Source organism: Burkholderia sp. BCC1985, from assembly GCF_905339915.1.
Taxonomy (GTDB): domain Bacteria; phylum Pseudomonadota; class Gammaproteobacteria; order Burkholderiales; family Burkholderiaceae; genus Burkholderia.
The window spans coordinates 1-50,630 of the sequence record NZ_CAJPGY010000048.1 but is presented as its reverse complement, the minus strand read 5'-3'; the positions used below and the strand labels follow the sequence as shown (position 1 = coordinate 50,630).

Sequence of the window (50,630 nt, the reverse complement as noted above, 5' to 3'; positions counted from 1 at the left end):
GTCCACGCTTCCGCGCCATCCGGAGTCACAACAAGTGCGTGCTCGATCGACATGATCGGCTTCGGGTGATCCAGCGGGCTTCGGTATTCAACAGCCGTGGGCTGCGCTTCGACTTCGAGCACGAAAAATCCGGCCGAACCATCCGCCTCATGTCCAAGCGTCTTGAACCGCTCACGGTGAATCGCCTGTTGCTCGGCCAGCGTTGCTCGAAGACTTTGCGGAAACTCGGCCGTCTGCTGGCCAATCGGGACATTGTTCTCGATGAACCAACGCGCCTCGACCACCAGAAACTCTCGCTTCTGCACATCACCGCCTTCGTGGCGGGGATGTCCGTTCAACACAAACCGCGAACCGGCATCGAGCCACCGCACGCCTCCGACGCCAAAATATCGGCTTGCTCGCGCATCCCATATCTCTACTCGCCGTCGCGCTCGCACCTCACCAGTGTCTGAGCTGGAATAGCCGTAAGCCGTCGATTCGTAGACCGTCATCGGCGCATCAGGAACGCTATGCTCGGCTTTCTGGCGGTGCTCCTCAGTGACATAGCTCGTCGCGGCAAGTCCACTTTCAACCTGAAAATCGGATGCGGGCCGCTTGTAATCAAACGCACGCGACATGTAGCGTGTGCTCTGCATCGTCTGCACCGCTGCCCAATGGGCGAAGCCATCAGATTCGTTGCTGTCGTTCGCCCGAATGAATTCGACTGGCTTGGCGTCGGGAAGGGTCGATACGCGGTCAACGATGACGAGCGTCGTCTTGGGAGCGTCACCTTCGCTAACGTTTTCGTGGACCCAATAGAAATACCAACCCTCGGACTCAGCCAAGCGGTTCACAAAGTGAAGATCGGACTCGCTCTGCCTGCACCACGAACGCTTGGCAGGATCGGACGACAACGTGAAACGGTACTGTCCGCGCAGTTGCGGATATCGATCCAGCACGTCGGAAATGATCTCGCGGGCGTCTTTCTCGAGCCAGCCTTCTTCGTTGTGGGTTTTCTCAAGGAAGACCAGCGCCGACGAAAATTCGATCTGGTATGTGGAAAGACCACCGTTTCCACCCAAATAGGCGACCCGATGCACGAAACCGTGGACCGGACGATAGACGGGAACCGCAAAGGGAGCCGTGACTTGCTGAATCTGCAAGGTGACAGGCTGGTGCATCAGCGACAGCAGCGCAGTATCGTCGCGCGTCGACGCAACATCGATCGTGTACGAATAGTCACGCCCGATTCTGGCTGATCCGCGTGCACGCAGCGGCACCAACGCGTTCTTGCCGAGCGGCGTATTCAACGTCAACAGCCGCCCCTGCTGCAAAACACCCTTACTGATCGCCTCATAGAGGTCGCGAAACTTCAGGTCCCCGAGTGCGGACGGTCTGATATCCATTTGCGTTTTATCTCTCTCAGGTTCGACCGTCACGTCAGTTGCACGAAGACGGTCAGCCGTTGCGACAGCCAAGTCGCTCGCGCGATTTTATCTAACGTCTGAGAAATGCGGTTTCTTTTGACAGAAACTGACGCCCGGTCACCTAGCGAAGTGAAAGCTCACGCTCAGGCTCGACAGTAAATTGTAAGAAATAAATTCGCGGAGCCCCCGTGGCATCGGCGATGTAGGCGGAGAGGCTCTCAATTTCCCGTCGCGAAGGATGGGTCGGAACAGAAAATTGCAGTGAGCTTAAATTTCACATTAAATCAATTACTTATAATTTTTGTCGATGACCAAACGTGAAAATAGCAGGGCCCCGATTTGGAGTCGGATGGTCGTAGGTTCGAAGCTTCTTCCTCCAATCACGATATACACGATAAGGGTTGCAAGCCATCGCGCTTGCAGCCCTTTTTCGTTTTGTCCGCAAGCCGCTTCCGCCGGCCCCGCGTCGGCGGCCCGCGCACGAATCTTGCGGGAACACGCGATAATGTCCGCGACCCAACCCGCAACCGCGCATGAAAAAAACCGTTTTCAAGACCGCCCTGCTCGGCGCGCTGCTCGCAGTCGGCGCATTCGGCACCCTCGGCGCGTCCGGCGCCGCGTCGGCCAAGTCGCTCGACGACGCGCTCGACTGCCATTCGAACGGCCACAAGTTCGTCGCGCCGCTGCTCGCGGCCGGCGACATCGAGTCGGAGCCGATGCACGTCGAAGCGAATTCGGTGAACGCGTTCCGCACGAACCATCCGCTGACCGCCTACGGCTTCGGCGTCTACGTCGTGCTCGGCTACCAGGCGAACGATCCGATCTTCCAGCCGGGCGACGGCACGCCGATCGGCAAATGGGCGTACGGCGTCGTGGTACGCGGCACGAAGAGTGCGGTCGAGCAGGCCGTTCGCAATGCCGGCAGCGACGCAACCGTCAAGCAGGCGTTCCCGTTCCTGACCGCGATCGTGTGCTCCGACTGAGCACACCGCGAGGCAAGCGGCGCGAGCGCGCCGCGCCCTCGGTAGCGTCTCGTTACGCGCCCGTATAAACCACGCGATACGGAATCCCGACCTTCTCCCACTCGGCCGCTTCCTGGCTGAGGCTGTAGTCGGTCAACGGGTTCTGCTCGACCCATGCGCTCGGCAGGCGCACTTCATACCCGCCCTTCTTCATCTGCGACACGGAAATGTCCGGCAGCCCGGCATCGGTCCGGCGCCGGCACAGCAGCGCGGCGAGCCGCAGGCAAAACAGCAGCGGCCATTCGACGTCGCGCGCCTGCGACAGCTTGCCGAGCTTGCCCGCATGCCCGAGCACGAGCGCGGCGAGGCGCGCCTGGTCAGTGCGCGAGAAGCCCGGCATGTCGGCGTTGCTGGCGATATACGCGGAATGCTTGTGATACGAGCTGTGCGAGATCGACAGGCCGATCTCGTGCAGCGCGGCGGCCCAGCCGAGGAACATCCGGCCTTCCTCGCGCGCTTCTTCGTCGTCGGACGCCTCGAGCTCGTCGTAGAACCGCACCGCCAGTGCGGCGATCCGCTCGGCCTGCGCGCGATCGACGCCGTAGCGGCGCGTGAAACCCTCGACGGTCACCGCACGCATGTCCTCGTGCTGGGCCCGGCCGAGAAGGTCGTACAGCACGCCGAGACGCAGCGCGCCGTCGGTGGTGTCGACGTAGTCGACACCCAGTTCCTCGAATACCGCGAGCATGATCGCGAGGCCGCCGGCAAGCACCGGCACGCGATCGGGCTTCAGCGCGATCAGCTTCAGCCGGTTCACGTTCTCGGCCTTGATCAGCGCGCGCTTCAGGCGTTCGAGCCCGCCGCGCGAAATGCCGTGCGTGATGCCGGCGTCGTTGAAGCCGTTCGCCTCGACGAGTTCCGCGAGCGCACGCGCGGTACCCGACGAACCGATCGCCTGGTCCCATCCGGCCTTCTTGTACTCGCTGGAAATGATCTGGATCTCGCGCTTGGCCGCGAGTTCGGCCTGCCGCATCGTGTATTCGTCGACGTTGCCGGCCGGGAAGAACGCCCGGCTATGGCTCACGCAGCCGATGTAGAGACTCTCCATCACGAGCGGCGTGTAGTGCGAGCCGATGATGAATTCGGTCGAGCCGCCGCCGATGTCGACGACGAGCCGCTTGCCCGCGCTCGCCGGCACCGAATGCGCGGCACCCGCATAGATCAGGCGCGCCTCTTCGCGGCCCGCGATCACTTCGATCGGAAAACCGAGCGCCGCTTCGGCTTCGCCGAGGAATTCGCCCGCGTTCTTCGCGACGCGCAACGTGTTGGTCGCGACCGCGCGCACATGATCGGGATGGAAATCGCGCAGGCGCTCGCCGAACCGCTTGAGTGCCTCCCAGCCACGTTCCTGCGACGCGCGATCGAGCATCTTGTCGCTCGACAGCCCCGCGGCCAGTCGAACCGGCTCGCGCAGCGCATCGACGGGATAGATCTGGCTGCCCGCCGGCGTTTCCTCGACGCGCCCGACGATCAGCCGGAAGCTGTTCGAGCCGAGATCCACGGCAGCCAGCAAGTGGGGGGATGTAACCATCAGAAGGGGGCTCCGTGCGCGTTCGCCCGCGGCAGCCGCTCCGGCCTCGCTGGACGATCAATCAAAGGCGATATTTTAAGCGTGGAACGCTTGCCATTGCCACGCTTCACGGGCATGTACTCGGGTAGAAAGTATATGGCCGAAACATTTATGAGACGAATCGGTTCAAGCGTAGAATTTCCCGATATAAATACATTATTGTCATCAGCACGTCATCGTACCGTGAGAGTTTCCGAGCGTCCTTTCGAATCATCGCCCGAATCACCCCCTACTCTGCCGATGTCCGTCCGCTATCCGCTTCTCAATCGTGAACTCGGCATCCTCGGCTTCAACGAGCGCGTGCTGGCCCAGGCAGCCGACCCGCACATTCCGTTGCTCGAGCGACTGCGCTTCATCTGCATCACCAGCAGCAACCTCGACGAGTTCTTCGAGGTCCGGATGGCCGGCCTCCAGGAACAGATCCGCGACAACCCGGGCGCCCTGACGCCCGACGGCATGTCGCTGCAGCACGCCTACGATCTCGTCGTCGAGCGCGCGCAACGGCTCGTGCACCGCCAGTACACGATGCTGCACGAAACCGTGCTCCCCGCGCTCGAACAGGAAGGCATCTACTTCCACGCGAGCGACTCGTGGAACGACGAGCAGCTCGAATGGGCGCGCCGCTACTTCCTCGACGAACTGCTGCCGGTGCTGACGCCGATCGGCCTCGATCCCGCGCATCCGTTCCCGCGCGTGCTGAACAAGAGCCTGAACTTCGTCGTCGAGCTCGAAGGCCGCGACGCGTTCGGCCGCCAGGCGGTGATGGGCATCGTGCAGGCGCCGCGCGCGCTGCCGCGCGTCGTGCGCATGCCGCAGGCGCTGTCGGGCTTCGAGCACGGCTTCGTGCTGCTCAGCTCGTTCATGCAGCGCTTCGTCGGCGAACTGTTCCCGCAACTGGTCGTGAAGAGCTGCAACCAGTTCCGCATCACGCGCAACAGCGAACTGTTCGTCGACGAGGACGAAATCACCAACCTGCGCGTCGCGCTGCAGGGCGAACTGCCCGCGCGCCACCTCGGCAACGCGGTGCGGCTCGAAGTGTCGGCCGATACGCCCGCGCATATCGTGCGACGCCTGCTCGAGGAAAGCCTGCTCGGCGAGAAGGACTGCTACCGCGTGTCCGGCTCCGTGAACCTCGTGCGGCTGATGCAGATCCCCGATCTCGTCGATCGACCCGACCTGAAGTTCGCGCCGTTCACCGCATCGATCCCCCCCGCGATCGCGAACGCGCCGACGATGTTCGACGCGATCGACGACGGCGACATCCTGCTGCATCACCCGTACGAAAGCTTCCAGCCGGTGCTCGAACTGCTGCAGCAGGCCGCGAAGGACCCGAGCGTCGTCGCGATCAAGCAGACGATCTATCGCACCGGCACGGATTCGCCGCTGATGGACGCGCTGATGGAAGCCGCGCGCAACGGCAAGGAAGTGACCGTCGTCGTCGAGCTGCTCGCGCGCTTCGACGAGGAAACCAACATCAACTGGGCGTCGCAGCTCGAAGCCGTCGGCGCGCACGTCGTGTACGGCGTGGTCGGCCACAAGTGCCATGCGAAGATGATGCTGATCGTGCGGCGCGTCGTGCAGAACGGCAAGGCGTCGCTGCGCCGCTACGTGCACCTCGGCACCGGCAACTATCACCCGCGCACCGCCCGCCTCTACACCGACTTCGGGCTGATGACGGCCGACCAGAAGATCTGCGAGGACGTCCATCACGTGTTCCAGCAGCTGACCGGGATCGGCGGCGAGCTCACGCTGCACGAGCTGTGGCAGTCGCCGTTCACGCTGCATCCGCGCATCATCGAATCGATCCGCGCGGAGATCGACAATGCACGCGCCGGCAAGCGCGCGCGCGTGGTCGCGAAGATGAACGCGCTGCTGGAGCCGTCGGTGATCGCCGCGCTGTACGAAGCGTCGCAGGCCGGCGTGAAGGTCGACCTGATCGTGCGCGGCGTGTGCGCGCTGAAGCCGGGCGTGCCGGGGCTGTCGGACAACATCACGGTGCGCTCGATCGTCGGGCGCTTCCTCGAACACCACCGCATCTACTATTTCCACGCGGGCGGCGCCGAGGACGTGTATCTGTCGAGCGCCGACTGGATGGACCGCAACCTGTTCCGCCGCGTCGAAGTCGCGTTCCCGATCCGCGAGCGCAAGCTGAAGCGCCGCGTGATCGCCGAAGGGCTGTCGGTCTGTCTCGGCGACAACCAGTCGGCCTGGCAGATGCTCAGCGACGGCCACTACCGCCGGCGGCGCGCGGGCAAGACGATCCGCAACGCACAGCTCGGGCTGCTCGCGAAGTTCTGTTCGTAGGCACCCGGCGCACGGTTTCGCGTGCCGCGCACCAAACGAAAAAGCACAGCCCGAGGGCTGTGCTTTTTTCATTCCGCCGGGGTGCCGACGTGAGGCGCCGCTTCGCGTGACGCGCTCACGCCTCGAACGCGGCCGGCCGGATCGCAATGATCCGCGAGCCCGGGAAGCGCGCGGTGAACGTGCTGCCGCGCCCTTCCTCGCTCTGCACGTACAAGTGCGAGTCGTGCCGCTGCAGCACGTGCTTGACGATCGCGAGACCGAGCCCCGTGCCGCCCGTATCGCGCGAGCGGCTGCGGTCGACGCGGTAGAAGCGTTCGGTCAGCCGCGGCAGGTCGGCGGCCGGAATGCCGAAGCCGCTGTCGGTGACGGAGAACACACCCTGCGCGCCCTCGCGCCGCCACGACACGAAAATCTTGCCGCCGTCCGGCGTATAGCGGATCGCGTTGGTCACGAGGTTCGCGAACGCGCTGAACACTTCGGTCTGCGCGCCTGTGACGCCGAGCGTCTCGTCGATCGCGAACGCGATCTCGTGATGCCCGTTCGACAGCGTCTGCGCATCTTCCTTCAGATGGTCGAACACGGCACGCATGTCGATCGCGTGATCCATCGGCGGCTTGCTTTCGCCCTCGAGCTTCGCGAGCACCAGCAGGTCGGTGACGATGTGCCGCATCCGCGACGCCTGCTGCTCCATCATCTCGAGATAGCGCGCGCGATCTTCCTCGTTCAGCGGCAGTTCGCGCATCGTCTCGAGGAAGCCCGACAGCACGGTCAGCGGCGTCTTCAGTTCGTGCGACACGTTCGCGACGAAGTCGCGCCGCATCGCGTCGGTCCGCTCGAGCTCCGTGATGTCCTGCGTGAGCAGCAGCTTGCGGTTCTCGCCGTACGGGAAAACCTGCACTTCCAGCACGTTCTGCCGCGAGTCGCCCATCCCGCGCATCACGAGCGTCTCGTCGTAATGCTGCGCGTTCAGGTAACGGACGAACTCCGGATGACGCACCAGGTTCGTGATGTGCTGGCGCAGGTCGCGCTTCGCATCGAGGCCGAAGTGCACCTCGGCGATCGCGTTGCACCACTCGATCTGGTCATGGTCGTCGAGCATCGCGACGCCGTTCGGCGACGCCTGGATCGCCTGGATGAAGCGCGAATGCTGCTGCTCGACCTGGCGCACCTGCGCATGCCACTGCTTCGCGAGCTTGTGCAGCCGGTAGTAGATTTCACCCCAGATGCCCGGTGCGCTCGGCACCTCGCCGTAGACGGGCGCATCGAGCAGACGCCACAGGCGTTGCGTATGGAAGGTGCTGAAGAAGCCCTGCGCGACCAGCATCACGGCCGCGAACCCGAGGGCCGCGGTCGGGCCGGCGAATACGCCGACCAATACGCTGATCAGCACGAGCAGCACGAGCGACACCAGAAAGCGCGCCCAGATGATGTTCATGATTCAGCGTCCGAAAGAATGAACGGCATGCCGCGGCACACGGCATGCCCGGATACGTTACGCGTGCTTGGCGAGCCGGTAGCCGCTGCCGCGCACGGTCTCGATCATCGCATCGCAGCCGGCCGGTTTCAAGGCCGCGCGCAATCGTTTGATATGGACGTCGACGGTGCGTTCCTCGACGAACACATGATCGCCCCAGACCTGGTCGAGCAGTTGCGTGCGGCTGTGCACGCGCTCCGGATGCGTCATGAAGAAATGCAGCAGGCGGAATTCGGTCGGGCCGAGATCGAGCTTGATCTCGCTGCCGTCGCCGTGCGCGGCGACCCGATGCGTGGCCGGATCGAGGCGCAGCCCGTTGATCGACACGACGTCCTCGGTCAGCTGCGGCGCGCGGCGGCGCAGCACGGCCTTGATGCGCGCCATCAGTTCCTTCGGCGAGAACGGCTTCGTCACGTAGTCGTCCGCGCCGATCTCGAGGCCGAGCACCTTGTCCTGCTCGTCGCCGCGCGCGGTCAGCATGATGATCGGGATATGCTTGGTCCGTTCGTTGTTGCGCAGGTCGCGCGCGAACGCGATGCCGGACTTGCCCGGCAGCATCCAGTCGAGCAGCACGAGATCGGGCAGCACGTCGCTGATCAGGTTCTGCGCCTGCTCCGCGTTGTACGCGCGGATCGGGCAGTGACCGGCATGCTGGAGATTCACCGAGATCAGTTCGGAAATCGCTGGCTCATCTTCGACGACGAGAATGTTGCTGGGCATCGGCACCTCTGTTCTTCCTATACGGAGTCGATTAACTGTTGGCTTCGCGATCGAGCGTGTCGCGCGGCTGGTGCCGCACGTCGGTGCCCTTCACGATGTAGATGATGAATTCGGCGATGTTCTTCGCGTGGTCGCCGATCCGTTCGATCGCCTTCGCGATGAACAGATACTCGAGGCCGACCGAGATCGTGCGCGGATCTTCCTGCATGTACGACACGAGCTTGCGCACGAACGCGCGGAATTCGAGGTCGATTTCCTTGTCGTCCTTGACGATCTGCGCGGCCGCCACCGTATCGAGGCGCGCGAACGCGTCGAGCGCGCGGCGCAGGATCGTCACGGCCATCTCGCCCGACACCTTGATCTCGGCGATGTTCACCGCACGCGCGGCCGGTTCTTCGATCAGGCGGCGCACGCGCTTCGCGATCTTCTCGGCCTCGTCGCCGGCGCGCTCGAGGTTCGTAATCGTTTTCGAAATCGACATCAGAAGACGCAGGTCGCGCGCGGCCGGCTGCCTCCGCGCGATGATGTTGCCGCACTCCTGGTCGATGTCGACTTCCATCGCGTTCAGCGTTTCCTCGGCCGCGATCACCTTCTCGGCCGCATCGCGGTCGAATTCGTTCAGCGCATGCATCGCGCCGACGATCTGCGACTCGACGAGCCCGCCCATTTCCAGCACTTTCGACGACACGGCATTCAGGTCCGCGTCGAACTGGCTCGACAGATGTTTATCCGACATGGTTGTGGTTCTCCGTCATCAGCCGAAACGGCCGGTGATGTAGTCTTCCGTTTCCTTGCGCACCGGCTTGATGAAGATCTTTTCGGTTTCGCCGAATTCGATCAGCTCGCCCAGGTACATGTAGGCCGTGAAGTCCGAGCAGCGTGCGGCCTGCTGCATGTTGTGCGTGACGATCACGACCGTGTAGTCGCTCTTCAGCTCCGCGATCAGTTCCTCGATGCGGCCCGTCGAGATCGGGTCGAGCGCCGAGCACGGCTCGTCGAGCAGCAGCACTTCCGGACGGATCGCGATGCCGCGCGCGATGCACAGACGCTGCTGCTGGCCGCCCGACAGACCGTAGCCGCTCTGGTTCAGCTTGTCCTTCACTTCGTTCCACAGCGCGGCCTTCGTCAGCGCCCACTCGACGCGATCGTCCATCTCCGAACGCGTGAGCTTTTCGAACATCTTCACGCCGAACGCGATGTTGTCGTAGATCGACATCGGGAACGGGGTCGGCTTCTGGAACACCATGCCGATCCGCGCACGCAGCAGCGAGATGTCGCGCTTGGTGGTCAGCAGGTTCTCGCCGTCCATCAGGATTTCGCCTTCGGCACGCTGCTCCGGATAGAGCGCGAACATCTTGTTGAACGTGCGCAAGAGCGTCGACTTGCCGCAGCCCGACGGGCCGATGAACGCCGTCACCTTCCCTTCGGGAATGCGCAGGTTGATGTTCTTCAGCGCGTGGAACTTGTTGTAGAAGAAGTTGAGGTTGTTGACCTCGATCTTCGCGTTCAGCGGCGCCAGCGGACGGCCATGCGCCGCATCGTGCGTGCCGGCGGGCGCAGCGGTGCGCTCGACGGGATTCAGGTGGCTTTCTGCCATATTCATCGGATTGCTCCGCCGTTACTTTTTCGAGAAGATCGAGCGCGCCAGGATGTTGAGTCCGAGCACCCCGAGCGTGATCAGGAACACGCCCGCCCATGCGAGCGACTGCCATTCGGCGAACGGGCTCATCGCGAACTTGTAGATCGTGACGGGCAGGTTGGCCATCGGCTGGCTCATGTCGACCGAGAAGAACTGGTTCGACAGGGCCGTGAACAGCAGCGGCGCCGTTTCGCCGGCGATCCGCGCGATCGCGAGCAGCACGCCCGTCACGATCCCGCCGACCGACGCGCGCAGCGTGATCTTCAACACCATGCGCCACTTCGGCGTGCCGAGCGCGACGGCGGCTTCGCGCAGCGCGTTCGGCACGAGCTTCAGCATGTTCTCCGTCGTGCGGATCACGATCGGAATCTGCAGCAGCGCGAGCGCGATCACGCCGGCCCAGCCCGAAAAGCGCCCCGACTTCGCGACGACGATCGCGTACACGAACAGGCCGATCACGATCGACGGCGCCGACAGCAGGATGTCGTTGATGAAGCGGATCGTGCTCGCCAGCAGGTTCTTCTGGCCGTATTCAGCGAGATAGACGCCCGCGAGGATGCCGATCGGCGTGCCGACCAGCGTGCCGAAACCGCACAGCAGCAGGCTGCCGACGATCGCGTTCGCCAGGCCGCCGCCTTCGGTGTTCGGTGCCGGCGTCGATTCGGTGAACAGCTGCAGCGACAGGCCGCCGACACCGAGATGCACCGTCGTGTAGAGAATCCACACGAGCCAAAGCAGGCCGAATGCCATCGCGGCGAGCGACGCGGTCAGCGCGATCGCGTTGGTCACCTTGCGCTTGCGCTGCAGGCGGTTGCGCATCGCGTCGAGCGCGGCGCCGTTCGGCCCCGGGAAATTCATGATGGGCTCGCTCATTTCTTGCCCTCTCCCTTCTCGAGACGAAGCAGCAGCAGTTTGGAGATGGACAGCACGATGAACGTGATCACGAACAGGATCAGGCCCAGTTCCATCAGGGCGGACGTATGCAGGCCCGGTTGCGCTTCCGCGAATTCGTTCGCGAGCGCCGACGTGATGCTGTTGCCCGGTGCGAACAGCGACACGCTGTCGAGCAGGTTCGTGTTGCCGATCACGAAGGTCACGGCCATCGTTTCGCCGAGCGCGCGGCCAAGGCCGAGCATCACGCCGCCGATCACGCCGGTCTTCGTATAGGGCAGCACGACCTTCCACATCACTTCCCACGTCGTGCAGCCGATCCCGTACGCCGATTCCTTCAGCAGCACGGGCGTGACTTCGAACACGTCGCGCATCACCGATGCGATGTACGGGATGATCATGATCGCGAGGATCACGCCGGCCGCGAGAATGCCGATGCCGATCGGCGCGCCGGCCGTCAGCGGACCGAGCACCCACACGTCCTTGAAGAGATGGCCGATCGGCTTCTGGAAGTATTCGGCGAAGATCGGCGCGAACACGAGCAGGCCCCACATGCCGTACACGATCGACGGAATCGCGGCGAGCAGCTCGATCGCGATGCCGAGCGGGCGGCGCAGCCACACGGGCGACAGTTCGGTGAGGAACAGCGCGATGCCGAAGCTGACCGGCACCGCGATGACGAGTGCAATCAACGACGTCACGATCGTGCCGTAGATCGGCACGACTGCGCCGTAGACATCCGAGTTCGGATCCCACTCGGATTGCCACAGGAAGCCGAGGCCGAACTTCTGGATGGTCGGCAGCGACGCAATGATGAGGGAAACGATGATCCCGCCCAGCAGCAGCAGGGTCACGATCGCGGCGAGCCGTGCGAGGCCGCCGAACAGAACGTCTCCGAGACGGCTCGGCGCGCGTTGCTGCGCGGCATCGGCCCGGGAGGACGTGTACGAAATATCAGACATGGGCGCCTGTTCTGGATCGCCGGGCGCCGTAACGCCCGGCCTTACCGCACACACTGCCCGGCCGGCACGACCGGGCAGCGAACCGCTGGATGGCTTACTCTGCGGCGACCGGCTTGCCCGATGCGTCCGTCACCTTCGTCTTCCACTGCTTGCGGATTTCCGTCTCGACCGATGCCGGCAGCGAGATGTAGTCGAGGCTGTCGGCAGCCTTCTCGCCGTTCTTGAACGCCCAGCTGAAGAACTTCAGCGTTTCGGCGCCCTGCTCCGGCTTGTCCTGCTTCGCGTGCAGCAGCACGAACGTCGCGCCGACGACCGGCCATGCTTCCTTGCCCGGCTGGTTCGTCAGGATCTGGTAGAACGACTTCGACCAGTTCGCGCCTGCAGCAGCGGCCTTGAACGTTTCGGTCTTCGGCTCGACCACCGTGCCCGTCGAGTTCTTCAGGGCCGTGTAGATCATGTTGTTCTTCTTCGCGTACGCCCACTCGACGTAGCCGATCGCGCCCGGCAGGCGCTGCACGAACGCCGCGACGCCGTCGTTGCCCTTGCCGCCCGTACCCGTCGGCCAGTTGACCGTCGTGCCTTCGCCGATCTTCGACTTCCATTCGTCGTTGACCTTCGACAGGTAGTTCGTCCAGATGAAGCTCGTGCCCGAGCCGTCAGCGCGGCGAACGACCGCGATGTCCGTATCCGGCAGCTTGACCTTCGGGTTCAGCGCGGCGATCGCCGGGTCGTTCCACTTCTTGATCTTGCCGAGATAGATGTCGCCGAGCACCGGGCCCGACAGCGTCAGTTCGCCGGCCTTCACGCCCGGCACGTTGATCACCGGCACCACGCCGCCGACCACCGTCGGGAACTGGAACAGGCCTTCCTTCGCGAGCTCGTCATCCTTCAGCGGCGCGTCCGAACCGGCAAAATCGACCGTCTTCGCGACGATCTGCTTCAGGCCGCCCGACGAGCCGATACCCTGGTAGTTCACCTTCGCGCCGCCGGACTGCTGGTAGTCCGCAGCCCATTTCGTATAGATCGGCATCGCGAACGTGCTGCCTGCGCCCGTGATGTCGGCAGCTTGCGCGGCGACTGCGAAAAGCGCGCCAGCCAGGCCGGCAATCGCGGTTTGCATCAATTTCATGAGACCTCCAGTGTGTGAGCGGATGACTACGGCACCGCGAAGGTTAGGGGCTCCTCATGACGATAATGTGACAATCGATGAAACTGGCGTGACAGTAACATGACTGGTTGAAAGGGTGTAGCGGGCCCGGTTCGGGCAGCCGCACGAGCGCGGCGTGGCGGGGTTGGCGGCAAGAATTGCCGGTCGGGAAGAGGTAGATTGGTACCCGCCGATGCGGGGTGCGAGCGGATCGTATCGCAGCGCACGCCGGTCGGAAAGCCCCTTGCGCGGCTGTCGCGATTCAGGGTCGGAGTGTGTGTTTGATCAGACGAAATCCGCGTCGAAAGCGCCTTCTATTTAATAGCGCAAACCTTTGCGTCTGACGAATTGCGGCGCCCGCAGGCGCCGCATGTCAAATCACCGGAGCGGCGGCGCATACGGCCGGACCGTCGCGCGCCGTCGCCGAGCCGGTTCAGGCCGTCGCCGCGCGCACCGCGTCGGCGATCGCTTCCGCGTGACGCGTCGCGTCGGCCGCATGCCGGGCCTCGACCATCACGCGCAGCACGGGCTCGGTGCCCGACGCGCGGATCAGCACGCGGCCGTGACCGGCCAGCGCGCCTTCGGCCGCGTCGATCGCCGCACGAATCGATGCGTTGCCCTTCCAGTCGGCGCCCGGTTTCATCCGCACGTTGATCAGCTTCTGCGGGAACAGCGTGACGCCGTCGAGCATCTGCGCGAGCGTGCGGCCGCTGCGCTTGAGCGCGGCCAGCACGAGCAGCGCCGACACGATGCCGTCGCCGGTCGAATGGCGGTCGAGCGACAGGATGTGGCCCGAGCCTTCCGCGCCGAGCAGCCAGCCGCGCTCGCGCAATTGTTCGAGCACATAGCGGTCGCCGACCGCCGCGCGCACGAATTCGACGCCCTCACGCTGCAGCGCAACTTCGACCGCGAGGTTCGTCATCAGTGTGCCGACCGCGCCGTCGACCTTGCCAACGGTCGCGATGCGGTCCTTCACGAGCACGTAGAGCAGCTCGTCGCCGTTGTACAGCCGGCCGGTCGAATCGACGACCTGCAGGCGGTCCGCATCGCCGTCGAGCGCGATGCCGAGGTCCGCATGGTTCGCCCGCACCGCGCGCACCAGTGCATCAGGCGCGGTGGCGCCGACGCCGTCGTTGATGTTGAAGCCGTTCGGCGCGACGCCGATCGGGATCACTTCCGCGCCGAGCTCGTGGAACACGTGCGGTGCGATCTGGTACGCGGCGCCGTGCGCGCAGTCGATCACGAGCTTCAGCCCGCGCAGATCGTAGGCGGCCGGAAACGTGCTCTTGCAGAACTCGATGTAGCGGCCGGCCGCATCGTCGAGGCGGCGCGCCTTGCCGAGCCGGTCCGACGATGCGCATTCGAGCGGCTTGTCGAGCCATGCCTCGATCTCGGCTTCCGTTTCGTCGGGCAGCTTGTTGCCGTCGGCGGAGAAGAACTTGATCCCGTTGTCCTGGTACGGGTTGTGCGATGCGCTGATCACGACGCCGGCCGACAGGCGCAGCGCGCGCGTCAGGTACGCGACGCCCGGCGTCGGCATCGGGCCGGCCAGCATCACGTCGACGCCGGCCGCCGAGAAGCCGGCCTCGAGCGCGGCCTCGAGCATGTAGCCAGACACGCGCGTGTCCTTGCCGATCAGTACCGTCGGCCGTGCACCGGCCGCGACGTCGGCCGCACCGGCCAGTACCTTGCCGGCTGCATAGCCGAGACGCAACACGAAATCAGGCGTGATGGGCGCCTCGCCCACCGTGCCGCGAATGCCGTCCGTGCCGAAATATCGACGTCCCATGGCGAACCTTCCTCCTTCGTCTTTCTGATTTCTGACTTATCGTTGCCGCGCGGCTTCGCGCACGGCGTTCCAGACCTTCAACGCATCAACCGTCGCCGCGACGTCGTGCACGCGCACGATCGCAGCTCCACGCTCGAGCGCGCACAACGCGGCCGCCACGCTCGCCGCGACGCGTTCCATCGGCGGCTTGCCGCCGATCACCGCGCCGAGCATCGACTTGCGCGACATGCCCGCGAGAATCGGATACGCGCGCCCGTCGGGCCGCGCCGGCGCCGTGTCCGGCAACGCGGCCAGCAGCGCGTAGTTGTCGTCGACCACCGCCTTGCCGAACCCGAAGCCCGGGTCGACGCAGATCCGTTCCGGCGCGACGCCCGCGTCGCGCAGCGCCTGCGCGCGCGCGGCGAGAAAATCGCGCACGTCGCTCACGACGTCGCCGTAATCGGGCTCGCCGACCTGCATCGTCTGCGGCTCGCCGAGCATGTGCATCGCGCACAGCCCGCTGTTACCCTCGCGCACCGCATCGATCGCGCCCGGCTGACGGAAACCCCAGATGTCGTTGATCAAGTCCGCGCCGGCAGCGAGCGCCGCGCGCATCACGGCCGGCTTGTAGGTGTCGATCGACAGCGGTACGTTCAGCGGCCGCAACGCTTCGACCAGCGGGATCACGCGCGCGAGTTCCTCGTCGAGCGGCACGGGCGGCGCGCCGGGACGCGTCGACTCGCCACCGATGTCGATCAGGTCGACGCCTTCGGCGATCATCCGCTCGGCCTGGCGCAGCGCATCGTCGCGCGCGAGGAAGCGGCCGCCGTCGGAGAACGAATCGGGGGTGGCGTTCAGAATGCCCATCACGAGCGGGCGCTCGAACGTCAGGGAGAAACGGCCGCACTGCAGCGGCGCGGGAATGGATGCTGAAACAGCGGAATCGGGCACGGGCGGGAGGCGTTGATGAATGCAAAACGGGCCGGTGTGAAGCCACACCAGCCCGTGAACGGTGCTACGGCAAAGGTCAGGCCGGCGAAGCAGGCGCCGGCGCGTTGCCGGGCTTCACTTCGGCGGTGGTGCCGCCGCCCGACGAATCGCCGCCGACAGCCGGCGAACTCTTCGGCGAGCGCGGCGGACGCCCTTCCATGATGTCGTTGATCTGATCGGCGTCGATCGTTTCCCACTCCATCAGCGCGGCCGTCATTGCCTCCACCTTGTCGCGGTTCTCTTCGAGCAGGCGGCGTGCAAGGCCGTACTGTTCGTCGAGCACGCGGCGGATTTCGCCGTCGACCTTCTGCTGCGTCGCTTCCGAGATCGTGCGCGTGAAGCCTCGGCCGAACGGGCCGTTGTCGCTCTCGTCGTCGACGTAGACCATCGGCCCGAGCGCGTCGGTCATGCCGAAACGGGCCACCATCGCGCGTGCCGTCTGCGTCGCCTTGTTGAAGTCGTCCGACGCGCCGGTGCTGATCAGGTTCAGGAACAGCTCCTCGGCCACGCGGCCGCCGAACAGGATCGCCAGGCGGTCGAGCAGGTAATCCTTCGAATACGTCTCGTTGTCATGCTCCGGCAGTTGCCACGTGACGCCCAGCGCGCGACCGCGCGGGATGATCGTGACCTTGTGCACCGGGTCGGCCTTCGGCAGCAGCTTCGCGATCACCGCGTGGCCCGACTCGTGGTAAGCCGTCGCGCGCTTCGCTTCCTCGCGAATCACCGCCGACTTGCGCTCCGGACCCATGAAGATCTTGTCCTTCGCGTCCTCGAAATCCTGCATCTCGACGATGCGCTTGCCGCGGCGGGCAGCGAACAGCGCCGCTTCGTTCACGAGGTTCGCGAGATCGGCGCCCGAGAAGCCCGGCGTGCCGCGCGCGATGACCGCTGCGTCGACGTCGTTCGCGATCGGCACCTTGCGCAGGTGCACGCGCATGATCTGCTCGCGGCCGCGAATGTCCGGCAGGCCGACATAGACCTGGCGGTCGAAACGGCCCGGACGCAGCAGCGCCTTGTCGAGCACGTCGGAACGGTTGGTCGCGGCGATCACGATCACGCCCGAGTTCGCTTCGAAGCCGTCCATCTCGACCAGCATCTGGTTCAGCGTCTGCTCGCGCTCGTCGTTGCCGCCGCCCATGCCGGCGCCGCGATGACGGCCGACCGCGTCGATTTCGTCGATGAACACGATGCACGGTGCGTGCTTCTTCGCCTGCTCGAACATGTCGCGCACACGGGCCGCGCCGACGCCGACGAACATTTCGACGAAGTCGGAACCCGAGATGCTGAAGAACGGCACCTTCGCTTCACCGGCGATCGCGCGGGCGAGCAGCGTCTTGCCGGTACCCGGAGGGCCGACGAGCAGCACGCCGCGCGGAATGCGACCGCCCAGCTTCTGGAATTTCTGCGGGTCGCGCAGGAAGTCGACGAGCTCGGACACTTCTTCCTTCGCTTCGTCGCAGCCCGCGACATCGGAGAAGTTCACCGCGTTGTTGTTCTCGTCGATCAGCCGCGCACGCGATTTCCCGAACGAGAATGCGCCGCCTTTGCCGCCTCCCTGCATCTGCCTCATCATGTAGAACCAGAACACGATGATCAGGATCGTCGGCCCGAGGTAGTACAGCGCGGACATCAGCGCGTTCGGCTCGTCGTCGGCCTTGCCGCTGACCTGCACGCCGTACTTCATCAGATCGCCGACCATCCAGATGTCGCCGGGCGACACGATCTGGTATTTCTGGCCATCAGCCGGAGTGACGGTGAGGTTGCGCCCCTGAACGATGACGTTCTTGACCTTGCCGTTCTTGGCGTCGTCCATGAACTGCGAATAGGACACACCTTCCTGGACGCGGGGCTTGTCGAACTGCTTGAACACCGTAAACAGCACCAGTGCGATCACCAGCCACACTGCTGCCTTCGAAAACATATTGTTGTTCAAAGCACCACTCCTTCACTCGTAGACGAGCGCCTACATTTTCCTTGCGGCGCTCCTCGGTCATTCTAATCCAGTCCGACCACCCCTGCCATAAGGATTGACAACCGCCGCGATAGCGCTTCGCTTGTCTGGCAAGGGCCGGAGCCCGTTTGCGGCACGCCGCTGCGCGTCAGCGCGGATGCTTCAGATGCCGACCCAAAATGAACGTTTCGGACGATTTGTCGCGGGACGCCTTCGGCTTGCGCGGCGCGACAGTCTTAAACTGCTGTTTGAACTTTTCGACGATCTGGCTGTAGCCGCTGCCGTGAAAGCACTTCACGAGCAGCGCACCGTCCGGCTTCAGATGATTCTGCGCGAATTCGAGCGCCAGATCGCACAGATGCTCGATGCGCGCCGCGTCCGCCGAGGCCACGCCGGAAAGGTTGGGGGCCATGTCGGAAATAACAAGGTCCACCGCGCGACCTTCGAGCACTTCTTCGAGCCGGTGGAGGACCTCGTCTTCGCGGAAGTCGCCCTGCAGGAAGTGGACGTCGGCGATCGGCTCCATCGGCAGGATGTCGAGCGCCACGATCGTGCCGTCGATGCCGCCTTCGCGCTCCGCGTCGCGCTTCTTGCCCTGCGCGAGCTTGTTGCGGGCATACTGGCTCCAGCTGCCCGGCGTCGCGCCGAGGTCGACGATCACCTGGCCCGGACGGATCAGCTTGTCCTGCTCGTCGATTTCCTTCAGCTTGTACGCGGCGCGCGCGCGATAGCCCTCCCGCTGCGCCATTTTGACGTACGGGTCGTTGATGTGGTCGTGCAGCCAGTGCTGGTTAAAGCGGTTTTTTGCCATTCGAGAGAGAGATTGCTGCTATTTGCTTCGTGAAGCCGTGCTTTTGGCGGATAATACGCGTCTTCTTCGCGCGGCTGCGGCCCCTTCCGGGCCCAAGCCGCGATTTTACGTGGTTTCGGCGCGCGGCTGATGCGGTAACTTCCCGCGATTCGCTTCTGACGCAGCGCGCCCCTATTTAGATTTCGACATTTCCATGCCCGCCCTTTCGCTTTCCCCCGCCGAGCGCTCCGCGCTGCGCTCCCAGGCCCATGCGCTCAAGCCCGTCGTGCTGATCGGCGCCGAAGGGCTCACCGACGCCGTGCTGAAGGAAATCAAGGTGCACCTCGCTGCGCACCAGTTGATCAAGATCCGTGTGTTCGGTGACGAGCGCGACGAGCGCGTCGCCATTTACGACGAGATCTGCGACCGCCTGAACGCGGCGCCGATCCAGCACATCGGCAAGCTGCTGGTGATCTGGAAGCCCGAGGCTGCCGTGGCGGCCCCGGCCCGCGGCCGTCGTGCCGGCGCGCTGCCGAGCGCGGCCGAAGCCGTCGACGACAAGAAAGGCCGTGCACCGCGCACCGTCAAGGTCGTCAAGGTGTCGCCGAACGCGAGCCCGGTGCGCCGTCCGCGGCCGGTGAAGGTCACGGTGCGCGGCAACGAGCGCGTGACGGCAGGCGGCACGGTGAAGCGCGCGAAAAAGCGTCAGGCCAGCACGAAGCGGCCGCACCAGGGCAAGTAATCCCGCCGCGCGGCACGGGGCACCCCGTGCCGCGTTGCCCGCGCGGCGCTCAGGCCATTCAGGCGTCTTGCGCCGGCAGACGCCAGATCAGCATCAGCCCCAGCACGCTCTCGACGAGATAGAACAGGCTCGAGACGCCGTGCAGCATCCCGAAGCGGCTCGCATACGGCGAGTTCGCGATATCGGTGCCCGCCTCCATCGCGGCCACCCGCAGCGCGTTCATGAACGGCTGCAACGCAAAATACCCGACCAGCACGCACGCGACCATCGCCGCGACGATCCAGCGCACGCGACGATAATCGCCGCTGCCGCGCCGCACCTGCTGGTTCGACAGCGCGAGCAGCAGCACGCCGCATACGACACCGAGGATCGCCTCGATGCGGAACAGCTGGGCGGCGACCGAGCCGGCCGTCATCCGCTCCAGCGTCCTGAACAGCACGGGCGCGACCGCATACCCGATCGTCAGCAGGCTGCCGACCCACACGGCCGACAGCAGGCGGAACACGCGATGCGGCATCACGTCGCCCCGCTTCAGATATAGCTGACCGAGATGATTTCGTACTCGCGCACGCCGCTCGGCGCCTGCACGGCCGCGACGTCGCCTTCGGACTTGCCGATCAGCGCGCGCGCGATCGGCGAGCTGACCGAGATCAGGCCGTGATCGATATCGGCTTCGTCGTCGCCGACGATCTGGTACTTGACGGTGTCGCCGGACTCGAGATCCTCGAGTTCGACCGTCGATGCGAAGACCACGCGGCCTTCGGCGTCGAGCACGGTGGGATCGATGACCTGCGCGGCCGACAGCTTCGATTCGATTTCCGCGATGCGACCCTCGATGAAGCCCTGTTTTTCTTTCGCAGCGTCGTATTCCGCGTTTTCGGACAGATCGCCCTGTGCGCGGGCCTCCGCGATCGCGTTGATCACGGCCGGCCGCTCGACGGACTTGAGACGCTGCAATTCATCGCGCAGTTGCTCTGCGCCACGCTTTGTCAACGGAATGGTGCTCATAAACGGCTCAATCGCTAAAAACGGCTATAAAAAAAATCACCGCGATTAAACGTATTTCCGGTGAACCGGAAACACCGCTTAATCGCGGCACGTGTTGCTTCGACAGGTAACTGACTGCTTAGTTTAGGCGAGCGTGAAGACCTTGTAAATCATAGACTTCCAGATCCTTCAGGTAGCGCAGGCCTTCGACGGCCGCGCGCGCGCCGGACATCGTCGTGTAGTACGTGACCTTGTGCGCCTGCGCGCTCATGCGGATCGAACGCGAATCGGCGATCGCCTGGCGCGTCTCGTCGACCGTCGTGAACACGAGTGCGATCTCGCCGTTCTTGATCATGTCGACGATGTGCGGACGGCCGTCCTTCACCTTGTTCACGACCTTCACCGGCACGCCGGCCGCTTCGATCGCGGCAGCCGTGCCCTTGGTCGCGACGATCGGGTAGCCGAGGTCGTGCAGCATGCGCGCGACTTCGACCGCCTTCGGCTTGTCGGCATCCATCACGGTCAGCAGCACCGTGCCCGACTCCGGCAAGCGCGAACCGGCCGCAAGCTGCGACTTGAACAGCGCTTCGCCGAAGGTCTGGCCGACGCCCATCACTTCGCCGGTCGAACGCATTTCAGGCCCGAGGACCGGATCGACGGTCGGGAACTTGACGAACGGGAACACCGCTTCCTTCACGCTGAAGTACGGCGGCTCGACTTCCTTCGTCACGCCCTGCTGCGCGAGCTTCTGGCCGACCATCGCGCGCGCCGCGATCTTCGCGAGCGGCAGGCTGGTCGCCTTCGACACGTACGGCACCGTGCGCGACGCGCGCGGGTTCACTTCGAGCACGTAGATGATGTCCTGCTTCGAGCCGTCCGCCTGCGGCACCTGCTGGATCGCGAACTGCACGTTCATCAGGCCGACCACGTTCAGCGCCTTCGCCATCGCGCCCGTCTGGCGCTTCAGCTCGGCCACGGTTTCCTTCGACAGCGAGTACGGCGGCAGCGAGCATGCCGAGTCGCCCGAGTGGACGCCCGCCTGCTCGATGTGCTCCATCACGCCGCCGATGAACACCGACTCGCCGTCGCAGATGCAGTCGACGTCGCATTCGATCGCGTCGTTCAGGAAGCGGTCGAGCAGCACCGGCGAATCGTTCGACACCTTCACGGCCTCGCGCATGTAGCGCTCGAGGTCGCGCGGCTCGTGGACGATTTCCATCGCGCGGCCGCCCAGCACGTACGACGGACGCACGACGAGCGGGTAGCCGATTTCGGCCGCCAGCGCGAGCGCTTCTTCTTCGGCGCGCGCGGTGCGGTTCGGCGGCTGGCGCAGGCCGAGGTCCTGCAGCAGCTTCTGGAAGCGTTCGCGGTCTTCGGCCGCGTCGATCATGTCCGGCGACGTGCCGACGATCGGCACGCCGTGCGCCTCGAGGTCGAGCGCGAGCTTCAGCGGCGTCTGGCCGCCGTACTGGACGATCACGCCGACCGGCTTTTCCTTGTCGACGATCTCGAGCACGTCTTCCAGCGTCAGCGGCTCGAAGTACAGGCGGTCGGACGTGTCGTAGTCGGTCGACACCGTTTCCGGGTTGCAGTTGACCATGATCGTTTCGTAACCGTCCTCGCGCATCGCGAGGGCCGCATGCACGCAGCAGTAGTCGAACTCGATGCCCTGGCCGATCCGGTTCGGGCCGCCGCCCAGCACCATGATCTTCTTGTTGGTGGTCGGCTGCGCCTCGCACTCTTCCTCGTAGGTCGAGTACATGTAGGCTGTCTTGGTCGCGAACTCGGCCGCGCAGGTGTCGACGCGCTTGTAGACCGGGCGCACGTTCAGTTCGATGCGGCGGCGACGGACGTCTTCCGGCGTCGCGCCGAGCAGCTTCGCGAGGCGGCGGTCGGAGAAGCCGCTCTGCTTCAGGAAGCGCAACTCGTCGAACGTCAGCGACGCGAGCGTGCGGCCCGCGAGCGCCTTTTCCTTCAGGATGATCTGCTCGATCTGCTCGAGGAACCACGGGTCGATCGCGGTTTCCGCGAAGATTTCCTCGGCCGTCATGCCGATGCGGAACGCATCGCCGACGTACCAGATGCGGTCCGGGCCCGGCTCGTGGATCTCGATCGCGATCTCGTCGCGGTCGGTCGACTTCTCGTCGAGACCGTCGACGCCGACTTCGAGGCCGCGCAGCGCCTTCTGGAACGATTCTTGGAACGTGCGGCCGATCGCCATCACTTCACCGACCGACTTCATCTGCGTGGTCAGGCGCGAATCGGCTTCGCGGAACTTCTCGAACGCGAAGCGCGGGATCTTCGTGACGACGTAGTCGATCGTCGGCTCGAACGACGCCGGCGTCTGGCCGCCGGTGATTTCGTTCTTCAGCTCGTCGAGCGTGTAGCCGACCGCCAGCTTCGCCGCAACCTTCGCGATCGGGAAGCCGGTTGCCTTCGACGCAAGCGCCGACGAACGCGACACGCGCGGGTTCATCTCGATGACGACCATGCGGCCGTCCTTCGGATTGATCGAGAACTGCACGTTCGAGCCGCCCGTGTCGACGCCGATCTCGCGCAGCACCGCGAGCGATGCGTTACGCAGGATCTGGTATTCCTTGTCGGTGAGCGTCTGCGCCGGCGCGACCGTGATCGAGTCGCCGGTGTGCACGCCCATCGGGTCGAGGTTCTCGATCGAGCACACGATGATGCAGTTGTCGGCGCGGTCGCGCACGACTTCCATCTCGTATTCCTTCCAGCCGAGCAGCGATTCCTCGATCAGCAGCTCGCGCGTCGGCGACAGGTCGAGGCCGCGCTTGCAGATCTCTTCGAATTCTTCGCGGTTGTATGCGATGCCGCCGCCCGAGCCGCCGAGCGTGAACGACGGACGGATCACGACCGGGTAGCCGCTGCCGCCGGTGCCGGCCATGATCTCGGCGTGCACCTGGGTCGCTTCTTCCATCGAGTGCGCGATGCCCGACTTCGCGGAACCGAGACCGATCTTGGTCATCGCTTCCTTGAATTTCTGGCGGTCTTCCGCCTTGTCGATCGCTTCCGGCGACGCGCCGATCAGCTCGACGCCGAACTTCTCGAGCACGCCGTGGTGGTGCAGGTCGAGCGCGCAGTTCAGCGCGGTCTGGCCGCCCATCGTCGGCAGGATCGCGTCCGGGCGCTCCTTCTCGATGATGCGTGCGACCACTTCCCACGTGATCGGCTCGATGTACGTGACGTCGGCCGTGTTCGGGTCGGTCATGATCGTCGCCGGGTTGCTGTTCACGAGGACGACCTTGTAGCCCTCTTCACGCAGCGCCTTGCAAGCCTGCGCGCCCGAATAGTCGAACTCGCAAGCCTGGCCGATGATGATCGGGCCGGCGCCGATGATGAGGATGCTTTTGATGTCTGTGCGTTTTGGCATGGCTTGTGAATTCAGTAAGTAATCTTTGTCGTGGCGTTGTCGTCGGTCGGCAGGCCGCGCTCAGCTCATGGTGGCGAGCGCGAGCTTCACCGAGAAACCGATGAACAGGCCGCCCACGCTGCTCGCCGCGCCCGCCGCGAGCCTGCGGCGGCGGCGGAAATGCTCGGCGAGCCGTGCGCCCGCGAAGATCAGCGTGCTCAGGTACAGGAAGCTCGCGCATTGCGCGATCGCCCCGAGCACGACGAACGACAGCGCGGGATGCGGGAAGGCCGGGTCGACGAACTGGATGAAGAACGAGATGAAGAACAGGATCGCCTTCGGATTCAGGAGGCTCACGATCAGCGCCTTGCGAAACGGCCGCTCGCCGTCGACCGCGGGCGCTGCCTCGGCCGGCGCATCGCCACGCGCGCGCAGCTTCTGCCACGCGCTGCGCAGCATCCCGGTGCCGATGTACAGCAGGTAAGCGGCGCCGCCGTACTTCACGACGGAGAACAGCAGCGGGTTCGCCTTCAGCAGCGACGCGACGCCCGCGGCGGACAGCACCATCAGCACCGTATCGCCGACGAACACGCCGCAGGCCGCGCGATAGCCGGCCTTCACGCCGCGCTGCGCCGCGAGCGACAGCACGTACATCGAGTTCGGCCCCGGCAGCAGGATGATGAAGATCACGCCGAACACGTAGGTCCAGATATCCGTGATGCCGAGTGCGTGGCCGAACATGATGCGAATCTCCCGTTCTTCGGTTGCTTCAGTTGCGTCAGGCGTTGCGCTGCTTCGCCGCGTCCATCAGTGCGGTGAAACGGTCGAACAGATAGCCGATGTCGTGCGGGCCGGGCGACGCTTCCGGGTGGCCCTGGAAGCAGAATGCCGGCTTGTCGGTCAGCTCGAAGCCCTGCAGCGTGCCGTCGAACAGCGACACGTGCGTCACGCGCGCGTTGGCCGGCAGCGAATCCGCGTCGACCGCGAAGCCGTGGTTCTGCGACGTGATCACCACGCGACCGTCGCCGAGATCCTTCACCGGATGGTTCGCGCCGTGGTGGCCCGTCTTCATCTTGAGCGTCTTCGCGCCGACCGCGAGGCCCATGATCTGGTGGCCGAGGCAGATGCCGAAGGTCGGCACGCCGCGCTCGATGAACTGCTTCGTGGCCGCGATCGCGTAGTCGCACGGTTCCGGATCGCCGGGGCCGTTCGACAGGAAGATGCCGTCCGGATTCAGCGCGAGCGCATCTTCCGCGCTCGCTTGTGCCGGCAGCACCGTCACGTGGCAGCCGCGCTCCGCGAGCATGCGCAGGATGTTGTACTTGACGCCGAAGTCATACGCGACGACGCGGTACTTCGGCGCTTCCTGCATGCCGTAGCCGCTGCCGAGGCGCCATTCGGTCTGCTTCCACTCGAACGGCTTGGTGGTCGACACGACCTTCGCGAGATCCATGCCCGCGAGGCCCGCGAACGAGCGCGCGAGCTCGATCGCCTTCGCCTCGTCGTCCGAGCCGGCCAGGATGCAGCCGCTCTGCGCGCCCTTGTCGCGCAGGATCCGGGTCAGCTTGCGGGTATCGATGCCGGCGATCGCGACGACGCCTTCGTCGCGCAGGTAATCGCCGAGCGTGCGGTCCATGCGGAAGTTCGATGCGAGCGTCGGCAGATCACGGATGATCAGGCCGGCGGCATGGACTTTCGTGGCTTCGACGTCTTCGGCGTTGACGCCGACGTTGCCGATATGCGGGTAGGTGAGCGTGACGATCTGACGCGCGTAGCTCGGATCGGTCAGGATTTCCTGATAGCCGGTAATCGCGGTGTTGAACACGACTTCACCGATCGTGTGGCCTTCGGCCCCGATCGAATAACCACGAAAGACCGTGCCGTCGGCGAGTGCAAGCAAGGCGGGAGAAAAAGACGGCAACACGGGAGGCTCCTTGGGGAACACCCTGCTGCCGACCTGTTTACCCTGCCGCGCGAGCGCCGCGCTGCGTAGGCGCGCGGAATCGCTAGCTGGACGCGACCTGCGTTGTCGAGACGCGAACCCGGCGCGTGGCGCACGAGGCTTCGCGGCATCGCCCGACAGGCGGCGTGCGGCGGATGAACGGGATGAGTGAGGTAGGCGCTAGGGTGCGAGGTTGATCAGCACAAACTTTCAAATTATAGCCCGAAAATGGCCTTATCTTCAATCGATATGGCCGTCCGATCGTGCATGCGGCGCGCGTGACGGCGCGCGGTCGCGCACGACACTCGTTGCTGCGGCCCCGTTTCCGCAGCCGCCCCACCCGTCAGCGTACCGCCGGATCAACGTGCTTGCCAGCGCTGCGCGCGGGCCACACGCACCAGACCGCGCTCGCGAGCTGCAGCGCGAGCAGCACGCTCCACGCGGTGACGTGCGCGGCGGCCGGGTAATGGCCGTCGATGGCCGGCCAGTGCGACAGCACCGCGCCGATGCCGATCTGGAACGCAAAGATCAGCACGAAGATCACGAGCGTCAGCGTCGTATTTGCGCGGCCGATCAGATGCGCCGGAAAGTGACCGGCCAGCACCGCGTAGGTCAGGATCCCGACGCCGCCGAACATCCCGTAGGCCGCCCACAGCACGGCCGGCGGCAGCGGCACGCGCGCGACGATCGCGCCCTGCGTGGCGACGAACAGCGCCATGCCGATGCCGCAAAATGCCTGGACGGACACCCCGCGGCGCTCGAGCACGCGCGCCGCCGCGCCGAAGCCGACGCAGCCCGCCATCATCGCGAAGCCGAGCACCGACACGAGCCGCGCGGCGTGCTGCGCATCGAACCCCGCGACGTCGCGCAGGTACGGGCCGACCCACAGCGACTGCATCGCATAGAACACGCCCTGCGTGACGATCGAGAACGACGAGATCTTCCAGAACGCACGGCTGCCCAGGATGTGCCACGTGCCCTTGAACTGGCTGACGATCCCGCCCTGCTGACGCGGCCGCTCGGCTTCCGGCGCACCGAGGCCGATCGCGGCCGCGACGACGATCGTCAGCACCGCGAGGCCGCCGCAGATCACGCGCCAGCTCGTCACGCCGAGCAGCCAGGTCAGCGGCGAGCCGACCGCGACGCCGCCCAGGCCGCCGACCGCCATCACGAGGCCGTTGACGAGCGGCAGCCGGCCGACCGGAAAATGCTGCGCGAGCGCCTTGAACGCCGCGCCGAGACACACCGACACGCCGACGCCGATCAGGAGCCGGCCGACCATCATCGTGCCGAGGTCGTGCGCGATGCCGAACACGGCGGCGCCGGCTGCCGCGAACAGCAGCATCCCGGCCGCCACACGGCGCGGGCCGAAATGGTCGAGCAGCACGCCGGCCGGAATCTGCGCGCCGGCGAAGCCGAGGAAATAGAGACTGGTGAGCAGCCCGAGATCGGCGGCCGACAGCCCGAGCTCGTGCGTGACGAACGGCGCGAAGCCGAGATTGACGCCGCGGAACACGTACGACACGAAATATCCGATCGCAAACAGCGCGAGCACCCTCACCTGCACCGACGACATCGCTTCTCCTTGTGACTGCGCGCAGCGGCGGCCGCGCTGCCGCGCACAAACGAAAACGCCGTCACCTCGGTGACGGCGTTGCTACGCGTTTCGTCGGATGATAACGCAATCGCGCGCCCCGGTCGGGCCGCCGCGCCGCGATCGCGGCCGCGTTACTTCTTGCCCTTGTGCGCAGCGGCCTTCGGTGCAGCCTTCGCGGGCGCGGCCTTGGCCACGCGGGCCGCCGGCTTCGCGGCACCGTGCTTCGCGCCGCGCGACTTGCCGCCGACCGACAGGCTCGCGCGCTCGATATGCGCGCCGGCGGTCGACGTCGCGATCCGCTCCGGCCCCGGCTCGGCCGGCACCGCGCGGCCGACCGGCACGTGCAGCACGAGCGCCTGGCCCGGCATCGCGAGATCGCGATGCGTGCGGTTCCATGCCTTCAGCTGCGCGACCGACACGCCGTAGCGGCCGGCGATCGCCGCCATCGACTGCTTGCGGCGCACGCGGATCAGCATCTTGCGCGTGTCGGGCACGTCGGGCTCCATCGCGAGCACACCGTTTTCCGCGACGTCCGCGCTGATGTCCTCGTCGTCGTCATCGCCGCGCGGCACGACGATCGTCGAGCCCGGCTTCAGGCGCATGCCGGCCGGAATCTTGTTGACCGACATCAGCGTGTCGGCGTCCACGCCGATCTTCTCGGCGATCGCGGCCGGGCGCGCGCGCTCGCTCACCGTATAGGTGGTCCACGTCGACAACTGGCCGTTGTAGGCCTTCAGGTTCTTCTCGAACGCCGCCGCGTTGTCGAACGGCAGCAGGATCTGCGGCTCGGTCGCGCCGAGGATCACCGGCTTCGCGAACGACGGGTTCAGCGAGCGGAACTCGTCGAGCGACAGATTCGCGAGCTTCGCGGCCACCGCCACGTCGATGTCGCGCGCCGTCGTGACCGTCACGAAATACGGGTGGTTGGGGATCTCCGGCAGCGTCAGGCCGAACTGCTGCGGATTCGCGATGATGTTCTTCACCGCCTGCAGCTTCGGCACGTAGTTGCGCGTCTCGTTCGGCATCCGCAGGCTCTGGTAGTCGGTCGGCAGGCCGGCCGCCTGGTTGCGCGCGATCGCGCGCTGCACGTTGCCTTCGCCCCAGTTGTACGCGGCCAGTGCGAGATACCAGTCGCCGAACATGTCATGCAGGCGCGACAGGTAGTCGAGCGCGGCGCTCGTCGACGCGAGCACGTCGCGACGCTCGTCCTGCCACATGTTGCGCTTCAGGTTGTACGTGCGGCCCGTGCCCGGCATGAACTGCCACATGCCGGCCGCCTTCGCGACCGACAGCGCCTGCGGATTGAACGCGGACTCGATGAACGGCAGCAGCGCGAGCTCGGTCGGCATGTGGCGCGCCTCGAGCTCCTCGACGATGTGATAGAGGTACTTCTGCGAGCGCTCGGTCATGCGCTGCACGTAATCGGGACGCTGCGTGTACCAGGTCGTCTGCATGTCGACGAGGTCGCTCTGCAGGTCGGGCATCTGGAAGCCGCGGCGAATGCGGCCCCAGAGATCGGAGTCGGCACTGGTCAGGTCGCCGACGGATTGCTTGTCGACGTCGACAGTTTCTTTGGCGGTGGCTGATTTACGGAGGTAGTTGGACGTCGCCTGCGAATCGGCGGCGTTGTTGGCGACAGGGGCCTGGCTCGCGCAAGCGGCGAGCAGCAGGACCACCATCGCACTCAATATAAGTCGCATGAAAATCTCGGCTTCCGACGGCTGGAAATTGCTGGCGATACTACGGAAGTGCGTGCTTCACGTCAATAAAAACACCGAAAACTCAGCGAAATCCTACATTTGCAGCAATTTTTACAGACGCTACCTGAGGTTTGGAGTCCTCCCGAAATCGTCATCGGAACCGGTTTTTCCACTCGCGCATCAGCGTGAATGCCGCCAGTCGATCCGGCACCGTTTCGTGCAGCTCGGCCTCGAGCGTCGCATGGATGGCCGCGCTGTCCGACCGCATGAACGGGTTGACGGCACGTTCGTGCGCGATCGTCGTGGGCAGCGTCGGCACGCCGCGCGCGCGCAGCGCCTGCGCATCGTCGCGCCAGGCGGCGAGCGCCGCATTGCCCGGTTCGCACGCGAGCGCGAAGCGGATGTTCGACAGCGTGTATTCGTGTGCGCAATGCACGCGCGTGTCGCCGGGCAGCGCCGCGAGCGCGTCGAGCGACGCGAGCATCTGCGCGGGCGTGCCTTCGAACAGCCGGCCGCAACCGCATGAGAACAGTGTATCTCCGCAGAACACGTGAGGCGTGGCCGCGCCCTGCCCGGCCGCCTGGAAATAGGCGATGTGGCCGCGCGTATGACCCGGCACGTCGAGCACGTCGAACGCAAGCGCCGGTGCGTCGAGCGTCACGCGATCGCCGCCCGCGAGCGGGCGCGTGACCACGTCGATCGATTCTTCCGCCGGGCCATAAACGACCAGCGGCACATCGTCCGGTTGGCCATCGCGCAGCGCCGCGACACCGCCGACGTGGTCGGCGTGATGGTGCGTGAGTAAAATAGCGGTCAAGCGCCAGCCGCGTTCGGCAAGAACACGGCGTACCGGCGCGGCTTCACCCGGATCGACGGCGATCGCATCGCGGCCGTCCGAGACGAGCCAGATATAGTTGTCTTCGAATGCCGGCACCGGCACATATTCCAGCTCGTTCATGGGCACGCAATCATCGTTATGTCCGATCGTCAAATTATAGACTGGCCCGCCTGGACCGACTCGCCACCCGGCCGCTACGTGCTGGACTGGGAGCAGGCGCAGCTCGACCGGATCGTGTCCGACGTCTTCGGGTTTCACGCGCTGCAACTCGGCCTGCCGCAGCTCGACGCGCTGCGCGAGAACCGCATGCCGTATCGCGGCCTCGTGCTCGACCCGGCGAGCGGCGCGAGCGCGCCCTACCAGTATCCGTGGGCGCGCGAGGCGCATGCGCCCGAGCATGCGCCGGCCGATCGCAGCACGACCTGGTGCGACCTGCTCGACCTGCCGTTCGAGTCGCAGAGCGTCGACCTGATCGTGATGCCGCATACGCTCGAATTCACGTCCGACCCGCACCGCCTGCTGCGCGAGGCCGAACGCGTGCTGATGCCGGAAGGCCAGCTCGTGATCACCGGCTTCAATTCGCTGAGCCTGTGGGGCATGCGGCAGTCGTTCGGGCGCATGGCCAACCGCCCGTTCGTGCCGGCCGCACGCGACCAGATCGCGTTCATCCGGCTCAAGGACTGGATCAAGCTGCTCGGCTTCGATCTCGAGCGCGGCCGCTTCGGCTGCTACCGGCCGCCGCTCGTCACCGACAAATGGCTTGCCCGCTACGGCTTCATGGAAGCCGCCGGCGACCGCTGGTGGCCGATCTTCGGCGCCGTCTACATGGTCACCGCCGTCAAGCGCGTGCGCGGCATGCGTCTCGTCGGCCCGATCAAGATGAAGAAGCCCGTGCTCGCGCCGGGCCTGACGCCGGCGGCCACCCCGACCACCCATCAAGAACACTCATGACCACCGACACCATCGACATCTATACCGACGGCGCCTGCAAGGGCAACCCCGGCCCCGGCGGCTGGGGCGCACTGCTGCGCTACGGCGACCGCGAAAAGGAGCTGTTCGGCGGCGAGCCGAACACGACCAACAACCGCATGGAGCTGATGGGCGTGATCGCCGCGCTCGAGGCGCTGAAGCGGCCGTGCCGCGTGATCGTCCATACCGACTCGCAGTACGTGCAGAAAGGCATCAGCGAGTGGATCCACGGCTGGAAGAAGAAGGGCTGGGTCACCGCGGCGAAAACCCCGGTGAAGAACGCCGACCTGTGGAAGCGGCTCGACGCGCTCGTCGCGCAGCACGAGGTCGAGTGGCGCTGGGTGAAGGGCCATGCGGGCCATCCCGAAAACGAACGCGCGGACGCGCTCGCGAACCGCGGCGTCGCATCGCTCGCGGCCTGAATCGCAGCCTGAACGCAGGCCGCCCTACCGTCTTTCCCGATTTATCCGACATGCGCCAGATCATTCTCGATACCGAAACCACCGGCCTGAACCCCCGCACGGGCGACCGCCTGATCGAAATCGGCTGCGTCGAGCTGCTGAACCGGCGGCTCACCGGCAACAACCTGCACATCTACGTGAACCCCGAGCGCGACAGCGATCCGGGCGCGCTGGCCGTGCACGGCCTCACGACCGAATTCCTGAGCGACAAGCCGAAGTTCGCGGAAGTCGTCGACCAGATCCGCGACTTCGTGAAGGACGCCGAGCTGATCATCCACAACGCGCCGTTCGACCTCGGGTTCCTCGACGCCGAATTCGCGCGGCTCGACCTGCCGCCGTTCACCGAGCATTGCGGCGGCGTGATTGACACGCTGGTGCAGGCCAAGCAGATGTTCCCCGGCAAGCGCAATTCGCTCGACGCACTGTGCGACCGGTTCGGCATCAGCAACGCGCACCGCACGCTGCACGGCGCACTGCTCGACTCGGAGCTGCTCGCCGAGGTCTATCTCGCGATGACGCGCGGCCAGGACAGCCTCGTGATCGACATGCTCGACGACGCAGGCGCCGATGGCGGCGCGGCGAACGGCCAGCGCGTGGCGCTTGCGTCGCTCGACCTGCCGGTACTCGCGGCGAGCGACGACGAACTGGCCGCGCACCAGACCCAGCTCGACGAACTCGACAAGTCGGTCAAGGGCGCCTGCGTATGGCGCAAGTCCGCCGACGCGGACGCCGCCGAAGCCGCCTGACGCGGCGTCTCACGAGCCGAAGCCGTGCCTGCAGCCGCGCTCAAGCGCGCGGCTGCAGTGCGATGACGGCCATCCCGCCGAGCGCGAGCATCGCGCCCGCCACATCCCAGCGGGTCAGCGCGATGCCGTCGACCGCCCGCAGCCAGATCAGCGCCACCGCGATATACACGCCGCCGTACGCCGCGTACGTGCGCCCTGCCGCGCTCGGGTGCAGCGTCAGCAGCCACGCGAACAACGCGAGCGACAGCGCGGCAGGCACCAGCAGCCAGACGGGCCTTCCGCCTTTCAGCACGAGCCACGGCAGGTAGCAGCCGACGATCTCGGCCAGTGCAGTGACGGCGAACAACGCCGCAATCCTGATCAGTTCGGTCATCCGGTTCCCCGCAGATTCGGCCCCCATCCGGCGGGCCGCGCGACCCCGCCGCGCGCCGCCGATCATACCGGAGCCGACCCCGCCGGAACCGCCGCCAGACGGGGGATTCCCGGCAATTTGCACGATCGTCTGCCATCGTGCTATCATGTCGCCTGTTTCAACATTCAATCTCTGTCTATTCGATTTCGCAAGAAGTCCGTCCGCGCATTGCGGGCCGGTGCTTCGACCGAAATTGCATCCACAGGAAAGCCCGCCCGACAGGCCCGCTTTTCTCGTTTCGTTGCCCCTCCGGGGCGCTTGCCGGAACGCCGGACTCCGTCCGCGCCGGCATCTGCCGCTCGCATCACGCGGCCCATTCTTCATGAGCGCACCGTCGCGACGGCCCATCGGGCCCGCGTCGAAGCAGTCCCTTACGGCCCTTTACCGCCTCATGTGCAGTAAGCGCTTAAATGGCCTGCCCCGACGCGCAGCACACGACATCGCGCTCGCCGGCAAACCGTGTCGGACGGCCCGCCCGTTCCGGCGCAGTCAAAGGAGTGCATGACCTTGACCGCAACACACGTCAGCCCGACCGCTGCTTCTTCCTCCACGTCGTCCGGCGAGGCTCCGCTCGCCGCGGACGACATTACCGTCGTCGACCAGAGCCTGCTCAAGCGCGCCGTCAGCGCGATGGCCATCGGCAATGCGATGGAATGGTTCGACTTCGGCGTCTACAGCTATATCGCCGTCACGCTCGGCAAGGTGTTCTTCCCGTCCAGCAGCCCGTCCGCGCAGCTGCTCGCGACCTTCGGCACGTTCGCGGCCGCGTTCCTCGTGCGCCCGCTCGGCGGCATGGTGTTCGGCCCGCTCGGCGATCGCATCGGCCGCCAGCGCGTGCTCGCCGCCACCATGATCATGATGGCCGTCGGCACCTTCGCGATCGGCCTGATCCCCAGCTACGCGTCGATCGGCATCATGGCGCCCGTGCTGCTGCTCGTCGCCCGCCTCGTGCAGGGCTTCTCGACCGGCGGCGAATACGGCGGCGCCGCCACCTTCATCGCCGAGTTCTCGACCGACAAGCGCCGCGGCTTCATGGGCAGCTTCCTCGAGTTCGGCACGCTGATCGGCTATGTGATGGGCGCCGGCGTCGTCGCGCTGCTCACCGCGTCGCTGTCGCAGGAAGCGCTGCTGTCGTGGGGTTGGCGCGTGCCGTTCCTGATCGCGGGCCCGCTCGGCCTGATCGGCCTGTACATCCGGATGAAGCTCGAGGAAACGCCGGCGTTCAAGCGCCAGGCCGAGGAGCGGGAAGCGCAGGACAAGGCCGTGCCGAAGGCGCGCTTCCGCGAGACGCTGATGCGCAACTGGCGCGCGCTGCTGCTCTGCGTCGGCCTCGTGCTGATCTTCAACGTGACCGACTACATGGTGCTGTCGTACCTGCCGAGCTTCATGTCGTCGACGCTGCACTTCGACGAGTCGCACAGCCTCGTGCTGGTGCTGATCGTGATGGTGCTGATGATGCCGCTGACGCTCGCCGCCGGCCGCCTGTCGGACAAGGTCGGCCGCAAGCCCGTGATGCTGGCCGGCTGCGTCGGCCTGCTCGCGCTGTCGATCCCGTCGATGATGCTGATTCATGCGGGCACCACTGCGTCGGTGTTCAGCGGCCTGCTGATCCTCGGCGTGCTGCTGTCGTGCTTCACCGGTGTGATGCCGTCGGCGCTGCCGGCGCTGTTCCCGACCGAGATCCGCTACGGCGCGCTCGCGATCGGCTTCAACGTGTCGGTGTCGCTGTTCGGCGGCACGACGCCGCTCGTCACCGCGTGGCTCGTCGACGTGACCCACAACCTGATGATGCCCGCGTACTACATGATGGGCGCGGCCGTGATCGGCATCGTGTCGGTCGTCGCACTCGCCGAAACCGCACGCCAGCCGCTCAAGGGCTCGCCGCCGGCCGTCGCGTCGCGCCGCGAGGCACACCAGCTGGCGCGCCAGCTGCGCGAGGAAGACGACGCGGAAATCTACGGCGTCGTGTCGACCGCACGCGCCTGAGCGTCGCCCGCTCGCCCATGAAAAAGCCCCGGCCGAAGCCGGGGCCCGATCGAACCCGATCCGCCCGACCGGCTTGCGCCGGCCGGGCGTTTTTTCATCCGTAGACGTGACGCGGGTTCATGCGTGCGCTTCGCAGTGGCGGCAGAAGATCAGCGCACGCGAACGCGACACGGCTGCCTGCGCGCCCCGCGCGGCGACGATCAGGCCGACCTGGCCGAGATTGAAGTCGCGCTCGACCATCAGTTGCGTCAGCGCGGCAAGCGGCAACACGACGGACGGGTGGTACAAACTCGATTCGATCAGCGCTCTCATCATCGGCTCCATCAGGCAATGCGTATTCGATGGAGTGGATTCTAGGGACGGCCCGCATCCGGATAAACGGCGCGAATGCGAAGTCACTTGTCAGCGGCGGAGAACAATCGGCTCGTCCTTGCCGGACGGGGCCGAGCGGGCGGCGCGCGGTCGCGCGGGCGCATAAAGTGCAGCGGCGCGACGTGGTTTTCCGCACGTCGCGCCGAACAATAACGCGCGGCCGGACGCGCCGCGCACTGCGGTTGGGTCGATACGCGCCGAATGCCGGCCCGGTTCCGACGCGGCGGGGCCGGACGCGCCGCCGTCGCCCGCTGTCGTTCCCGTGCCGCCGCGATCGACGCCGGATTCAGGCGAGCGGCGTCTCGACAAACGCCGGCAGCGCTTCCGCACGCGCCGAATGCGCGGCCAGCGCCGGATACCGGGCCGGATCGATCCGCGCGAGCGCCGGATAATCGGCGGCCATGAATTGCGTGAAGCGCCAGGCGACCGCGACGGTCACGTCCGACTGCAGCAGCCGCGCGCCGCCGAACCAGCCGTTCGCGGCCGCGACGAGCGGCTCGAGTTCGCCGTACGCGGCCTCGAGCTGGCTCAGCACGCGCTCGAGCCAGGGCGCGTGCTGCTTGTCGGTCGGCCGCAAAGCGTGCTCGTACACCACCTGCACCGTCTTCTCGGCCGCCGCCAGCGCGAGGCCGACCGGCACCAGCGTGCGCAGCCGCGCGTCGGCGGCGTCGGGCAACAGGCGCCGCTCCGGCGCGACGCGATGGTCGAGGTAGTCGACGATCAGCGACGAATCGAGCAGCGTCGCACCGTCGTCGGTCACGAGCGTCGGCGCCTTCACGACCGGGCTGAACGACCGGAACCGGTCGAACTGACGAAACACCGAGACCGACTCGTGTTCGAACGGCAGGTCGAGCAGCTTCGCCGATATGGCGACACGACGCACGAACGGGGAATCCAGCATGCCGATCAGCTTCATCGCAAACGCTCCGCTTGAGGGAATGGGACCGACGACTGTAGCAGCGCCGTGCGCCGGTGCCTAGCGCGATGCCGCCGAAACGCGCGGCGAAATCCGCGTCGTCCGGTCACGTTTCCGACACCCGCTGCGCGCCCGGAGTGACCATAATGCAGATTCACCCCCCTTCCGCCTCGAGGTTCGCCATGTGGTACGACGTCGTCGAGCAGCAGCGGGAATGGATGCGCGCCTGGCGCGAAGCGACGCGCCACGCGTTCGACGTATGGCCCGCCGCGACGCTGCCGCACGCCGTGTCGTCGTGCTACGACGACCTGTTCGAGCCGCTCCTCGGGCCGGCCGCCGGGCCGCCGCGCTTCGAGATCCGGCGGCCGGCCGTCGACGAGCGGATCGTCGCGCGCACGCCGTTCTGCCAGTTGCGGCGCTTCGCACGCGACGATGCGCGGCGCGCGGTGCTGCTGTGTGCGCCGCTCGCGGGGCACGCGGCCGTGATGATGCGGGAGACCGTCGAGGCGCTGCTCGCGGACGGCGACGTCTGCGTGACCGACTGGGTCAATGCGCGCGACGTCCCGCTCGCGGCGGGCCGCTTCGGGCTCGACGAGTACGTGGCGACGCTCGACGGCTTCGTCGACGCGCTCGCCCGCGACGACCGGCCGCTGCACGTCGTCGCCGTATGCCAGGCCACCGTTCCCGCACTCGGCGCACTCGCGCTGCGCGCCGCGCGCGGCCACGCACCGCCCGCGAGCGTCACGCTGATCGGCGGGCCGCTCGACGCACGCATCAACCCGACCACGCTCGGCACCACGGCCGCGTCCCGTTCGCTCACGTGGTGCCGCCGCCACCTGATCGACATCGTGCCGCCCCGCTTCCCCGGCCGTGGCCGGCACGTGTTCCCGACCTATCTTCAGCAGGGCGAGATCGCGCTGCTGTATCCGCAACGCTTCCTGACGCTGATCGAGGACTACGCGCGCGCCGCGTCGCACTTCGACCTGACGGCGCTGGCCGACGCGCGGCGCGCGCTGCGCGAATACACGGCGCTGCTCGACATGCCGGCCGAATACTTCCTGGATACCGTCGATATCGTGTTCCAGCGGATGTGCCTCGCGAACGGCACGTGGCAAGTCGGCGGCCAGCGCGTGGAGCCGGCCGCGCTGCGCGGCGTCGCGCTGCTGACGGTCGAAGGCGGTCGAGACGCCGTCACCGGCGCCGGCCAGACGCATGCGGCACTCGACATGTGCCGCGGCCTCAAAGCCGGCGAGCGCCAGCGTCTCGATATCGACGACTGCGATCACTACGGGCTGTTCACGGGCGCGCGCTGGCACGGCAACGTCCATCCGGCGCTGCAGCGCGTGTTCGCGCAGGCCGAAGCCGTTCGCCCGCGATCGCGCCGGCGCCGGGTCAGGCGGACGTGAGGTCGTCGTCCGGCCCGCGGGCCGCATCGAGGAGCGCGCGCACCTCGTCGTCGCCGGTCTGGTCGAAACGCGCGTAGAACTGGCTGATCCCGAAGAAGCGCAGCGGCTGCGACACCGTCACGAACGCATCGGCCAGATCGTCGAACGCATGCTGGGCGCCGGCCGGCGCGACGGGTGCGGCGGCCACGATGCGCGCGGGATGGCGCTTGCGCAGCGCCTGCAGTGCGACGCGCATCGACGCGCCGGTCGCGATGCCGTCGTCGACGACGATCGCGATGCGACCGTCGACCGGCAGCGGCGGCCGCGCGCCGCGATACAGCGTGTCGCGGCGCTGCAGTTCGGCGGTCTCGCGCACGATCACGTCGGCCAGTTGGGAATCGGACACGCCCATCGCGCGGATCGCCGCGTGCTGCAGGTGGATCGCCCCGCCGGTCGCGATCGCGCCGATCGCGAATTCGGGATCGGAGGGCATGCCGAGCTTGCGCACGACCAGCACGTCGAGCGGCGCGCGCAGCGCCTGCGCGATCGGGAATGCAACCGGTACGCCGCCGCGCGGCAGCGCGAGCACGACGACGTCGCGACGCCCCGCATAGTCGTGCAGCGCGAGCGCAAGCTGACGACCCGCGTCGGCGCGATCGGCAAAACACTCGGTCAAGATCGGCTCCCTGCCGTTGGGCCGGATGCGCGACTGCGCGCCGGCACCTGTTCAACGAGCATGGTTCATCGGACACGCCGATGCAAGCAGGGTCATACCGGCGTCCGCGGCAGGCCGATCGCGGCAAGGAAAAGGATGGGTGGCGTTCGCCCGGGGCGGGCTGCCGTCAAGCGCTCAGAGCCCGCCGGCCTGCCGATACAGCCGCCAGAACGACTGCGCGTACGACTGCGCGAGTTCCGGCGCGCGCTGGAACACGTTGACCGTTTCCGCGTGCGCGGCCGCGTCGTCGGACAGCGTCGTCAGCGCGACGCTGTCGTCGACGATCACGAAGCGCGGTGCGGGGTCGCCGTGCCGCGAATCGATCGCGACGTCGATGCCGGCCGATTTCAGATAGCCGGCGCCGCTGTACTTGCCCGCACGCGGCGAGCGCACCAGCACGACCCGCACGTCGATCCCGCGCGAACGCGCCGCGCGCAGCGCCGCCGCGACCGCTGGCGGCACGTACGCGTAGCCGGCCAGCAGCACGCGACGCTGCGCCTGACCGATCAGGTCGACGGTCGCGTCGGCCGCCGCATTGTCATACGAAAAGTACCTGCCGACCGCGGCGGCGTCGGACGGAATCGGGCTGGCGTGGGCGGTCGCCACGCAGCAAAGCGCGGCGACGAGGAAGGCGGCTGGTCTCATGGCGGGCGCCATTGTAGCGACGCCAATTCGCATGACAAGCGCCTGCTGCAGCGCTGCTGCGCCGGCGCAACACCCGGCGCGGAACGACCGGTCGGCAGGCGGATTTCGAACCGAATCTCGAACTGGATTCGAAGCGGTTCCGGCGCGTGATCCGGCCGCTCGCCCGCCGCCGGTCAGCCGGCCGCGACGCGCGCGAGCCAGCTCGCGATACCGTCGACGGAACGGAAATCCGCGACGCTGCGTGCCGGCAGCGCCGGATACGCGCTGCCCGCCATCTCGGCCAGTGCGCGGCCCGGGCCGAGTTCGAGAAACGCGGTCGCACCGGCCTCGACGCACGCGGCCAGGCAGGCCGCCCACTCGACCGGCTCCGCGATCTGGCGCGCGAGCTTGTCGAGCCCGGCGTCGACATCGAGCACCGACGCGCCGTCGATCCCCGAAAACAGTCGCGTGCCGGGCAGCGGCCGGCGCACGTTCACGGCGGCCAGCGATGCGCGAAACGCGGGCACCGCCGCCGCGAGCCGGTGCGTGTGCGACGCGATCCGCACGCACACGGGCGCGACGCGCAGCGCACCGTCGCGTGCGGCGGCGTCGGCCACCGCGGCGACGTCGGCCTGCCGCCCGGCCAGCACGAACGCATCGCCGGGATTGGCGATCGCGATCGCCGCATCGCGGCCGTCGCAGAGTTGCGCGAGCCGCGCACGCGTGAGCCCGCGCACGAATGCCATCCGTTCATCGCCGCCGCTCGCGGCATCCATGGCGCGCGCGCGCGCATCGGCCAGCGCCAGCGCGTCGTGCGGATCGATCATCCCCGCGACGCTCCACGATGCGACCTCGCCGACGCTGTACCCCGCGACGCAACGACGCCGCGGCCACATCGCCTCGAGCAACATCGTCGCCGCAAGCGCCTGCACCGTGCAGAGGATCTGCGCAGCGCGGTTCTCACGCAGCGCATCCGGTTCCGCGTGTCGTACCCAGTCGCGCGGATCGTCGCCGAGGAGCCGGCCGGCGTGCGCGAACAGCGCATCGGCTTGCGGCGCCGCGCCGGTCAGCTCGAACATGTCCGCACGCTGCGCACCTTGCCCCGAACAGAGGATCGCCAGCGTCATCGTCCCGCCTCGTTCGTCTCGCCCGTTTCGCCCGTCTCGTCCGTTTCATCCGTTTCATCCGTTTCGAGCGCATCGACGAACACGCTCATCGCCAGCAGGTCGGCCGCGCCGCCCGGGCTCAGCCGGCGCGCGACGAACGCGCGGTGCGCGGCGGCCGCGCGCAGTCGCCAGTCGCGGGCGCGGATGCCGCCGCGGGCAACGAATGCGCGTGCCGTGGCACGCGCGAAATCGAGGCCGGCCTGCCCGCCGCGGTGCAGCAGGTTCGTATCGTCGAGCGCGGCGATCAGCGCGAAGCAGGCGTCGACGCGCGCGGCCTCCGGATCGTCCGGCACGCAGCGCCGCGCGCGGCGCAGGGCCGGCAGCCCGACGTCGTACACGGTCGTGAACCCGTCGGCCGCCTCGCGACGCGCGCCGCCGACGCCGTAGCGGCGGCTCGCGCACTCGCCGTGACTGTCGGGCAGCCGCGGGCCGCCGAGGATCTCGGTGCCCCAGCGCCGCGCGACGAACGCGCCGAGCGTCAGCGTGCGTGCCGCGGTGCCCGGCACCGTGCGGCGGCCGGCGGCCGCGCACAGCAGCCCGAGCCCGAAGATCGCGCCGCGATGCGTGTTGACGCCGCCGGTCGCGGCAAGCATCGCGTGTTCCGCGCGCAGCCCGATCTTGCGCAGCACGGCCATGTCCGCGTCACGCGCGCCGGCTTCGGCGAGCTCCGCGAAGTACGGCCGCAGCACGGCCGCGCTGCGCACGAACATCGTGGCATCCATGTCCGCGTGACTGCCGGTGTCGACATGACTGACGAGGCCCGGCTTCGGATAGGTGTCGATTTCCAGCACGAGGCTGTGCTCGGCGAGTTCGGCGATGCGCTCGGCATCGGACGGCACCGGCGCGCGGCAGGCGGCCCACGCACTCATCGCGTGCCTCCGGTGAATGCGTCGGCAGGCATCAATTCGACGGCGATTGCAGTCTTGACCGCGACTTCGGGCAGCCGAGCATGCAGCTCGCGCCAGTTCACCCCCGCACCGTCGTCACGCAGCAGTTCGCCGTCGATGCGCATCGGCGCGTGTTCATCGAGTGTCGCCAGGCCGTCGAGCAGCGCGGCGAGCGATGCGGCGTCCGGCAGCGGAAACACGATGTCGAGATCGGACGACGCGCTCAGGTAGCGCTCTCCCGTCAGCGCCTGCCATGCGAGGCTGCCGAATACGCGGCCCTGCACGCCGCAGCGGGCGCCGAGCGCAGCCAGGTCGCGCAGCGTCGCGTGCCATGCGTCGGGCGCGACAGCGAGCACATCGGCGAGCGTGGGCAGCGGACCGAGCGACGCGAGCGCGTCGGCGGCGACGCTCAGTGCAACGCGCCGTTTGCCCGCCGAAGGCGGCAGCGGCAAGCCGAGCGGGATGCGCCCCGCATCGGCCTCGTCCGGCGACGCGCGGCGCACGATCAGCGGCCAGCCGTGCGCGGCCCACGCCTGCACGAGCGGATCGGCCGCCAGCGCCGGATCGCGCGCGCAGGCCGCGCCCCACCCGGCCGCCGTCAGCGTGACGAGCGTGTGGCGGCGCAGCGGCGTATCAGCGTGCGGCACGCGCGAGTGCCTCGACACGCCGCGCGACGTCGGCCGCGACCGGCCGGCCGCGCGCCGCACGCACGTCGTTGCGATCGGCCGGCTTGCCGAGCCATTCGGCGACCTGCGCGTCGAGCGCGCGGGCCGGGTCGAGCACGGCGTCGACGGCGCCCATCTTCACGAGATTGTCGAGTCCCGGCGCGAACACCGGCGTCGAGCGCGCCATCTCCTTCAGCACGTCGATCGGCAGCTTCGTCACGCGCGACATCGACGGCAGGTCCATCACTTCCGGCTCCGCGCCCGGCAACGCGAGCAGCGTGCGCGTCGCGAGCGCGGTCGCGATGAACGCGCCCGCGGCCGTATGGCCGTACAGCAGGCCGATCGTCCGGTGCCCGGCGAGCTCCGCGTGCATCAGGCATTTCGCGAGATGCGACAAGCCTTCGTTCAGGCCGAGCAGTTCGTCGCGCTTGCTCATCCGCTGGCTGTCGCTGTCGACGAGCACGAGAATCGGCGTGTCGCCGCCGCGCCCGATCGTGTCGAGCACGTGCGACGCGACCGTCACGGCTTCGTCGATGCCGAACGGCAGCCGGTCGGCGACGCCGATCACGTCGACGCGCGTGCCGGTCAGATCAGCGTGCCCCGCCAGCAAGCCGCCGGTCCGCGTGATCGCGTGGCCGTTCGGGAACAGCGAGGTCAATACTTCATCGAGCGTCATGCTGCGCCTCCTGCAGTTGATCGGCGAGCTTCGCGAATTCATCGTCGGGCATGCCGGGAATCGCTTCCGGCTCGCTCGCGCCGAGCGCACGCCACACGTCGAGCGCGTCCTTGCATGCGCCGAACCGTTCGACGCGCGCTTCGAGACGCGCCTGCTCCGCGCGCAGCATCGCCGCGTCGAAGTTCGGCGCACGGCCGATCAGGTCGAGCGCGGCCGCGCGAAACGCGTCGGGCGTATCGGCCACGTAGCGGTCCGCGCCGCCGATCAATCGACGATGCTTGCCGCCCATCGTGCGCCAGATCAGCGCGCGGTCCTTCGCATCGAATTCCTCGACGCCGCGATTGGTCTCGATCACCTCGGGCCCCGACACGCTGATGCGCCCCTGCTCCGACACCGCGAGCGCCGAACAGCACGCGGCGAGCAGGCCGCCGCCGCCGTAGCAGCCCGCGCGCCCGCCGATCAGCCCGATCACCGGCACGCCGGCCGCGCGCGCGTCGACGAGCGCACGCATGATCTCGGCGATCGCCAGTTCGCCCGCATTCGCTTCCTGCAGCCGCACGCCGCCCGTATCGAACAGGATCAGCACCGGCGTGCCGAGGTCGCGCGCCGCACGCAGCAGCCCCGTGAGCTTCGCGCCGTGCACTTCGCCGAACGCGCCGCCCATGAAGCGGCCCTCCTGCGCGGCGACCAACACCGGCGTGCCGTCGAGCCGGCCGCGGCCGACCACCATGCCGTCGTCGAACTGCTGCGGCAGGTCGAACAGCGGCAAGTGCGGGCTCGTCACACGATCGCCCGGTCCGAGAAATTCGGTGAAGCTGCCCGCGTCGAGCAGCCCGTCGACGCGCTGGCGCGCCGACGCTTCGTACCAGCTCGCGCGGTTCGCGACGAATGCGGGTGCGTCTTGGATCGCGTCGGTCATCATGCGCCTCCCTCGATCGCTCGCACGGCCTGCGCGAGCCGCAGCGACACCATGTCGGGCCGCGCGCCGCCGTCGTTGATCGACAGCTTCAGGCCGCCCGGTGCGCGCCGTTCGACGAAGTCCGACACGACGGCCTGCCACACCGCGCCGAAACCGACCGCCGCGGTGCGGATGTCGATCTCGCATTCGTTGCCCGGCAGCACGCGCTCGACGAGCACCTCGAGATTGCCGGACGCGACCACGCCGACGAGCGCCGTGGCCAGTTCGCCCTGCGCGCGTTCGCGCGCGGTGAAGCGATAGTTCAACTGTTCCATGCCCTCTTCCTCACCAGTTGCGGAACCGGGCCGGCGGCGCATACAGGCCGCCCGACCAGTGCACGAGATCCTTGATCGAGCGCGCGGCAAGCCAGCGGCGGTCGGCGTCGAGCGGATCGATGCCGAGATCCTCTGGGCGGCGGATCACGCCGCGCTCGCGCAGCCGCTCGACCAGCCTGCGATCGCGGCCGCGGCCGACTTCCGTATAGCCGGCCACGCCGCGGATCGCATGCTCGCGTTCGTCCTTGTCGCGGCACATCAGCAGGTTCGCGATCCCTTCCTCGGTGACGATGTGCGTGACGTCGTCGCCGTAGACCATGATCGGCGCGAGGTCGAGCTGCAGCTTGTCGGCGAGCTTCAGCGCGTCGAGCTTCTCGACGAACATCGGCACGTTCTTGTCGCCGAACGTCTCGCCGATCTGCACGACCAGCTTGCGGCCGCGCCTGAGCGCCGCCGGCGTGTCGGGGTCGGCCTCCGCACCGGCCTTCAGCCACGGCTCGCTCGGGTGACGCCGGCCGCGTGCGTCGCTGCCCATGTTCGGCGCGCCGCCGAAGCCGGCGATCCGCTCGGCCGTGACCGTCGACGAATGGCCGGACAGGTCGATCTGCAGCGTCGAGCCGATGAACATGTCGCATGCGTAGAGGCCGGCGGTCTGGCAGAACGCGCGGTTCGAGCGCAGCGACCCGTCGGGGCCCGTGAACCACACGTCGGAGCGCGCGCGGATGTAGTCGTCCATCCCGACTTCGGAGCCGAAGCAGTGAACCTGCTCGACCCAGCCCGATTCGATCGCGGGAATCAGCGTCGGGTGCGGATTGAGCGCCCAGTGCGTGCAGACCTTGCCCTTAAGCCCGAGCTTCGCGCCGTAGGTCGGCAGCAGCAGCTCGATCGCGGCCGTGTTGAAGCCGATCCCGTGGTTCAGGCGCTTGATGCCGTACGGTTCGTAGATGCCCTTGATCGCGAGCATCGCGGTGAGGATCTGGGTCTCGGTGATCGCGGCCGGGTCGCGCGTGAACAGCGGCTCGACGTAGAACGGCCGGCCGGCCTCGACGACGAAATGCACGCGGTCGCCCGGAATGTCGACGCGCGGCACCTTGTCGACGATGCGGTCGACCTGCGCGATCACGATGCCGTCCTTGAACGCGGTGGCCTCGACGACGGTCGGTGTGTCTTCCGTGTTCGGGCCGGTGTACAGGTTGCCGTCGGCATCGGCGCTGACCGCGGCGATCAGCGCGACCTGCGGCGTGAGGTCGATGAAGTAGCGGGCGAACAGTTCAAGATAGGTGTGCACCGCGCCGAGCGCGATCTTGCCGCCGAACAGCAGCTTCGCGATGCGCTGCGACTGCGGGCCCGAATACGCGAAGTCGAGACGCTTCGCGATGCCGCGCTCGAACACGTCGAGATGCTCGGGCAGCACGACGCCCGACTGCACCATGTGCAGGTCGTGGATCTTCGCGCTGTCGACGTCGGCGAGCGCGGTGGCGAGCAGGTCGGCCTGCTTCTGGTTGTCGCCTTCGAGGCAAACGCGGTCGCCGGGCCGCAGCACCGCTTCGAGCAACGCGACGGTGTCGCGCGCATCGACCCGCTTGCCGCGCGCCCCGGAGGAAGTGGCCTTGGGCCACGCGAAGGCCGCACCGGCCGCGAGCCGTGCATCGCGCGCCTGCCGCGCGTGATTCCATCCCGTCATGAACAGTTCTCCCGCTTCGATGGTTCAGCGGCATTCTAAGCCTGGCGCCGCCGCCGATTGATGATGTTGACGAATGCGACTCAGAGGACGCCGCGATGGATGCGGCCCCGCCGCGGCCCGCACGCGCCGGCGCTTGCGCACCGATCGCCCGGATCGCACGCGTGGCGGCTATGCGCCGACCAGCGCGCGTGTCGTGAAGAACAGCACCGACGGCCCGAGCAGGCAGCCGACGCCGGTATGGAACGTCGCGACCAGCGCGCCGTACGGCACGAGCCGGCGATCCGTCGCCGCGAGGCCCGCGCTCACGCCGCTCACGGTGCCGGCGAGGCCGCCGAAGATCATCGCGGAGCGCGGCGTCTTCAGGCCCATGAAGTTCGCCGCGACCGGCGTGCCGATCATCACGATGATCGCCTTCACGAGGCCTGTCGCGATGCTGAGCGCGATCACGTCGGAGCTCGCGCCGATCGCGGCGCCCGTCACGGGCCCGACGATGTAGGTGACGGCGCCCGCGCCGATGGTCGTCATGCTGACCGCATCGGTATAACCGAACGCGCGCGCGATGCACGCGCCGACGATGAACGGCAGCACGGTGCCGAGCAGCAGCGACACGACGCCGACGAGGCCGGCCTTGCGCGCCTCGGTCGGCTGCACTTCGAACGCGGTCGCGACGATCGCGAAATCGCGCAGCATCGCGCCGCCCATCAGGCCGACGCCGGCGAACAGCTTGACGTCGGCCAGCCCCTTCTCGCCGCCGGTGAACGCGCCGCCGACGTACGCAAGCACGAGGCCGATCACGATCGCGATCGCGGAGCCGTGCACGCGGCCGAAGGTGAGCTTGCGCGACGCGAGCGACGACAGCCACATGATCAGGCCGACCAGCGCGAACGACGCGACGAGCCCGTTGTGGGCGACGGTTTTTTCGAGCATCTGCAGCATCGCGGCCTCCGTTACTGTTCTTCGAATTGCGGCACGCCCGCGAAGGCCGTGTCGTCGCGCCCGGTGCGCACGAGTACCGCGATGCAGCATGCGCAGATCGCGACCGCGCCGATGGCGGCGAGCAGCGCGACGGGGCCGCCCTTCAGCGCGGCGACGACGTTCTGGTTCGCGGCCATCGCGACGACGACCGGGATGTACATCGCGCCCCAGAAACCGACGCCGGCCTCGGTCTCCTTCGGCAGCCAGCCGCGCCGGTGCAGCCACAGGCGCAGGCAGATCAGCAGCAGCATCGCGATGCCGACGCCGCCGACGTTGGTCTTCACGCCGATCGCTGCGCCCAGCAGGTCGCCGAGGAACAGTCCGGCCAGATGGCAGAACGCCAGCAGCGCGGTTCCGTAGATGATCATGAGTCGTCTCCAGTCTCTTCGTGACGGGTGCCTGACGCGTGCGGGAGTCGGGCCCGCATGCCGGTTCCGGGCGCGGACTGGGTGTCTCCTGCGGCGGGGCGCCGCGGCCCGGCGGCTCGTCGTGCGAGCGCGTTCTCAGGCGGTCGATGGGATGATGCGGTTTCGGGCCGGACGCCGGATGGCTTAGACTGACCGATGGAGCCGGCGGCGCGACACGGGCTACGCGTCCGGTGCGCCCCGTTTGCATGGGCCGCACCAGCGCGTGATCCGATACTAGCGCCGCACCATCCGGCCATTTATGAAGTTGTCGAAACCGATTCAGTGGATTTAGCAATGCGTCCATTACCGCCCGAGTTGCTGCGCAGCTTCGTCGCCGTCGCCCAGTCCGGCAGTTTCACCGCCGCGTCCGAACGCGTGAGCCTGTCGCAGTCGACCGTCAGCCAGCACATCCGCCGCCTCGAGGAACTGCTCGACCGGCCGCTGTTCGAGCGCGACACGCGCAACGTGCACCTGTCGCAGCACGGCGACGCGCTGTTCCGCTACGCGGTGCGCATCCTCGAGCTGATGGACGAGGCCGTCACGTCGGTGTGCGGCCCGCCGCTGTCGGGCAAGGTGCGGCTCGCGATGTCGGAGGATTTCGCGTCCGCGCACCTGACGGCCGCGCTCGCGAGCTTCGTGCAGCGCAATCCGGAAGTCGAGCTCGCGATCTCGACCGGGCTGTCGGGCGACCTGTTCGATGCGCTCGACGAAGGCCGTCACGACTTGGTGTTCGCGAAACGCGTCGCGGGCAGCCGGCGCGGCCGCGTGATCCGCAGCGAACCGCTGTACTGGTGCACCGGCCCCGATTCGCGGATCACCGGCCACGAGGCCGTGCTGCCGCTCGCGATGCATCCGGAGCCGAGCGTATCGCGCCGCCGCGTGCTCGAGTCGCTCGAGGCGGTCGGCCGCCCTTACCGGATCGCCGTCGTGAGCAGCAGCATCGCGGTGCTGCGCGCGGCCGCGAGCGCGGGGCTCGGCGTCAGCGCGTTCGCCGGCTACGTGATTCCGGCCGGGCTCGCGCGGCTCGACGCGGGGCTCCCCGAACTCGGCGAACTCGAATACGTGATCGACCGGCCGGCGGCCGCGTCGCGCTCGACGCTCGCGCTCGAAGCGACGCTGATCGCGGCAGCGGCCGAGCTGTAACGCTGGCTGCCGCCTTCACGCCAACGCCGCCGCGGTGTTCGCGCGCAACTGACCATCTTGCCCGGAACGCGTCAGCGTCCGCGCAGTCCCCGCTCGCGACAATGGGCCGCATCGGAACGCACGGCAGTGTGCCGCGCGTCCGCTGTCCCGTCCCCTTGATCGGAGCACACCATGAACGTCGTGCGAATCGCCGTCGCGGCCGCCGCAGCCGCGCTGCTGTCCCCCGCCTTTGCGCAAACCGATGCCGCCGCCCCCGCGCAGGGCCTCACGCGCGCGGAAGTCGTCGCCCAGCTGAAGCAGGCCTACCTCGACGGCGAACTGCCGACCAACGACGGTAACTATCCGCCGGATGCCGCGACGCGCGCGCGCAATCGCGAACTGGTGCAGGCCGCGCAGCCCGCATGGCTCGCGCAGACGCCGCGGGCACCGCAAACGGCCGCGCAGCAATAGCCTTTCACCGCGCGACCGGAACGCTCCGCGGCCACGCGCTCAGGGCAGGAAGCTGCGGCGCCGCGCGTCGACCAGCTCGACGAGCAGCCGGTCGCGCTCGGCCGCCAGTTCCTGCATCGAACACTCGCCCTGGATCGCGCGCAGTTCGTCGTTCAGCTTGCGATCGACGGCCGGGTCGAACGACGGCGTGCCGAGATCGTCCCACCACGTCGTGATCGGCCCCGACAGGTGTTCGAGGAAGTGTGCGATCCCGCCCGCGCCGCCGCCGAGGTGATAGGTCAGGCACTGCCCCATCAAGCCCCAGCGCAGGCCCGGCCCCCACGCGACCGCCTTGTCCGCATCGGCGACGCTCACCACGCCTTCGCCGACGAGGTGATACACCTCGCGAAACAGCGCGGCCGCGAGCCGGTTCGCGACGTGGCCGGTCATCTCCTTGTTGAGCACGATCGTCTGCTTGCCGAGTGCGTCGTAGAACGCCTTCACGCGCGCGATCACGCTCGGGTCGGTCGCACTGCCGCCGACCAGCTCGACGAGCGGAATCAGGTGCGGCGGGTTGAACGGATGCGCGATCAGGCAGCGTTCGGGATGCTTGTCGCACGCGGTCTGGATCTCGGACATCTTCAGGCCCGACGAGCTCGACGCGATCGGCACGCGCGCGGGCAGCACGTCGTCCATCTGCCGGTACAGCGCGCGCTTCAGGTCGAGCCGCTCGGGGCCGTTTTCCTGCACGAAATCGACGCCGTCGAGCGCGCGCACGAGATCGGCGTCGAACGACAGCCGCGCGGAAAGTTCGGCGGCCCGCTCGCCGAGGAAGGCCGCGAGCGCGTCGCGCAGCCGCGCGTCGGCCTGCGGTGCGGGATCGGTCGCGACGACGTCGAAGCCCTTCGACAGATAGAAAGCCGCCCAGCTCGCGCCGATCACGCCGGCCCCGACGATCGCGATGCGTTGAATCTCCATGTCCGTTCCGTCTCCGTGGTCTGTGGATAGCGCGACGATTGTCGCATCGATCCCCGTCACGACGCGTTGATGCCGATTGCACTTTCCCTCTTGAAAACCACCGCGGCGGCCTCTAATTACCCGTTGCCAGGCAGTGCCCGTCACGCGCACTGCCCCCGTTTCGACTCAGCGGAAAACCGTGCGTCGCACTCGCCATCGGCGTCGCGCCATCGTGTCTTTCGCGTCTCATGTTCCGGAGGATCCTCATGAGCGGTATTCATTTCGGTCACGACCTGTTCGACGAATTCGCCCGCGTGCAGCGGCAGATGGCGAGCCTGTTCGGCGAGCCTCCGACCGGCATCCGCGCGGTGCGGCCGAGCGCGTTCCCCGCGCTGAACGTCGGCGCGACCGACGACGCGATCGAGATCGTCGCGTTCGCTCCCGGCATGGCCGCGGCCGACTTCGACGTCTCGATCGACAAGGACCTGCTGACGATCAGCGGCGAGCGCAAACCCGCACCGCACGACGCCGGCGACGACGTGCGCACCTACGCGCAGGAGCGCTTTCACGGCGCGTTCCGCCGCGTGGTCGAGCTGCCGCAGAACGCGGACGCCGACAACGTCAGCGCCCGTTATGAAAACGGCTGCCTGCTGATTCGCGTCGGCCGGCGCGAGGCCTCGAAGCCGCGCGCGATCACCGTTCAGTAACCTTCAGGAGAACGACATGAATACCAGCCAGACCCTGACCGAACGCCAGATCGGTGCCGCGCAGGCAGCCGCCGCCGAAGCCGCGCGCCGGCCCGCGATCACGCCGGCCGTCGATATCGTCGAAGACAGGCAGCGCGTCACGCTGCGTGCCGACCTGCCCGGCGTGCCGCGCGAAAATCTCGACGTGAAGGTGCACGACAACACGCTGACGATCGAAGCCGACACACGCATCGACACGCCGGCCGACTTGCGCGTGCGTCACGCCGAAGTCCGCGCGCCGCGCTACGTGCGCACGTTCGTGCTGAGCCCCGATCTGGACACGTCGCGGATCGATGCGAGCCTGCGCGACGGCGTGCTCACGCTGACGATTCCGCGCCGCGAGGAAATGCGCCCGCGCCGCATCGACGTGACGGCCGGCAACGCGTAACGTCGGCGCGTGTTCGTCACGCGACGCGCATGACGAATGACGAAGCCCCGCCGGGCATGACGCGCGGCGGGGCTTTTTTTCGATGTGCCGAGCAGGACACGCTCGGCGCCGCGGTCAATCGAAATCGAACAGGTCGAACACCGACTTCTTGCGACGCCGGCCGTCGTGCCGGTAACGGTCGTCGTGCGCGCGGCCGTCGCGCCCCCAGCCGTCGTCACGCCCGCGCGGCGCCTGCGCATCGTGCCGCACCGGCACCTCGTCGCGGCGCGCCGGCCCGTCGCCGGTTTCGCGCGCGATCAGCTTGTCGAGTTCGCCGCGATCGAGCCACACGCCGCGGCACGTCGGACAGTAGTCGATCTCGATCGATTGCCGCTCGGCCATCAGCAGGTCGGGCGTCTTGCAGACCGGACATTTCATCGCGTTTCTCCTTTCGTCGGACATTCCGAATCGCGGGCGGGCCACGGCCCGCCCGCTTGGCTCAATGACCTTCGCGCCGCGCCACACGCTTCGCCTTCGCACGCCGCGCCAGCATGTTCATGCCCTCGACGAACGCCGAGAACGCCATGGCCGCGTAGATATAGCCCTTCGGCACGTGCGAGCCGAAGCCTTCCGCGATCAGCGTCATGCCGATCACGACGAGGAACGACAGCGCGAGCATCACGATGGTCGGGTTGCGGTCGATGAAACGTGCGAGCGGCTGGGCGGCGAACAGCATCACGGACACCGCGACGATCACCGCGACGAACATGATCGGGACGTGCTCGGTCATGCCGATCGCGGTCACGATGCTGTCGATCGAGAACACGATGTCGAGCATCACGATCTGGCCGATCGCGGCCCACATCGTCAGGCCGGCCGCGCCGCCGGACGCGCCC

Annotated in this window: 50 protein-coding genes; 12 read left to right on the top strand and 38 right to left on the bottom strand. The window is 67.2% G+C overall.

Annotated features, from left to right (window positions below; genetic code table 11):
- A partial coding sequence (locus U4Z31_RS31545) for a phage late control D family protein (RefSeq protein WP_321812391.1) occupies positions 1-1,385 on the bottom strand: 1,385 nt, incomplete at its 3' end.
- 554 nt (positions 1,386-1,939) lie between these two features.
- Between U4Z31_RS31545 and U4Z31_RS31540 the strand changes: the two genes are divergently transcribed.
- A complete protein-coding gene (locus U4Z31_RS31540) occupies positions 1,940-2,389 on the top strand; it encodes a hypothetical protein (RefSeq protein WP_321812390.1) in 450 nt (149 codons plus the stop codon).
- Positions 2,390-2,441: 52 nt separating this feature from the next.
- Here U4Z31_RS31540 and ppx read toward each other — a convergent pair whose 3' ends face one another.
- The gene (gene ppx, locus U4Z31_RS31535) at positions 2,442-3,959 is read right to left on the bottom strand and encodes an exopolyphosphatase (RefSeq protein WP_044844885.1); all 1,518 of its coding nucleotides are present in this window, start codon (positions 3,957-3,959) and stop codon (positions 2,442-2,444) included.
- 279 nt (positions 3,960-4,238) lie between these two features.
- Here ppx and ppk1 point away from each other — a divergent pair, with 279 nt between their 5' ends.
- On the top strand, positions 4,239-6,302 hold the full coding sequence (gene ppk1, locus U4Z31_RS31530) for a polyphosphate kinase 1 (RefSeq protein WP_044844886.1): 2,064 nt from the start codon (positions 4,239-4,241) through the stop codon (positions 6,300-6,302).
- Positions 6,303-6,417: 115 nt separating this feature from the next.
- Here the strand turns inward: ppk1 and phoR are convergent, their stop codons facing one another.
- The 11 genes from phoR to U4Z31_RS31475 all read right to left on the bottom strand — a co-directional run bounded on the left by phoR (position 6,418) and on the right by U4Z31_RS31475 (position 18,655).
- Positions 6,418-7,737 (bottom strand): phosphate regulon sensor histidine kinase PhoR, encoded by a 1,320-nt coding sequence (phoR, locus tag U4Z31_RS31525; protein WP_257775172.1) that lies wholly within the window; start codon positions 7,735-7,737, stop codon positions 6,418-6,420.
- Positions 7,738-7,794: 57 nt separating this feature from the next.
- The gene (phoB, locus tag U4Z31_RS31520; protein WP_006750313.1) at positions 7,795-8,496 is read right to left on the bottom strand and encodes a phosphate regulon transcriptional regulator PhoB; all 702 of its coding nucleotides are present in this window, start codon (positions 8,494-8,496) and stop codon (positions 7,795-7,797) included.
- A 31-nt stretch (positions 8,497-8,527) separates the two neighbouring features.
- Positions 8,528-9,232 (bottom strand): phosphate signaling complex protein PhoU, encoded by a 705-nt coding sequence (gene phoU, locus U4Z31_RS31515; protein ID WP_044844888.1) that lies wholly within the window; start codon positions 9,230-9,232, stop codon positions 8,528-8,530.
- Positions 9,233-9,250: 18 nt separating this feature from the next.
- Positions 9,251-10,099: a phosphate ABC transporter ATP-binding protein PstB gene (gene pstB, locus U4Z31_RS31510; RefSeq protein ID WP_039319486.1), complete on the bottom strand. Its 849-nt coding sequence runs from the start codon at positions 10,097-10,099 to the stop codon at positions 9,251-9,253.
- Positions 10,100-10,114: 15 nt separating this feature from the next.
- Positions 10,115-11,008, bottom strand: a complete 894-nt coding sequence (gene pstA / locus U4Z31_RS31505) for a phosphate ABC transporter permease PstA (RefSeq protein ID WP_321801445.1) — start codon at positions 11,006-11,008, stop codon at positions 10,115-10,117.
- Entirely contained in the window at positions 11,005-11,988 is a 984-nt protein-coding gene (gene pstC, locus U4Z31_RS31500) for a phosphate ABC transporter permease PstC (protein ID WP_321812389.1), read from the bottom strand. Before pstC ends, pstA begins: the two co-directional genes overlap by 4 nt.
- A gap of 94 nt (positions 11,989-12,082) precedes the next feature.
- The gene (gene pstS, locus U4Z31_RS31495) at positions 12,083-13,117 is read right to left on the bottom strand and encodes a phosphate ABC transporter substrate-binding protein PstS (protein ID WP_124487586.1); all 1,035 of its coding nucleotides are present in this window, start codon (positions 13,115-13,117) and stop codon (positions 12,083-12,085) included.
- 451 nt (positions 13,118-13,568) lie between these two features.
- Entirely contained in the window at positions 13,569-14,924 is a 1,356-nt protein-coding gene (gene glmM, locus U4Z31_RS31490; RefSeq protein ID WP_321812388.1) for a phosphoglucosamine mutase, read from the bottom strand.
- Between the two features lie 36 nt (positions 14,925-14,960).
- Positions 14,961-15,902, bottom strand: a complete 942-nt coding sequence (gene folP / locus U4Z31_RS31485; RefSeq protein WP_044844893.1) for a dihydropteroate synthase — start codon at positions 15,900-15,902, stop codon at positions 14,961-14,963.
- Positions 15,903-15,930: 28 nt separating this feature from the next.
- Positions 15,931-17,826 carry an ATP-dependent zinc metalloprotease FtsH gene (ftsH, locus tag U4Z31_RS31480; RefSeq protein WP_044844894.1) on the bottom strand — a complete coding sequence of 632 codons (1,896 nt, stop codon included), beginning with the start codon at positions 17,824-17,826 and terminating at the stop codon, positions 15,931-15,933.
- A gap of 166 nt (positions 17,827-17,992) precedes the next feature.
- Positions 17,993-18,655 carry an RlmE family RNA methyltransferase gene (locus U4Z31_RS31475; RefSeq protein WP_044844895.1) on the bottom strand — a complete coding sequence of 221 codons (663 nt, stop codon included), beginning with the start codon at positions 18,653-18,655 and terminating at the stop codon, positions 17,993-17,995.
- A 193-nt stretch (positions 18,656-18,848) separates the two neighbouring features.
- Between U4Z31_RS31475 and U4Z31_RS31470 the strand changes: the two genes are divergently transcribed.
- A complete protein-coding gene (locus U4Z31_RS31470; RefSeq protein ID WP_044844896.1) occupies positions 18,849-19,376 on the top strand; it encodes a YhbY family RNA-binding protein in 528 nt (175 codons plus the stop codon).
- A 58-nt stretch (positions 19,377-19,434) separates the two neighbouring features.
- Here U4Z31_RS31470 and U4Z31_RS31465 read toward each other — a convergent pair whose 3' ends face one another.
- The 8 genes from U4Z31_RS31465 to gloB form a co-directional block, all read right to left on the bottom strand.
- Positions 19,435-19,893, bottom strand: a complete 459-nt coding sequence (locus U4Z31_RS31465; RefSeq protein ID WP_044844897.1) for a DUF4149 domain-containing protein — start codon at positions 19,891-19,893, stop codon at positions 19,435-19,437.
- Between the two features lie 14 nt (positions 19,894-19,907).
- Positions 19,908-20,384, bottom strand: coding sequence for a transcription elongation factor GreA (gene greA / locus U4Z31_RS31460; RefSeq protein ID WP_021163362.1), 477 nt, complete (start codon positions 20,382-20,384; stop codon positions 19,908-19,910).
- A gap of 118 nt (positions 20,385-20,502) precedes the next feature.
- Positions 20,503-23,757, bottom strand: coding sequence for a carbamoyl-phosphate synthase large subunit (carB, locus tag U4Z31_RS31455; RefSeq protein ID WP_257775178.1), 3,255 nt, complete (start codon positions 23,755-23,757; stop codon positions 20,503-20,505).
- A gap of 60 nt (positions 23,758-23,817) precedes the next feature.
- A complete protein-coding gene (leuE, locus tag U4Z31_RS31450; protein WP_321801431.1) occupies positions 23,818-24,477 on the bottom strand; it encodes a leucine efflux protein LeuE in 660 nt (219 codons plus the stop codon).
- A gap of 37 nt (positions 24,478-24,514) precedes the next feature.
- Complete coding sequence (carA, locus tag U4Z31_RS31445) at positions 24,515-25,660, bottom strand: glutamine-hydrolyzing carbamoyl-phosphate synthase small subunit (protein WP_044844900.1); 1,146 nt, start codon at positions 25,658-25,660, stop codon at positions 24,515-24,517.
- A 361-nt stretch (positions 25,661-26,021) separates the two neighbouring features.
- Positions 26,022-27,254: an MFS transporter gene (locus U4Z31_RS31440; RefSeq protein ID WP_321812387.1), complete on the bottom strand. Its 1,233-nt coding sequence runs from the start codon at positions 27,252-27,254 to the stop codon at positions 26,022-26,024.
- 152 nt (positions 27,255-27,406) lie between these two features.
- Positions 27,407-28,975 carry a transglycosylase SLT domain-containing protein gene (locus U4Z31_RS31435; protein ID WP_321812386.1) on the bottom strand — a complete coding sequence of 523 codons (1,569 nt, stop codon included), beginning with the start codon at positions 28,973-28,975 and terminating at the stop codon, positions 27,407-27,409.
- A 151-nt stretch (positions 28,976-29,126) separates the two neighbouring features.
- The gene (gene gloB / locus U4Z31_RS31430; protein WP_321801425.1) at positions 29,127-29,933 is read right to left on the bottom strand and encodes a hydroxyacylglutathione hydrolase; all 807 of its coding nucleotides are present in this window, start codon (positions 29,931-29,933) and stop codon (positions 29,127-29,129) included.
- Positions 29,934-29,951: 18 nt separating this feature from the next.
- On the opposite strand from gloB, the gene U4Z31_RS31425 reads away from it, so the two are divergent.
- Genes U4Z31_RS31425 through dnaQ form a run of 3 tightly spaced genes read left to right on the top strand, consistent with a single transcriptional unit; the run spans position 29,952 to position 31,989 of the window.
- On the top strand, positions 29,952-30,764 hold the full coding sequence (locus tag U4Z31_RS31425) for a class I SAM-dependent methyltransferase (protein ID WP_044844904.1): 813 nt from the start codon (positions 29,952-29,954) through the stop codon (positions 30,762-30,764).
- Complete coding sequence (gene rnhA / locus U4Z31_RS31420; RefSeq protein ID WP_044844905.1) at positions 30,761-31,204, top strand: ribonuclease HI; 444 nt, start codon at positions 30,761-30,763, stop codon at positions 31,202-31,204. Before U4Z31_RS31425 ends, rnhA begins: the two co-directional genes overlap by 4 nt.
- 50 nt (positions 31,205-31,254) lie before the next feature.
- A complete protein-coding gene (gene dnaQ, locus U4Z31_RS31415) occupies positions 31,255-31,989 on the top strand; it encodes a DNA polymerase III subunit epsilon (protein ID WP_044844906.1) in 735 nt (244 codons plus the stop codon).
- A 40-nt stretch (positions 31,990-32,029) separates the two neighbouring features.
- On the opposite strand, the gene U4Z31_RS31410 is transcribed toward dnaQ, so the two are convergent.
- On the bottom strand, positions 32,030-32,362 hold the full coding sequence (locus tag U4Z31_RS31410; protein ID WP_044844907.1) for a YnfA family protein: 333 nt from the start codon (positions 32,360-32,362) through the stop codon (positions 32,030-32,032).
- 540 nt (positions 32,363-32,902) lie between these two features.
- Between U4Z31_RS31410 and proP the strand changes: the two genes are divergently transcribed.
- Positions 32,903-34,387, top strand: a complete 1,485-nt coding sequence (gene proP / locus U4Z31_RS31405) for a glycine betaine/L-proline transporter ProP (protein WP_321812385.1) — start codon at positions 32,903-32,905, stop codon at positions 34,385-34,387.
- Between the two features lie 117 nt (positions 34,388-34,504).
- On the opposite strand, the gene U4Z31_RS31400 is transcribed toward proP, so the two are convergent.
- Both U4Z31_RS31400 and U4Z31_RS31395 read right to left on the bottom strand, forming a co-directional pair.
- The gene (locus U4Z31_RS31400; RefSeq protein ID WP_044844954.1) at positions 34,505-34,702 is read right to left on the bottom strand and encodes a hypothetical protein; all 198 of its coding nucleotides are present in this window, start codon (positions 34,700-34,702) and stop codon (positions 34,505-34,507) included.
- A gap of 343 nt (positions 34,703-35,045) precedes the next feature.
- Positions 35,046-35,675 (bottom strand): glutathione S-transferase family protein, encoded by a 630-nt coding sequence (locus U4Z31_RS31395; RefSeq protein WP_044844909.1) that lies wholly within the window; start codon positions 35,673-35,675, stop codon positions 35,046-35,048.
- Positions 35,676-35,857: 182 nt separating this feature from the next.
- Between U4Z31_RS31395 and phaZ the strand changes: the two genes are divergently transcribed.
- On the top strand, positions 35,858-37,081 hold the full coding sequence (phaZ, locus tag U4Z31_RS31390; RefSeq protein WP_321812384.1) for a polyhydroxyalkanoate depolymerase: 1,224 nt from the start codon (positions 35,858-35,860) through the stop codon (positions 37,079-37,081).
- Here phaZ and U4Z31_RS31385 read toward each other — a convergent pair.
- The 11 genes from U4Z31_RS31385 to madL all read right to left on the bottom strand — a co-directional run bounded on the left by U4Z31_RS31385 (position 37,068) and on the right by madL (position 46,053).
- The gene (locus tag U4Z31_RS31385; RefSeq protein WP_321812383.1) at positions 37,068-37,736 is read right to left on the bottom strand and encodes a phosphoribosyltransferase; all 669 of its coding nucleotides are present in this window, start codon (positions 37,734-37,736) and stop codon (positions 37,068-37,070) included. The two genes, phaZ and U4Z31_RS31385, sit on opposite strands and share 14 nt — an antisense overlap.
- A 174-nt stretch (positions 37,737-37,910) precedes the next feature.
- Complete coding sequence (locus U4Z31_RS31380) at positions 37,911-38,432, bottom strand: phospholipase D-like domain-containing protein (RefSeq protein WP_321812382.1); 522 nt, start codon at positions 38,430-38,432, stop codon at positions 37,911-37,913.
- 161 nt (positions 38,433-38,593) lie between these two features.
- The gene (gene mdcH, locus U4Z31_RS31375; protein ID WP_321812381.1) at positions 38,594-39,526 is read right to left on the bottom strand and encodes a malonate decarboxylase subunit epsilon; all 933 of its coding nucleotides are present in this window, start codon (positions 39,524-39,526) and stop codon (positions 38,594-38,596) included.
- The gene (gene mdcB / locus U4Z31_RS31370; protein WP_321812380.1) at positions 39,523-40,434 is read right to left on the bottom strand and encodes a triphosphoribosyl-dephospho-CoA synthase MdcB; all 912 of its coding nucleotides are present in this window, start codon (positions 40,432-40,434) and stop codon (positions 39,523-39,525) included. Before mdcB ends, mdcH begins: the two co-directional genes overlap by 4 nt.
- The gene (mdcG, locus tag U4Z31_RS31365) at positions 40,431-41,099 is read right to left on the bottom strand and encodes a malonate decarboxylase holo-[acyl-carrier-protein] synthase (protein WP_321812379.1); all 669 of its coding nucleotides are present in this window, start codon (positions 41,097-41,099) and stop codon (positions 40,431-40,433) included. Before mdcG ends, mdcB begins: the two co-directional genes overlap by 4 nt.
- Positions 41,086-41,793 carry a biotin-independent malonate decarboxylase subunit gamma gene (mdcE, locus tag U4Z31_RS31360; protein WP_321812378.1) on the bottom strand — a complete coding sequence of 236 codons (708 nt, stop codon included), beginning with the start codon at positions 41,791-41,793 and terminating at the stop codon, positions 41,086-41,088. Before mdcE ends, mdcG begins: the two co-directional genes overlap by 14 nt.
- Positions 41,780-42,715 carry a biotin-independent malonate decarboxylase subunit beta gene (locus tag U4Z31_RS31355; RefSeq protein WP_321812377.1) on the bottom strand — a complete coding sequence of 312 codons (936 nt, stop codon included), beginning with the start codon at positions 42,713-42,715 and terminating at the stop codon, positions 41,780-41,782. Before U4Z31_RS31355 ends, mdcE begins: the two co-directional genes overlap by 14 nt.
- Positions 42,712-43,026: a malonate decarboxylase acyl carrier protein gene (gene mdcC, locus U4Z31_RS31350; protein WP_044844916.1), complete on the bottom strand. Its 315-nt coding sequence runs from the start codon at positions 43,024-43,026 to the stop codon at positions 42,712-42,714. Before mdcC ends, U4Z31_RS31355 begins: the two co-directional genes overlap by 4 nt.
- A 10-nt stretch (positions 43,027-43,036) precedes the next feature.
- Positions 43,037-44,710, bottom strand: a complete 1,674-nt coding sequence (gene mdcA, locus U4Z31_RS31345) for a malonate decarboxylase subunit alpha (RefSeq protein WP_124892397.1) — start codon at positions 44,708-44,710, stop codon at positions 43,037-43,039.
- A gap of 168 nt (positions 44,711-44,878) precedes the next feature.
- Positions 44,879-45,646, bottom strand: coding sequence for a malonate transporter subunit MadM (gene madM / locus U4Z31_RS31340; RefSeq protein WP_044844918.1), 768 nt, complete (start codon positions 45,644-45,646; stop codon positions 44,879-44,881).
- A gap of 11 nt (positions 45,647-45,657) precedes the next feature.
- Positions 45,658-46,053 (bottom strand): malonate transporter subunit MadL, encoded by a 396-nt coding sequence (gene madL / locus U4Z31_RS31335; RefSeq protein WP_044844919.1) that lies wholly within the window; start codon positions 46,051-46,053, stop codon positions 45,658-45,660.
- A 333-nt stretch (positions 46,054-46,386) separates the two neighbouring features.
- On the opposite strand from madL, the gene U4Z31_RS31330 reads away from it, so the two are divergent.
- Together U4Z31_RS31330 and U4Z31_RS31325 are read left to right on the top strand one after the other, a co-directional pair.
- Positions 46,387-47,235 carry a LysR substrate-binding domain-containing protein gene (locus tag U4Z31_RS31330; RefSeq protein ID WP_039322076.1) on the top strand — a complete coding sequence of 283 codons (849 nt, stop codon included), beginning with the start codon at positions 46,387-46,389 and terminating at the stop codon, positions 47,233-47,235.
- A 171-nt stretch (positions 47,236-47,406) separates the two neighbouring features.
- A complete protein-coding gene (locus U4Z31_RS31325; RefSeq protein ID WP_044844920.1) occupies positions 47,407-47,685 on the top strand; it encodes a DUF4148 domain-containing protein in 279 nt (92 codons plus the stop codon).
- A 39-nt stretch (positions 47,686-47,724) separates the two neighbouring features.
- Here U4Z31_RS31325 and U4Z31_RS31320 read toward each other — a convergent pair whose 3' ends face one another.
- The gene (locus U4Z31_RS31320; protein ID WP_321812376.1) at positions 47,725-48,642 is read right to left on the bottom strand and encodes a 3-hydroxyacyl-CoA dehydrogenase NAD-binding domain-containing protein; all 918 of its coding nucleotides are present in this window, start codon (positions 48,640-48,642) and stop codon (positions 47,725-47,727) included.
- A 245-nt stretch (positions 48,643-48,887) separates the two neighbouring features.
- On the opposite strand from U4Z31_RS31320, the gene U4Z31_RS31315 reads away from it, so the two are divergent.
- A complete protein-coding gene (locus U4Z31_RS31315) occupies positions 48,888-49,328 on the top strand; it encodes an Hsp20/alpha crystallin family protein (RefSeq protein WP_044844922.1) in 441 nt (146 codons plus the stop codon).
- Positions 49,329-49,344: 16 nt separating this feature from the next.
- Positions 49,345-49,755, top strand: a complete 411-nt coding sequence (locus U4Z31_RS31310; RefSeq protein ID WP_321812375.1) for an Hsp20/alpha crystallin family protein — start codon at positions 49,345-49,347, stop codon at positions 49,753-49,755.
- A gap of 114 nt (positions 49,756-49,869) precedes the next feature.
- Here U4Z31_RS31310 and U4Z31_RS31305 read toward each other — a convergent pair whose 3' ends face one another.
- A complete protein-coding gene (locus U4Z31_RS31305) occupies positions 49,870-50,172 on the bottom strand; it encodes a zf-TFIIB domain-containing protein (protein WP_044844924.1) in 303 nt (100 codons plus the stop codon).
- A gap of 61 nt (positions 50,173-50,233) precedes the next feature.
- The coding region (locus U4Z31_RS31300) for a TerC family protein (RefSeq protein ID WP_321812374.1) at positions 50,234-50,630 on the bottom strand (397 nt) is incomplete at its 5' end.

Excerpts from the sequence above, each read along its gene's own strand:
- U4Z31_RS31540 (WP_321812390.1), top strand. The coding sequence starts at position 1,940 with ATGAAAAAAACCGTTTTCAAGACCGCCCTGCTCGGCGCGCTGCTCGCA.
- ppx (WP_044844885.1), bottom strand. The coding sequence starts at position 3,959 with ATGGTTACATCCCCCCACTTGCTGGCTGCCGTGGATCTCGGCTCGAAC.
- ppk1 (WP_044844886.1), top strand. The coding sequence starts at position 4,239 with ATGTCCGTCCGCTATCCGCTTCTCAATCGTGAACTCGGCATCCTCGGC.
- phoR (WP_257775172.1), bottom strand. The coding sequence starts at position 7,737 with ATGAACATCATCTGGGCGCGCTTTCTGGTGTCGCTCGTGCTGCTCGTG.
- phoB (WP_006750313.1), bottom strand. The coding sequence starts at position 8,496 with ATGCCCAGCAACATTCTCGTCGTCGAAGATGAGCCAGCGATTTCCGAA.
- phoU (WP_044844888.1), bottom strand. The coding sequence starts at position 9,232 with ATGTCGGATAAACATCTGTCGAGCCAGTTCGACGCGGACCTGAATGCC.
- pstB (WP_039319486.1), bottom strand. The coding sequence starts at position 10,099 with ATGAATATGGCAGAAAGCCACCTGAATCCCGTCGAGCGCACCGCTGCG.
- pstA (WP_321801445.1), bottom strand. The coding sequence starts at position 11,008 with ATGAGCGAGCCCATCATGAATTTCCCGGGGCCGAACGGCGCCGCGCTC.
- pstC (WP_321812389.1), bottom strand. The coding sequence starts at position 11,988 with ATGTCTGATATTTCGTACACGTCCTCCCGGGCCGATGCCGCGCAGCAA.
- pstS (WP_124487586.1), bottom strand. The coding sequence starts at position 13,117 with ATGAAATTGATGCAAACCGCGATTGCCGGCCTGGCTGGCGCGCTTTTC.
- glmM (WP_321812388.1), bottom strand. The coding sequence starts at position 14,924 with ATGGGACGTCGATATTTCGGCACGGACGGCATTCGCGGCACGGTGGGC.
- U4Z31_RS31475 (WP_044844895.1), bottom strand. The coding sequence starts at position 18,655 with ATGGCAAAAAACCGCTTTAACCAGCACTGGCTGCACGACCACATCAAC.
- U4Z31_RS31470 (WP_044844896.1), top strand. The coding sequence starts at position 18,849 with ATGCCCGCCCTTTCGCTTTCCCCCGCCGAGCGCTCCGCGCTGCGCTCC.
- U4Z31_RS31465 (WP_044844897.1), bottom strand. The coding sequence starts at position 19,893 with ATGCCGCATCGCGTGTTCCGCCTGCTGTCGGCCGTGTGGGTCGGCAGC.
- greA (WP_021163362.1), bottom strand. The coding sequence starts at position 20,384 with ATGAGCACCATTCCGTTGACAAAGCGTGGCGCAGAGCAACTGCGCGAT.
- carB (WP_257775178.1), bottom strand. The coding sequence starts at position 23,757 with ATGCCAAAACGCACAGACATCAAAAGCATCCTCATCATCGGCGCCGGC.
- leuE (WP_321801431.1), bottom strand. The coding sequence starts at position 24,477 with ATGTTCGGCCACGCACTCGGCATCACGGATATCTGGACCTACGTGTTC.
- U4Z31_RS31440 (WP_321812387.1), bottom strand. The coding sequence starts at position 27,254 with ATGTCGTCGGTGCAGGTGAGGGTGCTCGCGCTGTTTGCGATCGGATAT.
- U4Z31_RS31435 (WP_321812386.1), bottom strand. The coding sequence starts at position 28,975 with ATGCGACTTATATTGAGTGCGATGGTGGTCCTGCTGCTCGCCGCTTGC.
- gloB (WP_321801425.1), bottom strand. The coding sequence starts at position 29,933 with ATGAACGAGCTGGAATATGTGCCGGTGCCGGCATTCGAAGACAACTAT.
- U4Z31_RS31425 (WP_044844904.1), top strand. The coding sequence starts at position 29,952 with ATGTCCGATCGTCAAATTATAGACTGGCCCGCCTGGACCGACTCGCCA.
- rnhA (WP_044844905.1), top strand. The coding sequence starts at position 30,761 with ATGACCACCGACACCATCGACATCTATACCGACGGCGCCTGCAAGGGC.
- dnaQ (WP_044844906.1), top strand. The coding sequence starts at position 31,255 with ATGCGCCAGATCATTCTCGATACCGAAACCACCGGCCTGAACCCCCGC.
- U4Z31_RS31410 (WP_044844907.1), bottom strand. The coding sequence starts at position 32,362 with ATGACCGAACTGATCAGGATTGCGGCGTTGTTCGCCGTCACTGCACTG.
- proP (WP_321812385.1), top strand. The coding sequence starts at position 32,903 with ATGACCTTGACCGCAACACACGTCAGCCCGACCGCTGCTTCTTCCTCC.
- U4Z31_RS31400 (WP_044844954.1), bottom strand. The coding sequence starts at position 34,702 with ATGATGAGAGCGCTGATCGAATCGAGTTTGTACCACCCGTCCGTCGTG.
- U4Z31_RS31395 (WP_044844909.1), bottom strand. The coding sequence starts at position 35,675 with ATGAAGCTGATCGGCATGCTGGATTCCCCGTTCGTGCGTCGTGTCGCC.
- phaZ (WP_321812384.1), top strand. The coding sequence starts at position 35,858 with ATGTGGTACGACGTCGTCGAGCAGCAGCGGGAATGGATGCGCGCCTGG.
- U4Z31_RS31380 (WP_321812382.1), bottom strand. The coding sequence starts at position 38,432 with ATGGCGCCCGCCATGAGACCAGCCGCCTTCCTCGTCGCCGCGCTTTGC.
- mdcH (WP_321812381.1), bottom strand. The coding sequence starts at position 39,526 with ATGACGCTGGCGATCCTCTGTTCGGGGCAAGGTGCGCAGCGTGCGGAC.
- mdcB (WP_321812380.1), bottom strand. The coding sequence starts at position 40,434 with ATGAGTGCGTGGGCCGCCTGCCGCGCGCCGGTGCCGTCCGATGCCGAG.
- mdcE (WP_321812378.1), bottom strand. The coding sequence starts at position 41,793 with ATGACGCTCGATGAAGTATTGACCTCGCTGTTCCCGAACGGCCACGCG.
- U4Z31_RS31355 (WP_321812377.1), bottom strand. The coding sequence starts at position 42,715 with ATGATGACCGACGCGATCCAAGACGCACCCGCATTCGTCGCGAACCGC.
- mdcC (WP_044844916.1), bottom strand. The coding sequence starts at position 43,026 with ATGGAACAGTTGAACTATCGCTTCACCGCGCGCGAACGCGCGCAGGGC.
- mdcA (WP_124892397.1), bottom strand. The coding sequence starts at position 44,710 with ATGACGGGATGGAATCACGCGCGGCAGGCGCGCGATGCACGGCTCGCG.
- madM (WP_044844918.1), bottom strand. The coding sequence starts at position 45,646 with ATGCTGCAGATGCTCGAAAAAACCGTCGCCCACAACGGGCTCGTCGCG.
- madL (WP_044844919.1), bottom strand. The coding sequence starts at position 46,053 with ATGATCATCTACGGAACCGCGCTGCTGGCGTTCTGCCATCTGGCCGGA.
- U4Z31_RS31330 (WP_039322076.1), top strand. The coding sequence starts at position 46,387 with ATGCGTCCATTACCGCCCGAGTTGCTGCGCAGCTTCGTCGCCGTCGCC.
- U4Z31_RS31325 (WP_044844920.1), top strand. The coding sequence starts at position 47,407 with ATGAACGTCGTGCGAATCGCCGTCGCGGCCGCCGCAGCCGCGCTGCTG.
- U4Z31_RS31320 (WP_321812376.1), bottom strand. The coding sequence starts at position 48,642 with ATGGAGATTCAACGCATCGCGATCGTCGGGGCCGGCGTGATCGGCGCG.
- U4Z31_RS31315 (WP_044844922.1), top strand. The coding sequence starts at position 48,888 with ATGAGCGGTATTCATTTCGGTCACGACCTGTTCGACGAATTCGCCCGC.
- U4Z31_RS31310 (WP_321812375.1), top strand. The coding sequence starts at position 49,345 with ATGAATACCAGCCAGACCCTGACCGAACGCCAGATCGGTGCCGCGCAG.
- U4Z31_RS31305 (WP_044844924.1), bottom strand. The coding sequence starts at position 50,172 with ATGAAATGTCCGGTCTGCAAGACGCCCGACCTGCTGATGGCCGAGCGG.